This window comes from Kitasatospora aureofaciens, assembly GCF_019192735.1.
GTDB lineage: Bacteria > Actinomycetota > Actinomycetes > Streptomycetales > Streptomycetaceae > Kitasatospora > Kitasatospora aureofaciens_A.
Window position 1 is genome coordinate 57,672 of the sequence record NZ_JAHTKP010000008.1, and the last position, 55,341, is coordinate 113,012.

General features: G+C 73.0%; 53 protein-coding genes and 1 pseudogene (2 of these 54 running past the window's edge). 26 read left to right on the top strand and 28 right to left on the bottom strand.

What is annotated here, in order from left to right; genetic code table 11:
* On the top strand, positions 1-536 hold the 3' portion of the coding sequence (locus tag KV557_RS11155; protein ID WP_218199675.1) for a hypothetical protein. It extends 61 nt beyond the left edge of the window; the window shows 536 of its 597 coding nt (coding positions 62-597); the start codon falls outside the window, past its left edge; the stop codon is at positions 534-536.
* A gap of 29 nt (positions 537-565) precedes the next feature.
* Here the strand turns inward: KV557_RS11155 and KV557_RS42480 are convergent, their stop codons facing one another.
* Positions 566-700, bottom strand: coding sequence for a hypothetical protein (locus KV557_RS42480; RefSeq protein ID WP_256177240.1), 135 nt, complete (start codon positions 698-700; stop codon positions 566-568).
* An 8-nt stretch (positions 701-708) separates the two neighbouring features.
* Between KV557_RS42480 and KV557_RS42485 the strand changes: the two genes are divergently transcribed.
* Positions 709-837, top strand: a complete 129-nt coding sequence (locus KV557_RS42485) for a hypothetical protein (protein ID WP_256177241.1) — start codon at positions 709-711, stop codon at positions 835-837.
* An 83-nt stretch (positions 838-920) separates the two neighbouring features.
* On the opposite strand, the gene KV557_RS11160 is transcribed toward KV557_RS42485, so the two are convergent.
* Positions 921-1,526 carry an HD domain-containing protein gene (locus tag KV557_RS11160; protein WP_218199676.1) on the bottom strand — a complete coding sequence of 202 codons (606 nt, stop codon included), beginning with the start codon at positions 1,524-1,526 and terminating at the stop codon, positions 921-923.
* Positions 1,527-1,966: 440 nt separating this feature from the next.
* Here KV557_RS11160 and KV557_RS11165 point away from each other — a divergent pair, with 440 nt between their 5' ends.
* The gene (locus KV557_RS11165; RefSeq protein ID WP_218199677.1) at positions 1,967-2,806 is read left to right on the top strand and encodes a hypothetical protein; all 840 of its coding nucleotides are present in this window, start codon (positions 1,967-1,969) and stop codon (positions 2,804-2,806) included.
* Positions 2,807-2,963: 157 nt separating this feature from the next.
* On the opposite strand, the gene KV557_RS11170 is transcribed toward KV557_RS11165, so the two are convergent.
* Entirely contained in the window at positions 2,964-3,491 is a 528-nt protein-coding gene (locus tag KV557_RS11170; protein ID WP_218199678.1) for a hypothetical protein, read from the bottom strand.
* An 89-nt stretch (positions 3,492-3,580) separates the two neighbouring features.
* Between KV557_RS11170 and KV557_RS11175 the strand changes: the two genes are divergently transcribed.
* Positions 3,581-4,630, top strand: coding sequence for an ArsR/SmtB family transcription factor (locus tag KV557_RS11175; RefSeq protein ID WP_218199679.1), 1,050 nt, complete (start codon positions 3,581-3,583; stop codon positions 4,628-4,630).
* Between the two features lie 7 nt (positions 4,631-4,637).
* On the opposite strand, the gene KV557_RS11180 is transcribed toward KV557_RS11175, so the two are convergent.
* From KV557_RS11180 to KV557_RS11190, 3 genes are all read right to left on the bottom strand, one after another.
* The gene (locus KV557_RS11180) at positions 4,638-6,323 is read right to left on the bottom strand and encodes a phospholipase D-like domain-containing protein (protein WP_218199680.1); all 1,686 of its coding nucleotides are present in this window, start codon (positions 6,321-6,323) and stop codon (positions 4,638-4,640) included.
* A 122-nt stretch (positions 6,324-6,445) separates the two neighbouring features.
* On the bottom strand, positions 6,446-10,042 hold the full coding sequence (locus KV557_RS11185; protein WP_218199681.1) for a DUF4132 domain-containing protein: 3,597 nt from the start codon (positions 10,040-10,042) through the stop codon (positions 6,446-6,448).
* Between the two features lie 110 nt (positions 10,043-10,152).
* Complete coding sequence (locus tag KV557_RS11190) at positions 10,153-10,644, bottom strand: Lrp/AsnC family transcriptional regulator (protein WP_218199682.1); 492 nt, start codon at positions 10,642-10,644, stop codon at positions 10,153-10,155.
* Positions 10,645-10,833: 189 nt separating this feature from the next.
* Here KV557_RS11190 and KV557_RS11195 point away from each other — a divergent pair, with 189 nt between their 5' ends.
* Together KV557_RS11195 and KV557_RS11200 are read left to right on the top strand one after the other, a co-directional pair.
* Positions 10,834-12,489 (top strand): histidine decarboxylase, encoded by a 1,656-nt coding sequence (locus KV557_RS11195; protein ID WP_218199683.1) that lies wholly within the window; start codon positions 10,834-10,836, stop codon positions 12,487-12,489.
* 179 nt (positions 12,490-12,668) lie between these two features.
* Positions 12,669-13,586, top strand: a complete 918-nt coding sequence (locus tag KV557_RS11200) for a hypothetical protein (protein ID WP_218199684.1) — start codon at positions 12,669-12,671, stop codon at positions 13,584-13,586.
* A gap of 112 nt (positions 13,587-13,698) precedes the next feature.
* Here the strand turns inward: KV557_RS11200 and KV557_RS11205 are convergent.
* The 10 genes and pseudogenes from KV557_RS11205 to KV557_RS11250 all read right to left on the bottom strand — a co-directional run.
* Positions 13,699-14,319 (bottom strand): annotated as a pseudogene (locus tag KV557_RS11205) (GlxA family transcriptional regulator); the annotation flags it as partial.
* 107 nt (positions 14,320-14,426) lie between these two features.
* Positions 14,427-15,941, bottom strand: a complete 1,515-nt coding sequence (locus KV557_RS11210) for a carboxylesterase/lipase family protein (RefSeq protein WP_218199685.1) — start codon at positions 15,939-15,941, stop codon at positions 14,427-14,429.
* A gap of 95 nt (positions 15,942-16,036) precedes the next feature.
* Positions 16,037-16,669 carry a TetR/AcrR family transcriptional regulator gene (locus tag KV557_RS11215; RefSeq protein WP_308129849.1) on the bottom strand — a complete coding sequence of 211 codons (633 nt, stop codon included), beginning with the start codon at positions 16,667-16,669 and terminating at the stop codon, positions 16,037-16,039.
* A gap of 104 nt (positions 16,670-16,773) precedes the next feature.
* Positions 16,774-17,892 (bottom strand): hypothetical protein, encoded by a 1,119-nt coding sequence (locus KV557_RS11220; protein ID WP_218199687.1) that lies wholly within the window; start codon positions 17,890-17,892, stop codon positions 16,774-16,776.
* Between the two features lie 28 nt (positions 17,893-17,920).
* Entirely contained in the window at positions 17,921-19,027 is a 1,107-nt protein-coding gene (locus KV557_RS11225; RefSeq protein WP_256177243.1) for a hypothetical protein, read from the bottom strand.
* Between the two features lie 185 nt (positions 19,028-19,212).
* The gene (locus KV557_RS11230; protein WP_218199688.1) at positions 19,213-21,159 is read right to left on the bottom strand and encodes a glycoside hydrolase family 5 protein; all 1,947 of its coding nucleotides are present in this window, start codon (positions 21,157-21,159) and stop codon (positions 19,213-19,215) included.
* Positions 21,160-21,278: 119 nt separating this feature from the next.
* Positions 21,279-21,782 carry an LURP-one-related/scramblase family protein gene (locus KV557_RS11235; RefSeq protein ID WP_218199689.1) on the bottom strand — a complete coding sequence of 168 codons (504 nt, stop codon included), beginning with the start codon at positions 21,780-21,782 and terminating at the stop codon, positions 21,279-21,281.
* Positions 21,783-21,975: 193 nt separating this feature from the next.
* Complete coding sequence (locus KV557_RS11240) at positions 21,976-22,215, bottom strand: hypothetical protein (protein ID WP_218199690.1); 240 nt, start codon at positions 22,213-22,215, stop codon at positions 21,976-21,978.
* 69 nt (positions 22,216-22,284) lie between these two features.
* The gene (locus KV557_RS11245; RefSeq protein WP_308129850.1) at positions 22,285-23,076 is read right to left on the bottom strand and encodes an alpha/beta fold hydrolase; all 792 of its coding nucleotides are present in this window, start codon (positions 23,074-23,076) and stop codon (positions 22,285-22,287) included.
* A 134-nt stretch (positions 23,077-23,210) separates the two neighbouring features.
* The gene (locus KV557_RS11250; RefSeq protein WP_218199691.1) at positions 23,211-23,564 is read right to left on the bottom strand and encodes a DUF6401 family natural product biosynthesis protein; all 354 of its coding nucleotides are present in this window, start codon (positions 23,562-23,564) and stop codon (positions 23,211-23,213) included.
* Between the two features lie 153 nt (positions 23,565-23,717).
* Between KV557_RS11250 and KV557_RS11255 the strand changes: the two genes are divergently transcribed.
* The 5 genes from KV557_RS11255 (at position 23,718) to KV557_RS11275 (ending at position 27,923) form a co-directional block, all read left to right on the top strand.
* The gene (locus KV557_RS11255; protein ID WP_218199692.1) at positions 23,718-24,644 is read left to right on the top strand and encodes an LLM class F420-dependent oxidoreductase; all 927 of its coding nucleotides are present in this window, start codon (positions 23,718-23,720) and stop codon (positions 24,642-24,644) included.
* A 100-nt stretch (positions 24,645-24,744) separates the two neighbouring features.
* Positions 24,745-25,398, top strand: coding sequence for an AAA family ATPase (locus tag KV557_RS11260; RefSeq protein WP_218199693.1), 654 nt, complete (start codon positions 24,745-24,747; stop codon positions 25,396-25,398).
* Between the two features lie 67 nt (positions 25,399-25,465).
* Positions 25,466-26,428 carry a zinc metalloprotease gene (locus KV557_RS11265; protein WP_218199694.1) on the top strand — a complete coding sequence of 321 codons (963 nt, stop codon included), beginning with the start codon at positions 25,466-25,468 and terminating at the stop codon, positions 26,426-26,428.
* Positions 26,429-26,565: 137 nt separating this feature from the next.
* Positions 26,566-27,027, top strand: coding sequence for a universal stress protein (locus KV557_RS11270; RefSeq protein ID WP_218199695.1), 462 nt, complete (start codon positions 26,566-26,568; stop codon positions 27,025-27,027).
* Between the two features lie 47 nt (positions 27,028-27,074).
* A complete protein-coding gene (locus tag KV557_RS11275; protein ID WP_218199696.1) occupies positions 27,075-27,923 on the top strand; it encodes a DNA-formamidopyrimidine glycosylase family protein in 849 nt (282 codons plus the stop codon).
* Between the two features lie 22 nt (positions 27,924-27,945).
* Here KV557_RS11275 and KV557_RS11280 read toward each other — a convergent pair whose 3' ends face one another.
* A complete protein-coding gene (locus KV557_RS11280) occupies positions 27,946-28,581 on the bottom strand; it encodes a uridine kinase (RefSeq protein WP_218199697.1) in 636 nt (211 codons plus the stop codon).
* 11 nt (positions 28,582-28,592) lie between these two features.
* Positions 28,593-29,909: an outer membrane protein assembly factor BamB family protein gene (locus KV557_RS11285; RefSeq protein WP_218199698.1), complete on the bottom strand. Its 1,317-nt coding sequence runs from the start codon at positions 29,907-29,909 to the stop codon at positions 28,593-28,595.
* A 153-nt stretch (positions 29,910-30,062) separates the two neighbouring features.
* Here KV557_RS11285 and KV557_RS11290 point away from each other — a divergent pair, with 153 nt between their 5' ends.
* Entirely contained in the window at positions 30,063-30,629 is a 567-nt protein-coding gene (locus tag KV557_RS11290) for a Uma2 family endonuclease (protein ID WP_218199699.1), read from the top strand.
* 17 nt (positions 30,630-30,646) lie between these two features.
* On the opposite strand, the gene KV557_RS11295 is transcribed toward KV557_RS11290, so the two are convergent.
* The 3 genes from KV557_RS11295 to KV557_RS11305 form a co-directional block, all read right to left on the bottom strand.
* Positions 30,647-30,760: a DUF4326 domain-containing protein gene (locus KV557_RS11295; protein WP_218199806.1), complete on the bottom strand. Its 114-nt coding sequence runs from the start codon at positions 30,758-30,760 to the stop codon at positions 30,647-30,649.
* A 299-nt stretch (positions 30,761-31,059) separates the two neighbouring features.
* On the bottom strand, positions 31,060-32,076 hold the full coding sequence (locus KV557_RS11300; protein ID WP_218199700.1) for an MASE1 domain-containing protein: 1,017 nt from the start codon (positions 32,074-32,076) through the stop codon (positions 31,060-31,062).
* A gap of 72 nt (positions 32,077-32,148) precedes the next feature.
* Positions 32,149-32,964, bottom strand: coding sequence for a PP2C family protein-serine/threonine phosphatase (locus KV557_RS11305; protein ID WP_218199701.1), 816 nt, complete (start codon positions 32,962-32,964; stop codon positions 32,149-32,151).
* A gap of 351 nt (positions 32,965-33,315) precedes the next feature.
* On the opposite strand from KV557_RS11305, the gene KV557_RS11310 reads away from it, so the two are divergent.
* The 3 genes from KV557_RS11310 (at position 33,316) to KV557_RS11320 (ending at position 38,394) form a co-directional block, all read left to right on the top strand.
* Positions 33,316-35,802, top strand: coding sequence for a SpoIIE family protein phosphatase (locus KV557_RS11310; protein ID WP_218199702.1), 2,487 nt, complete (start codon positions 33,316-33,318; stop codon positions 35,800-35,802).
* A 143-nt stretch (positions 35,803-35,945) separates the two neighbouring features.
* Positions 35,946-37,616 carry a sensor histidine kinase gene (locus tag KV557_RS11315; RefSeq protein ID WP_308129851.1) on the top strand — a complete coding sequence of 557 codons (1,671 nt, stop codon included), beginning with the start codon at positions 35,946-35,948 and terminating at the stop codon, positions 37,614-37,616.
* A 109-nt stretch (positions 37,617-37,725) separates the two neighbouring features.
* A complete protein-coding gene (locus KV557_RS11320) occupies positions 37,726-38,394 on the top strand; it encodes a response regulator transcription factor (RefSeq protein WP_218199808.1) in 669 nt (222 codons plus the stop codon).
* A 173-nt stretch (positions 38,395-38,567) separates the two neighbouring features.
* Here KV557_RS11320 and KV557_RS11325 read toward each other — a convergent pair whose 3' ends face one another.
* On the bottom strand, positions 38,568-38,723 hold the full coding sequence (locus KV557_RS11325) for a hypothetical protein (protein ID WP_218199703.1): 156 nt from the start codon (positions 38,721-38,723) through the stop codon (positions 38,568-38,570).
* A 224-nt stretch (positions 38,724-38,947) separates the two neighbouring features.
* Here KV557_RS11325 and KV557_RS11330 point away from each other — a divergent pair, with 224 nt between their 5' ends.
* The 3 genes from KV557_RS11330 (at position 38,948) to KV557_RS11340 (ending at position 41,502) form a co-directional block, all read left to right on the top strand.
* Entirely contained in the window at positions 38,948-39,721 is a 774-nt protein-coding gene (locus tag KV557_RS11330; RefSeq protein WP_218199704.1) for a LysM peptidoglycan-binding domain-containing protein, read from the top strand.
* A 286-nt stretch (positions 39,722-40,007) separates the two neighbouring features.
* Positions 40,008-40,763 (top strand): SDR family NAD(P)-dependent oxidoreductase, encoded by a 756-nt coding sequence (locus tag KV557_RS11335; RefSeq protein WP_374106615.1) that lies wholly within the window; start codon positions 40,008-40,010, stop codon positions 40,761-40,763.
* Between the two features lie 142 nt (positions 40,764-40,905).
* On the top strand, positions 40,906-41,502 hold the full coding sequence (locus KV557_RS11340) for a TIGR03086 family metal-binding protein (RefSeq protein WP_218199705.1): 597 nt from the start codon (positions 40,906-40,908) through the stop codon (positions 41,500-41,502).
* Between the two features lie 107 nt (positions 41,503-41,609).
* Here KV557_RS11340 and KV557_RS11345 read toward each other — a convergent pair whose 3' ends face one another.
* Positions 41,610-42,071 (bottom strand): (2Fe-2S)-binding protein, encoded by a 462-nt coding sequence (locus KV557_RS11345; RefSeq protein WP_218199706.1) that lies wholly within the window; start codon positions 42,069-42,071, stop codon positions 41,610-41,612.
* Positions 42,072-42,147: 76 nt separating this feature from the next.
* Positions 42,148-44,514: a xanthine dehydrogenase family protein molybdopterin-binding subunit gene (locus tag KV557_RS11350; protein WP_218199707.1), complete on the bottom strand. Its 2,367-nt coding sequence runs from the start codon at positions 44,512-44,514 to the stop codon at positions 42,148-42,150.
* 255 nt (positions 44,515-44,769) lie between these two features.
* Here KV557_RS11350 and KV557_RS11355 point away from each other — a divergent pair, with 255 nt between their 5' ends.
* Positions 44,770-46,029 carry an MFS transporter gene (locus KV557_RS11355; RefSeq protein ID WP_308129852.1) on the top strand — a complete coding sequence of 420 codons (1,260 nt, stop codon included), beginning with the start codon at positions 44,770-44,772 and terminating at the stop codon, positions 46,027-46,029.
* On the opposite strand, the gene KV557_RS11360 is transcribed toward KV557_RS11355, so the two are convergent.
* On the bottom strand, positions 45,972-46,187 hold the full coding sequence (locus KV557_RS11360) for a hypothetical protein (RefSeq protein ID WP_218199709.1): 216 nt from the start codon (positions 46,185-46,187) through the stop codon (positions 45,972-45,974). The two genes, KV557_RS11355 and KV557_RS11360, sit on opposite strands and share 58 nt — an antisense overlap.
* A gap of 105 nt (positions 46,188-46,292) precedes the next feature.
* On the opposite strand from KV557_RS11360, the gene KV557_RS11365 reads away from it, so the two are divergent.
* Both KV557_RS11365 and KV557_RS11370 read left to right on the top strand, forming a co-directional pair.
* Positions 46,293-47,054, top strand: a complete 762-nt coding sequence (locus tag KV557_RS11365; RefSeq protein WP_218199710.1) for a Mut7-C ubiquitin/RNAse domain-containing protein — start codon at positions 46,293-46,295, stop codon at positions 47,052-47,054.
* 276 nt (positions 47,055-47,330) lie between these two features.
* Positions 47,331-47,630 carry a cupin domain-containing protein gene (locus KV557_RS11370; protein WP_218199711.1) on the top strand — a complete coding sequence of 100 codons (300 nt, stop codon included), beginning with the start codon at positions 47,331-47,333 and terminating at the stop codon, positions 47,628-47,630.
* Positions 47,631-47,757: 127 nt separating this feature from the next.
* On the opposite strand, the gene KV557_RS11375 is transcribed toward KV557_RS11370, so the two are convergent.
* Positions 47,758-48,069, bottom strand: a complete 312-nt coding sequence (locus KV557_RS11375) for a recombinase family protein (RefSeq protein ID WP_256177247.1) — start codon at positions 48,067-48,069, stop codon at positions 47,758-47,760.
* A 96-nt stretch (positions 48,070-48,165) separates the two neighbouring features.
* On the opposite strand from KV557_RS11375, the gene KV557_RS11380 reads away from it, so the two are divergent.
* Together KV557_RS11380 and KV557_RS11385 are read left to right on the top strand one after the other, a co-directional pair.
* Positions 48,166-49,563: a DUF4158 domain-containing protein gene (locus KV557_RS11380; protein WP_218199712.1), complete on the top strand. Its 1,398-nt coding sequence runs from the start codon at positions 48,166-48,168 to the stop codon at positions 49,561-49,563.
* A gap of 57 nt (positions 49,564-49,620) precedes the next feature.
* On the top strand, positions 49,621-51,381 hold the full coding sequence (locus KV557_RS11385; RefSeq protein ID WP_218199713.1) for a Tn3 family transposase: 1,761 nt from the start codon (positions 49,621-49,623) through the stop codon (positions 51,379-51,381).
* A 99-nt stretch (positions 51,382-51,480) separates the two neighbouring features.
* Here KV557_RS11385 and KV557_RS11390 read toward each other — a convergent pair whose 3' ends face one another.
* Entirely contained in the window at positions 51,481-52,098 is a 618-nt protein-coding gene (locus KV557_RS11390) for an ABATE domain-containing protein (protein WP_218199714.1), read from the bottom strand.
* Between the two features lie 170 nt (positions 52,099-52,268).
* On the opposite strand from KV557_RS11390, the gene KV557_RS11395 reads away from it, so the two are divergent.
* From KV557_RS11395 to KV557_RS11405, 3 genes are all read left to right on the top strand, one after another.
* Positions 52,269-53,009 (top strand): metallophosphoesterase, encoded by a 741-nt coding sequence (locus KV557_RS11395; RefSeq protein ID WP_218199715.1) that lies wholly within the window; start codon positions 52,269-52,271, stop codon positions 53,007-53,009.
* Positions 53,010-53,037: 28 nt separating this feature from the next.
* The gene (locus KV557_RS11400; protein ID WP_218199716.1) at positions 53,038-53,661 is read left to right on the top strand and encodes a LysE family translocator; all 624 of its coding nucleotides are present in this window, start codon (positions 53,038-53,040) and stop codon (positions 53,659-53,661) included.
* Between the two features lie 334 nt (positions 53,662-53,995).
* Positions 53,996-54,757, top strand: coding sequence for a recombinase family protein (locus tag KV557_RS11405; protein WP_218199810.1), 762 nt, complete (start codon positions 53,996-53,998; stop codon positions 54,755-54,757).
* Positions 54,758-54,801: 44 nt separating this feature from the next.
* On the opposite strand, the gene KV557_RS11410 is transcribed toward KV557_RS11405, so the two are convergent.
* Positions 54,802-55,341, bottom strand: partial view of a recombinase family protein gene (locus KV557_RS11410; protein WP_308129853.1) — the 3' portion only. 63 nt of this gene lie beyond the right edge of the window; the window shows 540 of its 603 coding nt (coding positions 64-603); its start codon lies beyond the right edge, outside the window — the gene reads right to left on this strand; the stop codon is at positions 54,802-54,804.

Sequence of the window (55,341 nt, forward strand, 5' to 3'; positions counted from 1 at the left end):
AGCGGGCGGTGGTGACGGTCCGGGGCGCCGCGCCGGTCGAGATGCCCGGTACGGTCGGCGCGGTCCACCTCGTGGACGCCGAGCGCTGGCAGCTCGACCTGGAGCACCGCCACCAGGGCGAGTGGTGCCCCAACGTCCGTGCGGTGCAGGGGCGTTGGCAGGAGATCCGCGGGGTGCTCACGCAGCTGGTGCACAGCCGCAACCGCGACCGGGCCGGCGACCGCCAGGACCGCAACCTGGTGCTGCGGATCGAGCGGGTCGTCCCGGACGGTGGCACGCCCGCGGCCGTGCCCGGTTTCCCGGCCGCGCGCCGCACCTCGGCGGCACAACCGGCGTCGGCACAGCCTGCGTCGGCCCCGCGGACCTCGGCCGCACCGGCGAGCGGGACGTCGACCGGCCCGGCGGCCCCGGGCGTGCGGACGACCACCTCGGCGGCCGACCCGGACTTCCTGCGCCCCGCGGCGCCGGCCCGCCCGGCCACCTCCACGGGCGCGGCCGGAGCGGCGACCTCGTCGGCCCGGTCCTGGCGCGGCTGACCGCCGCCCGGGCGCCGCAACCGGTCCCGCTACGGCCCGCGCTGCGCAAGCCGCGCCTTCACCTGCTCGACCTGCCGCGTCAGCCGGCCCTGCTCGGTGGCGAGTTCGAGCGCCCGCTCCCAGTGCCGGCGGGCCTCGGCCCGGCGCCCCCGGTCGTACAGCACCTGGCCCGATGCGGCACTTCCGCGACGCCCCCGAGGCCGAGACCCAACTCCGGCTCTCCGTGAGCGTCGTGACGCTGGAACAGATCGACGAGGGAGTCGACCGCCCGGCCCGCCTGATCAAGGAGCGCCTGGCCTGACCGCGCCCACGCCCCGCCCGGGCAGGGGGCAGGCCGCCCGGGCGGATTCCAGCGCCCCGAGGTTCGTCTCGGAGGCCGACACCCTAGCCCAGGTGCGCGAACGCCTCGGTCCAGGTGGCGTACCACTCGTCGAACCACGGGTGCGCCTGCGCCAGCGGCACGACGCTGCGGAGCGTCTCCTGGTAGTAGGAGCGGCGCTTCTCCGGCCGCGGGTGGGTGTCCAGGCGCTGCACGTTGCTCAGCCGGTCGGCCAGCTTGACCAACAGGACGTCCTGCGGCGCTCCCTGAAGCCTGGTCAGGTAGGCCGACCGGGCCTCCTCGCGGGACTCGCCCTCCGCCCGGGGAGCCTTGGTCACCCAGTCGACGAGCTCCGCGACCCGCGGTCCGAAGCGCTCGCGCACCTCGCCGAGCGTGCAGTCGGTGTCCTCCACCACGTCGTGCAGCGCGGCGGCGCGCAGCACGTCCACGTCGGTCACTCCGAGGCCGTCGACCAGGACGCGCACGGCCTCCAACAGGTGCTCCAGGTAAGGCTCCCCGGCCGGGCGGCGCTGAGCGCCGTGCCGGTCCGCGGCGAACGCGACCGCCTCGTCCAGCAGGGCGAGGTCCGCCTCGGGGAGGCGGCCCGCGAACTGCCGCCGCAGTGCCGGCCAGCCGTCCTTGGCCTCGAACGTCCGTAGTGCGATCGTCATGATCCCGCCCTCCTGCCCCGGCGACCCGGCGCATCCTCCGGCCGGGCCCGCTGCGCGGATCCTATCGCGGCGGCCTCGCCCGCAGGGAAAGTGAGAATGTGATGAGTGCGCCGTTCCGCCCATATTCCTGACGTGCAGTCATATTCTCGAAAGCGATCAAGGCGATGGAATCGGCGATCCGCGAACCGGATTCGCGCGCGCGTGATCATGCTCCGTTTCCGCAGGTCGGGTGCCCTTCCGATGGCTGTACGGGACGGTAGGTTCACCGGGCCCGCCGGTAAATAACGATTCCCTCCGAGGGCTGTCCGGAATTCCGCCGGGGGCTTAGGCTGCGGCGCGTGTCGATCTTTCGAAGATTTCGCGCTTCCGGCCCGCGCCTTCGGCCGGAACTCGACGACGTCGAACTCGGTCGCGTGCGGCGACAGCTGAATTCCCCCGGGATGCCGGGCCAGCAGGACATCCAGATCGACCAGGTCGAGCGGCTGCTCCAGGCGGCCGGTGCGGACTGGGACCGCCGCACGCACCGCTTCGCCGTGCTCGCCGAGGCCGCCGCTCCGTCGGCGCTCGCGCGCTCCTGGCGGATGCGCCGCTCGCGCAGTGCCGACCCGCTGGTCTTCGAGGCGTGGGTCGAACTGTGCCGTGGCCGGCACACGGGACGGATGGAGGACGCCGGGGCTGCCGTCGACCGCTGCCGTCGTGCCGCCGACGCCCTCGGCGGCGATCCCGCGCCCTGGGTGGTGATGCTCGGGATCCTGCGCCTGATGCGCGCGGACTCGCGCGAGCTGTTCCCCGTCTGGTACGAGGTGACCGCGCGCGACCCGTGGAACCGTGAGGCGCATCTGCAGATGCTGCGCTATCTGTCGCCGGAGGAGTGCGGCTCGCGCAGCAGCCAGCTGGACTTCGTGGAAACGGTCCGGAGCTCCGCGCCGTCGACCGCACCGGTTGTCGGCGTGGAGCTGACCGCGCTGGTCGACGAGGACGTCCGCATCGTCGCCCGGGGTGGCGTCGAGGCCCTTCTGGCCCGCCGCCAGTGGGCGGGCAGCCGGGCCACGCGCGCACTGGACACCGCGCTGCACTGGTCCCGCCCCGGCCACCTGCGGCACGCGGCTGCCCTGGCCGATCTCAACCTGCTCGCCTTCGCCCTGGTCCGGGCCGGCCGCGTGCGCGAGAGCGCCGACACGTTCCGCGTGCTCGGCGACACGGTCACCGCCTGGCCGTGGACGCTCGACGGCGACCCGCTCGACCAGTTCGGCCACTGGCAGTCCAGGGCGCTGATCTGACCGACCTGTCGCCGAGGCGATGCACTACCGATGGCAATCGGCACGCTACCCCGCGTGACGGGCGGGGAGGGTTGTCGGGCCGCGCGGCACGGAGTTGTCAGTGTCGGGGCCTAAGTTCGGAGAGGAAGGTGGGGGGAGAAGGTCCGCAAGGTTGGCGTCAGGCCAAAGTCTCGCAGAGGTTCTCCACCTGGTGCTGCTCCAGCACCTGCGGCTGCCCGTCCGGGTGGACCAGCAGCGTCACACCGCCGCTGAACAGGAAGTCGCCGGGCGCGTGGTACGGGTTCCCGGCGTGGACCTGGGCGCTGATGTGGGAGGTCCTGGGGATCAGCCAGAGCTTGCTGCCGTCCGGCAGGTGGTAGAGGGTGGCCTTGCCGCTCTGGTCGCGGTCGACGCTGCGCCCGGTGTCCAGGTTGGTGTAGCGCAGCTCCAGCGGGCCGCGCCACAGCACCTTCGCCGGCGAGCCGTCGGGGTAGCGGGCGGCCACCTTGGTCTCCTCACCCTCCACCAGGATCCCGATGTACAGGTGGAACGGGCAGAGCGCGCCCGCCGGGAAGTCCTCGGGCGCGCTCCGGTACGGCTGCCAGCCCCCGTCATCCCCCGTTCGTGCCTGGGCCGCAGGAGCGGCGGCCAGCAGGACGGCGGCCAGTGCGGCGACCACGAGCGGTCGGGCGGAGCGTACGGACATGGTGGGCCTCCTCGCGACGGACGGGTGCGCGCCCCCTCCCCCGCAGGGGGCGCGGTGGCTATCGTCGGACGGCGGGGGCGGCGCCCGCGATGCTTTCGGCGGAGGCCGAAACGAGCGAGGCCGCGGGGGCCGAAACCAGCGAGGCCGCGGAGATCGGGGGAACGGTGCTGCGCATCCACTTCACTGCCGAGGACCTGCTGAGCGTCCGGTTCGCCGACGGGCCCGCGCCGCTGCTGGAGCTCGGCCTGGCCGTGGCGATGCTGCAACGCGGCGACGGAGGCCCGGGATTCACCCGCTGGCGCCGGTCCCTGGGCACCGCCCGCACCCGGGCTGCCGTGGCCCCGCTGCGGCAGCTGGTGCCGCCCACCGGAGCGGGCCCGCTCTTCCTCGACCCGCCCAGCGCCGACCTCGACCAGGGCATGGACCTGGTACGCCGTTCCACCGCCACCCAGGTGCGCACCGAACTGACCAGGATCACCACGGCCGGACTCCCCGCCACCACCCTGCTCCGCCACCTCGCCGACCAGGACCGGGACGCCTGGCAGTACCTGGAACGGGCGATGCGCTCCGCCTACCCGGCCCTGGTCGGCACCGCCTGGCCGCGCCTGCGGGCCGGCTTCGACAACGACCTCGCCTGGCGCGGCCGGATCCAGCGCGAACGCGGCCTGCGCGGGATGCTGGCGGGCCTGTATCCGGGCAGCCGGTGGCGGAGCAGCACCCTGGAGATCCCGGCCGGACGCGAGCTGGACGTCCGGCCGGACGGCGCCGGGCTGGTGCTGATGCCCTCCGCGCAGTGGGCCGGCGGGCCCCTGGTCGGCCGGTACCCGCAGGGCATGCTGATGGTCTACCCGGCGCTCACCCCGCTGCCGTGCCTGGACGAACCCACGCCAGGGCCGGACGACGACCCGCTTGCCGCCCTGTTGGGCCGCACGCGCGCCGCCGTCCTGCGCCTGACCGGCCGCGAGCCGACGACCAGTCAGCTCGCCGAGCTCCTGGGCATCAGCCTCGCCTCCGCCTCCGAACACGCCCGCGCGCTGCGCCGGGCCGGTCTGGTCGCCACCGTCAGGAGCGGCCGCGCGGTCCACCACAGCTGCACGGGGCTCGGGCACCGCCTGCTCGCGGGCGGATCAGAACTCTGACGGAGCGTCAGCCCTGGCAGATGCCGCGGCTGTAGTCGTACGTCGCGGTGGCCTGCGAGTACTGCCACTGCGGCGCGAGCAGCCGCTCGTCGAGCTGGGTGGCGGCGGTGCGGTCCTCGACGACGTAGCCGAAGTCCTGGAGCCAGGCCGGGTAGAGGTTCTTGGACCCGAGGTAGAAGGCGGATCCGTCGACCGAGACCAGCTTGTGGTGCAGGGCGTACGGGTGGCCGTCGGCCCAGGTCGCGGTGGGGGCGGCGCGGAAGCTCGCGAGCTGGAGGTTCCGGCACATGGCCGTCCGGGCCTGCGCCGGGTCGCCGAGCCTGGCGGCGAGGCGGGACCTGAGGGCGTCGCCGACCTCGTCGAGCGACTTGATCTGCGAGTAGCCGCCGCTGCCGACCGCGCCGCGGTTGGCCGGGTCGCTGACGACGATGCGGACCTTCACGCCGTCGGCGAGCTTGGCCGCGAGCAGGTCGTAGAGCCGCGCGTCGTAGCGGGGCATCGGCGGGCAGGTGCCGTTGAGGTCCTGCTGGGAGATCTCGATGTGGCTCCCGGCGGCGGAGACCAGCGCCCGAAGGGCGTTCTCCTCCGGGTTGGCCGTCTCGTAGTCGCGGTCGCCGTTGGTGTTGTCGTGCAGTCCGATCGGGCCGCACTTGACGTCGCCGGGGTTCGGGACGGGGTCCGGGCGGTAGGCGGAGGACGGGTCGGAGGTGCGGATGCCCACGCCCAGGCCGCCGACGGCGATCACGGGGACATTGCCGGTCGCGGTGACACGCTCGGCCGGGGGGTTGAGCCGCTGCTCCAGGTCGGGGGTACAGCCGGTGCCGTTGGTGGAGGCGAACCAGGCGGCGGAGAACGTCCCGGTGTTGCGGCAGGTCCAGTCCCAGAGGGTGTCCAGGTAGGCGCCGGCGGAGGCGGCGGCGGGGCCGTTCAGTGCAAGGTCGACGTCGGTGACCGGGTGGGCGGTGTCGAGGTAGTCCTTCTTCCAGTTGTTGATCCCGCCGGTGATGACGCTCTGCCCGTCGACGACCAGCAGCTTGGAGTGGTTCCACGAGAAGGCCGTCCTGGAGGCCGTCATCGAGGCGACCTCGATCGTGACGCTCGGCGCGGCGTCGCCGAGCCTGGCCACCAGGTCGTCGCGGTACTTCGACGGGAGCGCGCTGATGTTGAGGAGCGGCGCGGCACCGGCCAGGACCCGTACATGGGGCTGGTGGCCGGCGGCGACCGACGCCTTGAGGCCGGCCGCGATCGAATCCTGGAACTCGCCGTCCGGGAACGGCGCGAGCGTCGATATATCGACGGTGCGGGTGGCTCGCGCGATGTTCTCGCGCATCGCGTCGAGCAGGCGGCGGGTGCCGGGCCGGTCGGCGCAGGCGGGATCGCCCCAGCACCCGGGCGTCTGCAGCAGCCAGCCGCCCGGGTCCCCGGCCGGGGCGTCGAGCCGGTTGCCCGCCGTCCGCTGCCAGACCGATCCCTCCAGCCCGGGCGACACCTGACGCAGCGTCGCCTCGACGGCGTCCAGGTACGGGGTGGCGTCGCCCTGCGCGGTGGAGTCGGCCGGCGCGGTGGCCGGCGCCGGGGCGGCGACGGCGGGAACGGTGGGCAGGACGCCGAGGGTGGCGGTGACGGCGGCGGTGAGGGCCACCGCGGAGCCGGCGATCCGGCGGCGGGAACGGGTGGGGCGGTGATCGAGCATGCACAAGTCCTTCATGAGGGTCCGGGAATGTTCACCCGAATGTCGGCATAAAGTTACCTCAAGGTAACCCCATGTCGTGTCAGGACCCCATCAAGGATTGCGAGCTGAGTGCCCGCCAGAGGTCACCTGGCAGTCGTCACCTCCTCCAGGTCGACGAGCAGCTCGGAGGCGACGACCGCGTCGAGGTCGCCGAAGGTCTGCGGGTAGCGGTGGCTCCACCGGTAGTCGCCCGGCGCCGGGGCCAGCCAGACCGTCTCGAAGGTCTGGTCGGGGAACACGTCGAGCGCGCCGACACAGATGCCGTCGTTGAGCTGGATGACCAGGTAGCAGCCGTCCGCGAGTTTCTTGGAGAACCAGCGCTCTATCCCGGCGTCCCGCGGCTCGCCGCGCTCCCACCCCCGCTTGGTCAGGCCGAGCAGGCGCCCCACCGGCACGGTGCAGCCCTCGAAGCGGTGCAGCTGGTTGGCGGCGGCCTCCTCCGGCGACACCTGCCGCACCGCCCGGCCGAGCTGCGGGAAGGGCTGCAGGATCTCGTGGTCGGCGAAGAGCTTCGACCACGCCGTCACGGCCCCGCCGAGGTGCAGCGGGTGGGGGAGGCGGACGGCCGCATCCTCGGCGAGGACGAACCCGCCGCCGTCGACGTCAGCGAAGGCGCCGTCCTCGGTGACACGGAAGGCGGCCGTCACACCTCCGGCGCCGTCCGCGAACCAGACCAGGCGCCGGACGAGGTGCTGGACCAACGGGTGCCGGACGAAAAGCTCCCGGAACTCCGCCGCCGTCCAGCTGCGCCCGGCGACCATGGCCGCCTCCAGCCGGCGTATCTGGTCCGCGGCGATGGCCCGGACGTCCTTCTTCAGCGCGACGAAGCGCTTGCGCTCGGCCGGGGCGAGCTCCTGGTCGTCCCGGACACCGGGGGCGGGCAGGTCCTTGCGCCGCTTGCCGTCGGCGTCCAGCACGAAGGGGCGCAGCTGCTCGTCGAAGCCCACGGTGAAGCGGCGCGGACCGTAGTCGACGACCGTGGTCCCGTCCGCGTCGAGGCCGAGATCGGGGACCAGACGGTCCGACAACTGCTCGCCGGTGAGGCCCAGACCCTCCGCGACCTCGGCGATCTTCTCCTGGGCGCGCTCCTTGAGTGCCTTGAACTTCACCCGCTGGGCGATGGCGTGGAGGTGCAGGAGTGCGACGTCGCTGCCGATGCCCGCCAGGACGCCCAGGCCCTCGACGGCGCGGTGGTGCGCGCCCTGCCCGGGCCAGTCCCGCAGGATCGGGGTGAGCCTGCGGACCGTCCCGTCGTCGCCGAGGAACCCGAGCGCGTGCAGCGTCCAGCTCTCCCTGGCGGGCATGCCGGCCTGCCGCCACTCCTCGAACAGGGCCCAGGCGAACGCGGCCAGCGAGTCGGCGCGGCAGGCCTCGACGACCACGGCGAGCCCGGGGTACGGGTCGGCGGGCTTCGACAGGGCGAGCATGGTCAGCACGTGCCGGACGGCCTCCTCCGGCAGTGCCCCGCCCTCGGTGAGCAGCAGCTGCGGCAGCACGGCCGGCTGCACCCAGGCGGGCAGGACGGGCAACTTGGCGGGCAGGGCGTTCTCCAGCGGGTCCGCGGCCAGCGCCTCGGCGACGATCGCCGCCGCTTCGTCGCCGTGGCGGGCGGTCACGGCGGCCAGGACGGCGTCGGTCCCTCCGTCCGCCGCGACCAGGCGCAGCGCGTGCTCCGCGGCAGTCCGCTCCCGGCCGGCCGGGCCGACCGCGTCGGGGACGAGCAGCAGGGCGGCCGGGATCCCGTGCCGGGCGAACCACGAACGGGCGGTCGGCTGCAGCGACTTGAGCCGGACCAGGCCGTCGGCCATGATCCGCGCGACGTCGCCGTCGAGGAACGGGAGCAGCAGCGGCGCGTAGTTCGCCGGCTTGGCCAGTGCCACCGAGACGGCCATCGGCAGTGCCGCCGGGCCGTACTTGGCGACGACGGGGCGCAGGAACTCCGGCCCGCCGTACAAGGACGTGGGCTGCCACTTCTCGACCCAAGGGGCGAGCACCTCCGCAGGCCCCTGCACCAGCAGCGGGGCTGCGTACCAAAGGCTGGGGAGGTGGTTGGAGAGGACCTTGCGCGCCTCCGCCGCCCAGTCGGTCGACTCGGGGTACTCCCACCCCTCGGAGTCCACCCGGGCCCAGCGCTCCCGCTCGCCGGCGAGCCACGCCAACTGCGGTGCGTCGTCCGGCTGCGGAATGTCGAGCACGCGCGGCTTGCGGGCTGTGCGCTTGCGCGTCCACGGCGGCGAGACCAGCACGGCCGGCACGGCCTCCGGCGCCGCCTCGGCGACGCGCTCCCGAATGCCGTCGAGCGAGCGGACCAACTCCGCCGCGGCCTCGCCGAGTTGGGCCAGCAGCTCGGGCAGGTGGGCCCGGTTCATCAGCACATGGGTGTTGAGGAGCTGCCGCGCGGCCGTCGCGTTCTTGCCCTCCCCGGACGCCGCCTCGGCGAGCAGCCGGGTGGCCCGGGCCGGGAAGCGCTGCATGGCCTCCTGGAGGCCGGGCCGGGCGTGCTTGTCGTCCAGCCGGGCGACCAGGAGGCGGAAGGCGTCGTCGGTCGGGAAGTGCGCCACCGCCGAGGCGGTGCCGCGCAGTTGGTGGGAGCCGTAGGCCTTCTCGATCGCCCGGCCGAGGAACGGTACGCAGGCCGTCCCGAGACCGTCGGCGAGCGTGCCGATGAGCCCCACCGACCAGCTGTTCCACATCACGTCCGGGGCCGGGCCGAGGCGCTCGACCTGACCCGGATCGTCGAGCGAGTGCAGCAGCAGCGACCGCAGGTAGCGGCCGTCGTCGCCGTAGCCGGGCTCGTCGTCGATGCAGTCGTCGGCCCACCCCGGCGTGCCCGGCGCGAGATAGGCCGCCAGGACGCGGCGGTGCGGCGTGGTGCGGCAGGTCGCGAGCGCGGTGACGGTCTCCTGGTACGTCGCCTCGTCCGCGGCGGCGAGCAGTGCCCGTACCCGGTCCGCCGGCGCCTGCACGACGTGCTGCGGGATGTGCTCCGTCGGGCCCCGGAACCGCAGCCTCGGGTCGGTCCGGCTCCCGCCCCGCTGCTGCCAGCCGACCTCGACCTCCACGAGCTCCACCACCGCGCGGGCGGCGAACGGAAGCCCGTGCTGCGCCACCCACGCGTCCGGGAACGGCGTCTCCACCGTGTCGCCCGTCCGCCACATGGGCGGCAGCAGGCCGCACACCACAGCGGCGCCGAGCGGATCGGCCTCCCCGGCCAGGTAGGCACCGGCGGCGCGGACCAGTGTCGGATCGGCGTGCGGGGCGGCCAGCACGTTCTCGATCGAGTCCCGCTCGGACGCGATGCGCTGCACGCCACGGCTTTCCGCGTCAGGGGAGGGCGCGGTCACGGCCCGCACCACACCCCCGCGCCGCGGCTGGACGTGCTTCCGCCAGGCGGCGGGGAGGACGAAGGTGTCCTCGTCCGGCAGCCCGGCAGGCTCCGGCTCCGTGCGAGGTGCGGCCCCGGCTGTGGCGGCCGACGCGACCTCGGCGTAGCCCTTGCGCTCCTTCTCCGCCACCAGCTTGTCGAACTGCGCCCGCGCCGCGTCGCCGGAGCCCAGCTCCTTCACCTGGACGCGCCCCTCGGCGCCGATCCGGCCGTAGCGCACGCGCACCGACGCGCCCTCGACCGCCGCCTCCCAGAACTTCGCAGACCCGTCACCGACGAACTCCCAGCGCCGCACAGCCCCTCCTCGCATGCCGTGGCCGCCACCGGGCGCACGTTCATCCGGTGATCAGCGAGCGAAACCCTAGCGATCACCACTGACAGCGAGCGCGGCCCTTCCCGCCGAGGTCAGCGCGGGGGTGCGAGGTACCGGCGGCCCGGTATCTGCTCGAAGATCAGGTTGGTGCGGGTCTGGGCCACCGCCGGGTGGGTGGTGAGGTGGTCGACGACGAAGTCGCGGAGGGACTCGGGGCCGGCGACGCCGACGTGCAGGAGGTAGTCGTCGGAGCCGGCCATGTGGAAGACGGCGAGGACGCCGGGCAGGTCGGGGGCGGTGCTGCGGAAGCTCTCGTTCTGCTCGCGGGTGTGGGCGCGCAGGCGGACCGAGATCATCGCCTGGAGCGGCAGCCCGATGGCCGCAGGGTCCACCTCGGCGCGGTAGCCGCGGATGATGCCGCGCTCCTGGAGCGAGCGCACGCGGGCCAGGCAGGTGGAGGGGGCGATGCCCACCGCGTCGGCGAGGGCGTTGTTCGGGATGCGGGCGTTGTCGGCCAGGGCGCGGATGATCGCCCGGTCCACGTCGTCGATGGGCGTCCGCCGGGGCTGCGGATTGTTCGGCATGCCCGCCAGGATTCCAGCTGGTTCCGTCGATTCGCAAACCCGAACGGGCCTCGGTCGAACTTTCTTCGGACGAGCTTCCCAAGGGCGCCGGAAAGTTCCATCCTGGCCCGCGAGTGGCGAACGCCCGTCGCCCTCACCGAGAGCCCCCCCACAGGCCCTCGCCCCCACCGACCCCGGAGTGCCCTGCCCATGAGCCCGACCGCCACCTTCGCCGCCCCGACCGCCGTCGACCCCGGTCCGGAGCTCGACGGCGGCGAGTTCGAGCTCCCCGCGGCCGGGCTGGACGACGCGCAGCGGCTGCGCGCGCTGGACACGGTGGACGAGTACCTGTCGCGCAAGCGCAAGCACCTGGTCGGCTACCAGGCCACCCAGGACATGCAGGGCACCGCGCTGGACCTGGCCCGGTTCATGCCGAACAACATCAACAACCTCGGCGACCCGTTCCAGAGCGGCGGCTACAAGCCGAACACCAAGGTCGTCGAGCGCGCCGTCCTCGACTACTACGCGAAGCTGTGGAACGCGAAGCGCCCGCACGACCCCGCCGACCCCGAGTCGTACTGGGGCTACATGCTGTCCATGGGCTCGACCGAGGGCAACATGTACGCGCTCTGGAACGCCCGGGACTACCTGAGCGGCAAGGCGCTGATCCAGCCGCCGGCCGTCCCCTTCGACGCGCTGCGCTACGTCGGGGCCGCGCCCGACCGGGCCAACCCGAACGCCCACCGCCCGGTGGCGTTCTACTCCGAGGACACCCACTACTCCTTCGCCAAGGCCGTCCGGGTGCTGGCCGTCGAGACGTTCCACGCGGTCGGCCTGGAGCTGTACCCGGACGAGTGCCCGCTGGCCGACCCGGTCACCGGGCGCCGCGAGTGGCCCACCGAGGTGCCGTCCCGTCCGGGTCCGTCGGGGCTCCCCTGGGACGGCCCGGGCGAGATCGACGTCGACGCGCTCGCCGCCCTGGTCGAGTTCTTCGCCGCCAAGGGGCACCCGATCTTCGTCAACCTCAACCTCGGCAGCACCTTCAAGGGCGCCCACGACGACGTGCGGACGGTCTGCGAGCGCCTGCTGCCCATCTTCGAGCGGCACGGCCTGGTCCGGCGCGAGGTGGCCCACGGGACGGACCCGCAGACCGGGGAGCCGCTGGTCGACGTGCGCCGCGGCTTCTGGATCCACGTGGACGGCGCCCTCGGCGCGGGCTACGCGCCGTTCCTGCGGATGGCGTCCCAGGACCCGGCGTACGGCTGGACCCCGGAGACGGAGCTGCCCGAGTTCGACTTCGGACTCACACTGCCCACCGCGGAGTCCGGCGAGGTCGACATGGTCTCCTCGATCGCGATGAGCGGCCACAAGTGGGCGGGTGCGCCGTGGCCGTGCGGCATCTACATGACGAAGGTGAAGTACCAGATCTCGCCGCCGTCCCAGCCGGACTACATAGGCGCGCCCGACACTACGTTCGCCGGCTCCCGCAACGGCTTCTCCCCGCTGATCCTCTGGGACCACCTGTCCCGCCACTCCTACCAGGACCAGGTGGACCGCATCCGCAGCGCCCAGGAACTGGCCGACTACCTGGAGCGGCGCCTGCTGGCCATGGAGCAGGAGCTCGGCGTCGAGCTCTGGCCGGCCCGCACCCCGGGCGCCGTCACCGTGCGGTTCCGCAAGCCCAGCGCCGGGCTGGTGGCGAAGTGGTCGCTGTCCTCGCAGGACGTGGTGATGGTCCCGGGCGACGAGTCCACCCGCCGCACCTACGTGCACGTCTTCGTGATGCCCTCGGTCGACCGCGCGAAGCTGGACGCCCTCCTGGCCGAACTCGCCGAGGACCCGGCCATCCGCGGGTACGCCGCCTGACAGGTTGACCAGCCGTCAGGCCGTAGATGCCGACCTGGTTGCCTGCGTTCCGTCGCCATCCGGTACCGTCACCGCTCTCACACATGCTCAGCCCCGGCCCGGGTCGGACGAACCCGAACCGGACCGGGCGGAGCGGTGAGCCCCACCTCACTGTGCACACGTACTCAGGGAGCTTCCTCTTGCATCTCTCGCTGCGCCGGACCCTTCCGGCCCTCGCCGCCCTCGGCATAGCCGTCGGCGCCCCGCTTCTGACCGCCGGCACCGCGCACGCCGTCGGCGAGCGCCTGTGCGGCGACACCTCCGTCCAGTACTCGGTCGACGGCGGCAAGACCTGGGTCGACAACGGCCGGATGTCCGAGCCGCACGGCGTCATCCAGGTCCGCCTGGCCGGCGACGCCGGCGAGGGCTGCGACTACAAGATCTCGCTGGCCTCCTACGACACCGAGGGCCCCACCTGGGCCACCTCGGGCAAGCAGACCTTCCTCGGCTGGGCGACCACCACGCTCAACCACGAGAAGCGCCAGGCGACCCTCGACATCGCCGCCGACCTGCCGAAGTGCTTCGGCCAGATCGACCTGTACAACGGCGACAAGAAGTTCGACGGCGTCGCCAACCCGGCACCGAAGTACCCGAACGGGGTCTTCCCGGACAACCTGATCGCGGCGTGGAACGGTGGCAAGGCCTGCGCGCCGACCCCGACCGGCACGCCGACCGTCCCGGTGCCGACCTCCTCGGCGTCGCCCACGGCCACCGCCACCCCGCACCCGACCCCGTCGGCCAGCGCCACCGCGACCGCCACGGCGACCCCGTCGAGCACCGCCAAGCCGTCGGCGTCGCCGACCACCACCGGCACCCCGTCGGCCACCCCGAGCCACGCGGCCACGCCGACCAGCCCGGCCCCCTCCACCTCGGCGGACACGACCGGCCCGGTCGGCAAGCCGACGGCCAAGCCGGTCTCGACGACGCCGGCCCAGACCCTGGCCAGCACCGGTGGCAACAGCACCCAGCTGATCGCCTACGCCGCCGGCGGCGCCGCCCTGCTCGCCATCGGCGCGGGCGCCCTGGTGACCGCCCGCCGCCGCGCCGCCCGCCGCTGACGCAGTACCACCGCAGCATCTGCTGCCCGGACGCCCGTGGTCCCCGGACCGCGGGCGTCCGGTCGTTTACGTCCACAGGCTCGGCGCGCCCCGGTTCGGCCGCGGGCGAAACTCAGCCGGGGACGGTCCGGAACCGGCGCCGGTACTCGGTCGGCGTCGTGTCGAGCCGGCGGCGGAAGGCGCGGACGAGGGTGTCGGTGGTGCCGAAGCCGCAGGTGGACGCGATGCGTTCGAGGGTCTCGTCGGTGGTCTCGAGCCGGTTGCGGGCCCGTTCGACGCGGGCCGACTCGACGTAGGCGCTCGGGGTGACGCCGAGTTCGGACTTGAAGATCCGGGTCAACTGCCGCTCGCCGACGTGGGCGTGGGCGGCGAGGTCGGTGACGGTGAGCGGGGCGGTGAGGTGGCCGGCGATGTGGTGACGGAGGTCCTCGATGCGCCGGGTGGTGGAGACGGGTTCGAGCGGAACGCTGAACTGGCTCTGGCCGCTCGGGCGCTTCAGGTACATCACGAGCTGCCGGGCGACCCGCAGCGCCAGCTCCTCGCCGAAGTCGTCGGCTACGAGGGCGAGCGACAGGTCGAGGCAGGCGCTGATGCCCGCGCCGGTCCAGACGTCGCCCTCGCGGATGAAGATCGGGTCGGCGTCGACCTCGATCTCCGGGTATTCGGCGGCGAGTTGGCGCGCGGTCGACCAGTGGGTGGTGGCGCGCCTGCCGCCGAGCAGTCCGGCGGCGGCGCGCTCGCGACGATCGCCGACCTGTACGGCGTCGTCGTGGCCTCCGGGAAGTCGCTGGTCTGAGCCGAGTGCGGGGGCCGGGTCGGGCCCGGCCCCCGCTGCGGTCGTCAGGAGTCCTGCAACCAGAGGTCGCAATTGTGCTCGTCCTCCAGGTCGACCGTCCGCGCCCCCTCGCCCGGGGCCAGGCTGCGCGCCTCGCCGTCGTCGAACCGCGACCACGGGTGCCCGGTGGTCGCGAACCGCGTCCACGAGTGGATCATGCGGTCGGCGAGCCGCTGCTGCCCCGGGTCGAGCGTGGCGGGCAGGCCGGCGACGTCGAACAGGTACGGCAACTCCGAGGCGTGGTAGGCCCCGTACGGGAAGCCCGCCGGGAGGCCGGGCGGCGCGGGAGCCCCGCGGTCGGCGAACTCGTAGGTGTAGACGGGGGTGTGCCGGGCGAGCAGGCGGTCGCTCTGCAGCGTCGGGCAGGACCAGATCCGGTCGGTGGCAACGGTGGCCCAGGCTACGGCGGGGGAGGGGTAGTCGCTCGCCGGGTACCGCTCGGCGACCGCGTCGGCCTGTGCGCCGAAGCTCTGCGCGAGCAGGTCGTGGTAGCGCTGCTCGGTGATCGGCTGCATCTTGTCCAGAACGGCGACGAAGCTGCGGTGCTCGTCCCGGTTGCCGCCCTGGAGGACCGGGACGCGGTGGAACCGGCCGTCCCGCAGGGCCTGCGCCGGTTCGGCCGGCAGCAGCGGGGTGTCGTACGCGGGCTTGGCGAACTCGCCCAGGTGCCCGGCCAGTTCGGCGGCGGGCTTGCCGCGCAGGCAGGCGATGTCGGCGCAGCCGAGGGTGGTGCCGAGCCCGCTGCCGGCGGTCTCGACGGCGGTCCGGCCGGTCCACGGCGAGCCGGCCGGGATGGTCGGCCAGAACAGCGCCTTCGGGTAGTCGATGAGGCAGGACCCGCTCTGGATGATCGCCTTGTCGAACAGGCCCTCCGCCGAGGGTGAGGTGAGCTGCGAGCACACGCTCATCCCGCCGGCGGACTGGCCCGCCAGTGTGACGTTCGCGGGGTCGCCACCGAACGCGGCCGCGTTGCGGCGCACCCAGCGCAGCGCGGCCTGCTGGTCGGCGAGGCCGAAGTCGCCGGAGCCGGCGAGGCCGGGGTAGCCGAAGTACCCGTAGATGCCGAGCCGGTAGTTGACCGTCACGACGACGACGTCGCCGTCCACAGCCATGCGGTGCGGGTCGTAGTCGCTGCCGGCGCCGCCGGTGAAGCTCCCGCCGTGCAGCCAGACCACGACCGGGCGCCGCTCGGCCCCGGCCGGGGCGGTGACGTTGAGGTACAGGCAGTCCTCGTCGCCGGTGGTGCCCTGTGGGCAGCGGTTGCCGGGGGCGGTCGCCTCGCGCACTCCGGACCACGGCGTGACGGGCTGGGGATCGCGCCAGCGCAGGTCGCCGGTGGGCGGGGCGGCGTACGGGATGCCCTGGAACGTGCGGTACCCGTCGTGGGCGCTGCCGTGGACGGGCCCGGCGTCCGTGGCGGCGACCACGTCCGGATCGGGCGCCGCGGCCTGGGCCGGTGCGGCGGGCAGGGCGAGCGCGGTCAGCAGCGCGCCCGCGAGGAGTGCGGAGAACCTCGACATGTCAGAGACCTTCCGGGTCGGAGGCATGGCTCAGATGCATGGCTCGGAAGCAAGGCTCGGCAGAGTGGCCGAGCCGCTCTGAGGATACAGGTGTATCACTTCGCGGCGGAAGGGGATTCCGGGCCGCCGGCGCCGAACAACTCGTCCAGGTGGTGGCCGAGCACCGTCAGCGCCGCCTCGCCGCTCCGCTGCCCGCCGAGAACGCTGGACCCGAGCCCGTTGGTCATCGCGAGCAGGCCCGCCGCCGTCAGCTCGGGGTCGCGTGCCGCCGCCACCTCGCCCGCCTGCTGCGCGGCACGGACCTGCTTGGCGAGGAAGGACTCCAGCATGTCCGGGTACGTGGTGGCGTGCTGCTCGGCCAGCTTCGGCTCGCTCAAGACCAGCGTGTAGTACGCCGCGTAGGTCCGCGTGATGCGCCGGCTCTCGTCGTCGGTGGGCAGGATGCAGGACAGGATCGCGGTCACGATGCTGCGCGGGGTGGGCGGGCTGCCCGCGGCGGCGATCCACTTCTGCATCCGCACCTGGAGCTGCGCGCTCAGCCGGGCGAGCGCGTCGATGAGCAGCTCGTCCTTGGTGTGGAAGTAGTACTGCACCTGCCGCAACGACACCCCGGCCTCCGCCGCCACCACCCGCATGCTCGCCGCCTGGAGCCCCTGGGTGTCGGCGATCCGCAGGAGTGCCTCCGCGATCCGGGCGCGGCGCTGTTCGTGATCGACGCGGGTGGACACTTCCGAGAACCTCCGAGCAGGTGGCGCAACTGATACAGGCGTATCAACAACAGTGGCGGTGCCGGCCCGAAAGCCGACACCGCCATCTTGCTCCATCCGGACGGCTACTCGTCGTGACCGTGCCCGTGGCGGGTGCTCAGGCAGAGCGCCCAGACGTCGGTGGAGGTGTTCGGCGAGGGCGAGCCGCCGACGTGGACGTCGGTGGTCCAGTGGGCGGGCTCGGTGGACCCGTCGGCGACCGGGGTGCCGTCGGGCTCACTCGGGTAGCTGCCGGTGAGGTGCGTGCCGCCGGACCCGGCCTTGCTGAAGTCCGTCGTCGTCACGTTGCCTCCGCTGGCGGCGGAGCCCCCGCTGACCAGCTGCCATGCGCTGTGGCGGCTTTCCTCGGCGGGGGAGTCGCAGCCGACCGTCGCCAGCTGGTGCGTCCCGGCCACGGTCGGCCCGCTCAGCTCGCTGAAGCGGACCTTCGTGGTGAGGCCCTTCGTGCGGACGTCCTCCCCGGTGCAGATGGCGTAGGCGTACGTCGTGTTGCCGCTGTCGCGCCCGCCGCCGATGCCCCCGACGGCCGTCCACGAGTCGGGGTTGGTCTCCCCGTCCGCGGCGGCCTTCTGCCCGTGGTCGTGGGCGGCGTCGTTGAAGGTGGGGAAGCTCGCGATCGGCTTCAGGCTGCCGACGCTCGCCGGGGTGGTGCGCGCGCCGCCGCCGATCAGCACCGAGCCCGTCGGGCAGGTGGCCGTGACGAGCTTCGACGTCTGCGAGACCGTCGGTCCGGCGATCTTGTTCATGACGACCTGGGTATGCCGGATCCGGTTGCCGGACAGGCACAGCGCGTAGGGCGTGGACGAGAACGCGGGGCTGGAGTTGCTCCCGCTGCCGCCGAACGCGAGCCAGTGCGTGACGTCCTCGCCGACCACCCCGGGCGTGCCGGTGAACTCGCTCAGGTCGTCCGCACCGGGCGCGACGCCCATGACGTGGTTGCCGTTCCCCGCCCGGTCGTCGCCGGTGGTCTGGTCGATGCCGCCGCCGGAGACGAGGCCGTCCTCGCAGTCGGCGTGCGCCGAGACACCGGTGAACGGGGTCGCGGGGCCGATGGTGGCGCCGGGGGAGGTGACGGTGACGCTCGCGGTGTCGGCGTACGCGAGCTCGGGCACCGCCAGGGCGAGCAGCGCGCCCGGGATCGCGGCCTTCGCCAGCGTGGACGTCCGCAGGAGTCTCTTCGTCATCGGATCATGCCTTTCTGGGGGAGCCGGCTCAGATGCCGTCGTTGGCGCACAGCGCCCACACGTCGGAGTGGGTGGTCGTCGAGCCCATGCCGCCGGTGTGCGTGAAGGCCGTCCAGGACGCCGCCGTGGTGGTCCCGTTGCCGACCGGGTTGCCGGACGCGTCGCTCGGGAAGCTGCCGTTGAGGTGGTCGCCTGCCGAGCCCGGTCCGGTGAAGTCGGTCGTGGTGACGCTGCCGCCGCTGACGGCCGCGCCGCCGCTGACCAGGTTCCCGTCCCCGGTGCCGCAGCTGACGGTCGTGTTCTGGCCGGTGCTGCCGGTGTTCGGGCCGGCCGCCTCGCTGAAGCGGACCTTCACGGTGACGCCGCTGACGTTGATCCCGCTGCCGCTGCAAATGGCGTACGCGTACGTCTCGTTGCTGGCGTTCGTGCTGTTGTCCCACCCGACCGCGCTCCACGAGTCGGGGTTGGTGCTGCCGTCGGCCGCGGCCTTCTTGCCGAAGTCGTGGGCGGCGTCGTTGAAGGTGGGGAAGCTCGCGATCGCCTTGAGGTTGCCGGTGTTGCTCGGGCTGACGAGGGCGCCGCCGCCGAGCAGGACGGTGCCGGACGGGCAGCTCGCCGTCACGAGGCCGACGGTCGTCGCGGTGGTGGGCGTGTTGGCCTTGTTCATGACGACCTGGGTGTGGTTGATCAGGCTGCTGGTCAGGCACATCGCGTAAGGGGTCGTCGAGAACGAGGAGTTGATCTGGCCCCCGCTGCCGCCCTTCGCGATCCAGTACGCCACGTCGGTGCCGACGACCCCGGTCGTGCCGGTGAACTCGGTGGTGCCGTCCGAGCTGGGCTCGGTGCCCAGCACGTGGTTGCCGTTCGAGCCGGTGCCCGTCCCGGTGGCCTGGTCGATCCCGCCGCCGGAGACGAGACCGCTGGTGCAGTGGGCGTTCGTCGAGATCGACGAGTCGATGGCCGTGGGGCCGAGGGTGGCCCCGGGGGTTTGCACGGTGATGCTCACGCTGTTCGCGTACGCCGTGCCCGGCGCCGCCAGGACCAGGAGGGCGCCGATCACCAGCGCCTTTCCGGTCGTGAAGCGCCGCCGGGACTGAACGTCCGCTGCCGGACGGGTCGTTGTGCGCAGTTCCATGCCAGTTCCTCCGTGTCGGGGTTGCGTGAGAGCGGACCGATTGAAGCAACAGGCCGATGGTACGGACGACTGGTGCCGGGCACAGGGCGAATGGCCCGGAACTGAGTGATTAACCAAGGGCGCGCCCGTGACCAGGGCGGTAAGCAGCGCTCGCTCCCCGGCGACCCGAAGCTGCCGGGCGCGGCTCAGCCCAACGGCCGGCAGAGCAGTGCGTCCGGGACGCCGCCCTGCAGCCACCGCCACGTCATGGCCACACCCGCGACGTACTCGCCCGACGCGCACTGGCCCTTGTAGGACCCCGGTGCCCAGTCGCTCGCCGCGGAGTCGGCGCCGGTGTCGGCGGGTGGCCGGTTGTCGCCGCGGTCGAACCAGAGCACCCGTCCCGTCGCGGGCAGCGCGGTGGCCGCCGGCGCGCACAGCAGTGCCGCCATCGCGTTGTCGTGGACGCTGTAGCCGACGGCGAGGTGGCCGGCCGGGCACTGGAGCTTGTTGTAGCCGGAGGCCCAGTCGCCGTCGGTGACGTAGCGCTCGTCGGTCACGGTGACCCAGTCGCCCGGCCCGGTGGCCGGCTGCCCGGTACCTGGCTGCCCGGCGTCGGTGCACAGGCCCCGGCCGTCGCCGCGGCCCAGGCCGCTCAGGCGCTGCCCGTCCGGGCAGTTGCCCTTGCGGTTGCCGCTGCTCCAGTCCGGGAGGGCGAGCATGTGCCGGGAGACGTTCTGGTCGGCGTGGTCGAGGTCGAGCAGGTTCCAGTGCGGCGCGTCCGGCACCCGTCCGGTGTACGAGGGGGCCGTGACCAGCCGGTTCCAGTCGTCGGCACGCCAGTCGTTCGGGTCCTCGATGCTGAGCCGCCGGCCCGCCCGGTCGTAGTGAAGCAGTGCCCAACTGTCCTGCGGCACGCCGTCGTTGTGCCAGCCGACGAGCGGCCAGACGGCGAAGTCGGTGTCGTGGGCGGCGAGGATCGTGGTGAAGTGGTCGAGCCAGGCGTGCTCCTTGGCGTCGGTCGAGCCGCGCCCGCCCGCGCCGAACTCGCTGATCCAGACGGGGGCGGTGAAGTGCTGCCCGGTGCGGGTGACGAAGAGCGCCTCCTCGTCGACCACCGCCGCCAACTGCTCGGGCGTGAGGTCCTCGTAGCGCGGGTCGCTGGTCGCGCCCGGGCCGCTGCCCGCACCGGTGTTGGCCGAGCCGGTGTAGGCGTAGAAGTGCGCCGAGTAGACCAACTTGCCGGAGTCGATCAGGGTGTTGGAGAGCGTTGCGACCGGCTTGAGCATCGGACGGCCGTGCGGGAGCCCGGCCAGCGGGATGCCCTGCCAGTTGATGCCCTCCATGATGATCAGCAGGTCGGGGTCGGCCTGGAGGATCCGGTTGCCCGCCTCCTCGAAGGCGGCGTACTCGTCGTGCCCGTCGCCCATGCCCCAGTTGGGGTCGTCCCAGGTGTCGCGGCGGACCTCGTTGCGCAGGTCGGCACCGACGACGCGCTTGTTGTCGCGGTACCGGTTCGCCATGAACAGCCAGTCCTCCTCCCACTGTTGGGTGGACTGGCTGCTGTTCCAGCGCTCGTTGCCGTCCAGGCCGCAGCAGAACCGGTACGTGGTGGTGTGGTTGTTGAGGACGACGGCGAACCCGTCGGCGGTCAGGGCCGCCACCACGGCGTCATAGACCTGGAGCGGCGTGCTGCCGCGCAGCTGCGGGTTGGCCGCGACGGCGGCGTCCGGGACGGCCGCGGTGTCGCGGATCATCGCGTCCGCGAACGGCAGCCGGACGCTGTTCAGGCCGAGGCTGTGGAAGCCGGCCAGGATCTCGGGCAGGGGAGTCCGGTCGAGGCCGAGCGGCAGGTTGTAGGAGACCTGCCCGGCCTGGTTGTCCGCCGGATCGGTGGTGGACCCGCTGCCCTGCCAAGTCCCCTGGGCCCCCGACCAGTTGCCCGCCCGGAGTTTGAACCGGTTGCCGGCGGCGTCGACGATGTACCGCCCGCGGGTGCTCAACGGCCCCGCCCAGGAGGCCGCCAGCTGCGCCCCGGTCAGCGGCACGGGGGCGGCCGCCGGCACGGCGGCCGAGGCGGCCCCCGGTGGCACAACGAGCAACGCGGACAAGGCCGTTGCCACGGACAGTAAGCGGAGCGCGAGTCTTCTCATGGTCACCCCGGCCTGGAGAGTGAGGGTGGTGGACGCCGGCTGCCCCGCCGGACCCGGTCCGCATGGACACGGCTACCGGGGGATCCTGACACACACTCGGCCCGTCCGGGAGACGGCCGTCAGAGGTTGGTGAGCTGGTCGCCCTTGGCGTCCTGGAGGGTGTGGTCGACGCAGACGGCGAGGATGACGAGGAGGAGGGCGTCCTGGTGGCTGAGGACGTCGACGGCGTAGGCGTCGCGGATGGTGAACCAGCGGCGGGATATGTGGGCGAGTGTGGTGCCGTCGTGGCGGATGTCGAACTCGCGGTCCCAGAGGTTGCCGGCTATCTTCAGCCGGCGGCCGTCCCGCAGGCGGACCTTGAAGCGGTCGCCGAAGAGCGTGAACATCCGCTTGCTGATCTTGGCCGTCACCGCGCCGTCCTGCTTGATCAGCAGGGTGTGGTGGAGGGTGAAGGCCTTGCGGACGATGGCGGCGACGTGTTCGCCGCGGGTGTCGACCAGGGCGAAGGTGCGGCGCAGCCGGAGGAACTTCCGGTTGACGCGGTAGAGCTTCTCGCGGTGCTCGGTCTCGATCCAGGCCTCCTCGTGGAAGGCGAACATGCGGTCGCGGACCAGGTAACGCATCGGAATTCCCCCGTGTGGATCGTCTCCGCCGGCCCTGCGGCGCGGCGCGGTCCAGAGCGTAGTGGCTGGTCACCGGCGGAGTGCGGCGGGGGTGGGGGAGATCGCGGGGAAATTCGTGCACGAGCGGTGGAGACGGTCGAAGTACGCCTTCGGGAGTGGGTCTTGGTCCAGGGTGTCGTCTTCGGGTCGGACGTCACCGGTCCCATTCGTTGGGGTGGGGGTTGACGGCCTGCCCGTCGATGGGTGCCCCCCACTCGTCCTCGCCGACGGCGTCGACGCAGTAGCCGGAGCCCTGCACGCTGCCGCCGGCGTTCCGGCACGTCTCGGCGGTGACATCGCGGCGGCCGGCCGACGCCGAGGTGGCACCGGCGGTGGTGAGGAGCACGGCAGCGGTGACCGTCAGGGCCACCCGGGACAGCGTTGAAGTGATCACGTGGCCAACAACAGCACGGAGCCGGGGGAGAAGGCGAATTCGGTACGGCCGTTCGCGGTTCAGGAACCGTCAGGCGCTGCGCGGCACCGGGGAGACCGTGCGCGGCTGGCGCGGGAGCGGGAGGGTGAGGGCCTCGCGGGAGGCGGGCGGCAGGGCGAGGGCGGAGACGGTCTCGGCGGGGAGGTCGCGCAGGCCGAGGAGGGCAGTGGCGAGGTGGGCGGTGGCACGGTGCCAGTCGGGGATGCGCTGGAGCATGGCGTGCCCGCTGCCGGTGACGGTGTAGCCGCAGACGCGGGCGCCGGCGGCGCGGCTGCGGGCGGCGAAGGCGTGGGTGTCGGCGGGCGGCGTGACGGTGTCGCGGTCGCCGTGCAGCATCAGCACGTCGCGGCCGGCCAGCTGCTCGCACGGGTCCTCGGCCGGGCACCAGGGGGCCAGCGCGACCAGCCCGGTCACGTTCGGGTGGCCGGCCGCGTGCAGGGCCGCCCGGCCGCCCATCGAGTGCCCGACCAGGACGGTCGGCACCGGGCCGAGCTCCTTCGCGAGGTCGTCGAGGGCGGCGAGCGCGTCCCGGGCGGCGTCGGCGCGCTCGTCGTTCCAGCCGCGGTGACGGTAGCGGACGGTGCCGATGGCGATGTCCGCGCCCGCGGTGGCCCTGCCCAGGGCGCGGAGGAAGCCGTGCATCCGCAGCAGCGGCAGGTTGAGGCGGCCGGGGCGGGAGAGGTTGCGCTCCTCGCCACCGTGCAGCACGATGACCGCCGCGCCGGGCCGCTCCGGCCGGACCCGCCAGTGCAGCGCCCGGTGCCCGTCACGCTGGAGCGCCGGGTGTCCGGCCGTACCGTCCTCAGTTCTGGTCCCGCTCACTTCGCGCCCTCCCCGCCCCCGCCGTTCGTCCGTGGACAGCCAACTGTACGCGCGGCCGGCGGACGCGGTCGCGGGTGCGGTGCGGAGAGCACGGTTCACCCGGGGGATCAAGCCGGAGCCCGGGGGGCGCGCCGTCAGGCGGTGAGCAGGCCCTGCTCGCGCACCAGCCAGCAGATCGCGGTGAGCCGGCCGACGGCGAAGTCGTACCCCACCGGCTCCCGCCAGCCGATCTCGGCGAGCGCGTCCAGGAAGCCCAGTGCGTAGTCCGACAGTTCCTCACGGTCCAGGGGCCGGGGCAGCAGCTCCGGCCCCTGCGCGTACAGCAGCTCGCGCAGCTCGGCGGCGTGCTGGTCGACCGACGCGACGAGGCCGGGCTCGAAGGCGAACTCGGCCAGCCGGGGCGTGAAGGCGGCGACGATGCCCGGCAGCGGGCAGCCGGCCGGTTCGTCGGGGGAGCGTCCGTGGGGCTCGTCGGAGGTGGCGAACATCCGTCCACGGTAGGCGAGCCGGGCGGCGGGAGCGGAAGGCCGTGACGCTTCCGTGCTGAGACCTTTGCCACCCCACGGCCGGATTGGGAACACGCCGTGCATTGGCCGGTTCTGTGCCGTGACCGGCGGGCCGTCCGTACCAGAATGGGTCGTATGGATCTTCGAATCTTCACCGAGCCCCAGCAGGGCGCGACCTACGACACCCTGCTGACGGTCGCCCGCACCGCCGAGGACCTGGGCGCCTTCAGCGCCTTCTTCCGCTCCGACCACTACCTGAAGATGGGCGGTGCGGACGGCCTGCCCGGGCCGACCGACGCCTGGATCACCCTGGCCGGCCTCGCCCGCGACACCAGCACCATCCGCCTCGGCACCCTGATGACCGCCGCCACCTTCCGGCTGCCCGGCGTCACCGCGATCCAGGTCGCCCAGGTCGACGCGATGAGCGGCGGCCGGGTCGAGTTCGGCCTCGGCGCCGGCTGGTACGAGGCGGAGCACACCGCGTACGGCATCCCGTTCCCGAAGGAGAAGTTCGGGCGGCTGGAGGAGCAGCTGGCGATCATCACCGGCCTCTGGAACACCAAGGTCGGCGACACCTTCGACTTCACCGGCGAGTACTACACCCTCACGGACTCGCCCGCCCTGCCCAAGCCCGCGCAGGAGCGCATCCCGGTGCTGGTCGGCGGCGGCGGGCCGAAGCGGACCCCGGCGCTGGCCGCGCGCTTCGCGGACGAGTTCAACCTGCCGTTCGCCTCGCTGCCGGACACCGAGGCCCAGTTCGGCCGGGTCCGCGCCGCCGTCGAGCAGGCCGGGCGCAAGGCGGAGGACCTCGTGTACTCCAACGCCCTGGTCGCCTGCGTCGGCCGCGACGACGCCGAGGTGGCCCGCCGCGCCGCCGCGATCGGCCGCGAGGTCGACGAGCTGAAGGCGAACGGCCTGGCCGGCACCCCCGACGAGGTGGCGGAGAAGATCGGCCGGTACGCGGCCGTCGGCTCCCAGCGGATCTACCTGCAGATCCTCGACCTGCACGACCTCGACCACCTGGAGCTCATCGCGACCCGGGTCGCCCCGCAGCTCGGCTGACCGCTCCGCGTACCCGGTCTGACCACGGCCTTTACTCTCTCTTGGGAATGCGCCATGCTCCCTGGAGGCTCCATGGGAGTAACGGCAGGGGGAGGCCAGGGTGACCAGGACGCGAACGGTGGAGGCGGCGGTGCCCCGGGTGCCGCCGCCTCGGGGTGTCACCCCCGGGACGCTGCGTCCGCGCGGCCTGCACGACCTGCGGCGCAGCCCCGCCCCGGCGGCGCTGCACTACCCCGCCGGGGACCTCCTCGTCGTCTCCGGCCTGCCCGGCAGCGGCAAGAGCACCCTGATGCGGCGCAGCATCCGCGCCCCGCTGATCGACTCCCAGCCGGTCCGCGAGGAGTACGCGGCCCGGCTGCCCGCCCGCCTCCCGTACGCGCTCTACCGCCCGCTCGTCCGGATCGCCCACTACCGCCGGCTTCGGCGCGCGGTGCTGGACGGCGGGCCGCTCGCCGTGCACGACTGCGGGGCGCTGCCCTGGGTGCGGGCCTGGCTCGTCGCCGCCGCCGCGCGCCAGGGCCGACGGGTGCACCTGCTGCTGCTCGACGCCGGCGCCGCCGAGGCCCGCGACGGCCAGCAGGCGCGCGGCCAGACCGTCTCCCGGTACGCCTTCGCCCGGCACCGGGCCGCCGCCCGACGGCTGAACGGGGGCCTCGCCGGCACCGGGGAGCCGCCGGCCGGGTGTGCGTCGGCCGTGGTACTCGACCGGGCCGCCGCGCGCGCCCTGCGGGAGATCGTCTTCACGGCGTCGTAGTCTCGGCGAGTCGCGCGCACGGCCGACACTGCCGACACTCCGTCAACTCCACCTGTCAGGAGCGCAGATGCGCCGTTCTGTCCGGGTGGGCTCGCGTGCCCCCCGCCTGTTCCCCTGCGCCGCCGCGCTCGTCGTCGCCGCCGGCCTCAGCCAGCTCGGGGCCCCGGCTCCGCACGCCGTCGCCGCGCCGGCCGCCGTGTGCGACGGCACCGACGCCGCCGCCCGCAGGCCCGTCGGCAGCGAGGCCGGGCACGACCCCAACGCCGTCAGCGCGGCCCAGGCCCGGGCCATGGACGCCGACCTCCACAAGCGCCTCGCCCAGCTGTCCGGCGCCCACGCCTTCGGCGGCGGCGTCACGACGACGATCCCGGTGTACGTCCACGTGATCCACTCCGGGAACACCGGCCGCCTCGCCGACAGCACCGTCACCGCCCAGATCGACCACCTCAACGCCACCTACGGCGGCCAGGGCAACGGCAACACCCCCAGCGGGTTCCAGTTCGCGCTGGCCGGCACCGACTACACCGACAACGCCGCCTGGTACGACGGCATGACCCCCGGCTCCTCGGCCGAGCGGGCGATGAAGAGCACCCTGCGCAAGGGCGGCGCGGGCACCCTCAACCTCTACACCGCCAAGCTCGGCCAGTCCCTGCTCGGCTGGGCGACCTTCCCTGACGCCTACCGGTCCGACCCGACCGACGACGGCGTGGTCGTCCTCGACGCCTCCCTGCCCGGCGGCTCGGCCGGCCACTACAACGAGGGTTCCACCGCCACCCACGAGACCGGCCACTGGCTCGGCCTGTTCCACACCTTCCAGGGCGGCTGCCTGCCCCCGGGCGACTACGTCGACGACACCCCGCCCGAGCGCAGCCCCGCCTACGGCTGCCCCGAGGGCCGGCACACCTGCCCCTCGCCCGGCCTCGACCCGATCCACAACTTCATGGACTACAGCTACGACTCCTGTATGACCCAGTTCACCCCGGGGCAGGCCCAGCGCATGGCCAACTCGTGGGCTGCCTACCGGAGTTGACGGTGTGCCCGGCGTGCTGTGCGGCGTGGATGCGGAACGCCGGGTTCGGCGTGGCAATGAGCGGTCGTATGTCCGATCTGATCTATGTCCGGCGTGAAGTCGGCACACGTAAGGAGCAACGGCATGGGAGCAACGGCATGAGCGCCATTCCCCGGATCGTCGTCGGTGTGGACGGGTCGCCCGCCTCGGAGCAGGCGCTGCGGTGGGCGGTCGACTACGCGCGGGCCGTCGGCGGGACCATCACCGCGATCGCGGCCTGGGAGTACCCCGCCTTCTACGGCTGGTCCGGGATGAGCGTGCCGCCCGCCGAGGGCTTCAGCCCGGAGGAACTCGCCGGGAAGGCCCTCGCGCAGAGCGTCACCAACGTCGTCGGCGACGACCCCGGCGTCCGGATCAGCGAAACCGTCATGCCCGGCAACGCCGCCCGGGCCCTCCTGGAGGCGGCGAACGGCGCCGCGCTCGTCGTCGTCGGCAGCCGGGGCCTCGGGGGCTTCTCCGGCGCGCTGCTCGGCTCGGTCAGCCGCCACCTCACCGAGCACGCGCCCTGCCCGGTCGTCGTCGTCCGGGAGGGGCAGGTTCCCCCGCCTGCCGGGCAGTAGCCGCACCGGGAGCCGCACCGGGCCGTCGCGCGGGGCAGGATGGAGACATGCCAGAAGGTGACTCCGTCTACCGCGCGGCGGCCCGGCTCCGCGACACCCTCGCCGGGGTGCAGCTGACCAGCGCCGACCTGCGGGTGCCCGCGCACGCCACCGCCGCACTCGCCGGGCGCTGGGTCCTGGAGGTCGCCCCGCGCGGCAAGCACCTCCTCACCCGCCTCGAAGGCGGCCTCACGCTGCACACCCACCTCCGGATGGACGGCCGCTGGGAGATCTACCGCCCCGGCGAACGCTGGGCCGGCGGCCCAGCCTGGCAGATCCGCGCCGTCCTCGGCACCGAGCGCGGCACCGCCGTCGGCTACCGGCTGCCCGTCGTCGAACTGCTGCGCACCGCCGACGAGGAGCGCGCCGTCGGCCACCTCGGGCCCGACCTGCTCGGCCCCGACTGGGACCCGGTCGAAGCCGTCCGCCGCCTGCTCGCCCACCCCGGCCGGCCGCTCGCCGACGCCCTCCTCGACCAGCGCAACCTCGCCGGCATCGGCAACGTCTACGCCAACGAACTGAGCTTCCTCGCCGGCGTCACCCCGTGGACCCCGGTCGGCGAACTCCGCAGCCCCGACCGCCTGGTGGAACGCGCCCGGGAGCTGCTCGACGCCAACAAGCTGCGCGCAGGGCACATCACCACCGGTGACACCCGGCGCGGCCACCAGCACTGGGTCTACGGCCGGGCCGGCCGCCCGTGCGCGCGCTGCGGGACGCCGGTGCTGACCGCCCGCCAGGGCACCCCGCCGCAGGACCGGGTGGCGTTCTGGTGCCCGTACTGCCAACGGGGCCCGGCCCCGGCGGGCCAGGGCGGGGGCGGCGGCCCGCGGAACGGGGGCCGGCGGCCGGCGGGGTGAGGGCCGGCCGCAGGCCGGGGCGTCAGTCGTGTTCGACGAGGGCCGGGTGGCGGGGGTCGTCGGCGCGGATGGTGAGGTCGGCCGACTCGGCGGGGACGGTCTCGGCCTCGTAGCGGGCGAAGGCCGGGAGGGTCCACTGCTCGTCGGGCGGGGTGCGGCGGGCGAGGGCCGCCGGGGTGAGGGCGAGGTGGACGGCCAGGTCCAGCGGGAGCCAGCGGCCGAGTAGCAGCGCGCCGTCCAGCAACAGCACGCCGCCGGGCGGGAGTTGGGTGTACGGGGCGCGGGTGGCGCGGTCCGTCACCGGGTCGCGCAGGGAGGGCAGGACGCGGCCGGTACCGCCGGGCTCCAGCGGGTCGAGGACCTCGCGGAGCAGGGCGCCGTCGTCCAGCCAGAGGCCGTGGAAGGCGTCCGGGTCCTGCTTGCCGTACTCCAGGCGGATGGACGCCGGCCGCAGGAAGCCCCCGGCGGACACCCGCAGGGCCGGGAGCCCGCGCAGGCGCAGCGGCTCGACCAGCGCGTCGGCGAGGTCCCCGGGGCGGGCTGCGGCGGCGCCGTCGACGGCGACCCGCAGCCACCGTTCGCCGGCGCCGGGCAGGGCGGTGATGCGGTCGGCGAGGAGTTCGGCGAGCCGCTCGGGCGAGATCGGGCGTACCTGCATGCCGGGCCCCCTCAGAAGACCGTGGCCAGCGGGAGGGCGTGCAGGACGTCGTCGTGCCCGGCGTAGAGATGGTCGGCGTCGGCGGCGAGCGACCACACGTCCTTGCCGGGGCCCGAGTCCCGGAAAGTCCAGAGCAGCGTGCCCTTGGCGGCGTCGATCGCGCAGACGCCGCCGACGGCCGGGCCGGGGACGTAGACGACGCCGTTGACCACCACCGGGTGGCTGCGCCGGTCCAGCAGGAAGGGCACCTGGAGTGACCAGATCGTGCCCCCGGTGGTCTCGTCGTGGCCGCTGACCACGCCGTTGTCGCGCGGGACGTAGAGCATGCCGGAGTCGGCCACCGGTGGCATGGCGCGCCACTGCTCGGGCGAGGTGGGGGAGGACTTCCACCGTTCCGTGCCGGTGGCCAGGTCCAGGGCGCGCAGGCCGCCCGAGCCGTCGGGCACGTAGACGGCGCGCTGCCCGATCGTGCACCAGCGCAGGTTCTCGTTGCCCTCCGCCGTCCAGCGCTGCCGGCCGGTCGCGGCGTCCCGGACGACCAGTTCGGTGCGGCCGTCGGCGGTGCGCAGGGCGGTGATGGTGCCGGTGGGGTCGGCCGCGGGGGTGAGCAGCTGCTCGCCGCGGTCGGCGGGGGAGGTCCAGAGCAGCGCGCCGTCCGCGATCCGCAGCGCGAAGGCCTGCTGATTCATTGTGGTGGCGCCCGGCTTCGGCAGGTTGTAGAAGGTGCCGTAGAGCGTGGTGCCGTCGCAGCCGGTGAACAGGATGTCGCCGTCCAGCGCGTCGGGCAGGGGGACGGTGACGTCGGCGGCCGGATCGGTGAGGTGGCGGCCGTCGACGTGGCCGTGGGAGGTGGTGAAGACCCGGTGGGCGCTGATCACCACCCGGGCGGAGACCAGGTCGTCGCTTCCGAACTTCCGGTCCGGCGGCGCGAGGCGGATCATGCGGGTGGGGGCGCCGGTGGCCGGGTCGAGCAGCTGGAGCCCGGCACTGGTGGCGAAGATCGGCCGGGTGGACCGGCCGACGAGCCGCTCCGGCGTCATCGCCTCGGGCCCGCGGTACGTCCACACCGGGGGCGGCCCGGAGAGGGCGGTGGGCTGCGGCTTCGACGGCGCCGGTGCCGGCTGCTCCCCACCCGACCGGGTGAACGCCCAGACCGCCCCGCCGGCCGCCAGCACGCCGGCCCCCGCCAGCAGTCGGCGTCGGCTCAACCTCGGCCCCTCGCCTCCGCCGCCGACCACGTCCCCGGGCGCCTCGGCCGCGTCGTCGGCCTCCCCGTCCCACTGCCACGAGGCCTGCTCGGCGGACCGCTCGGACGCGGACGACTGCATACGGACTCTCGCTTCCCCCGGGGGCAGCCGTCGCGCTGCCGGTCGAACGGAGGATATCGAACAGCACCCGAACCGTCGGAGTCCGCCGGGCGGACTGTCATAGGCTGTGGTGAGCAGCACAGTCCCGCCCAATCAGCCCGGGGGAGGTATGCCGTGACGGCCGAAATGATCACACCCGCGTGGATGCACCGGCAGATCACCAGTGAGCAGTACGACTCCTGGACCGAGGAGCAGTGTGCGGGCATCGAGATCGTCGACGGGATGGTGGTTGTGAGCCCGAGCGCCTCCAAGCGGCACAACCGGCTGGCCCGGCTGCTGGCGAATGCGCTGGATGCCGCCGGCGGCAGCGAGTGGAACGCCGACACGGACTTCGACGTCCGGTTGCAGGACGTGCCGCTCAACAACCGCCGACCGGACGTCGTGGTCTACCGCGCGGACACCATCGACGAGTCGCCGACCAGACCCGCGCACGTGCTGTTGCTCGTCGAGGTCGTCTCGCCGGGCTCGGAGACCACCGACCGGGTGGTCAAGCTGGACCAGTACGCCAAGGCGGGCATTCCGTTCTACTGGCGGATCGAGCAGGCGGCCGGTCGCGTTCCGATCGTCCACACGTACGTCCTCGACCCGGCGGGCCGCTGCTACCGGGTCGGCGAGCTGTTCACGGGGCTGGTCAAGGCCACGGTGCCGTACCCGGTGGAGGTCGATCTCTCCGCGCTGTGAGGCGCTGCCCGGGTCGGTCACTGCCCCGGGCCGTGGTCGGCGAGGTCGGTGAGGACGTCGGCGTGGCAGGGGAGGGGGTGGCACCAGCAGCCGAGGCGGTGGCCGCGGAGGGTGGGGACGAGGGCGAGCAGGTCGGGGCGGGCTCAACGAGGTCGCGGCACACGCGTGTCCCGACCTGGCGTTCCGTCTGCTCCTGCGGACGCTCGCCAACTTCGGGCCGCGGATCACCCGGGACCAGTACGAGCGGTATGTGGTGCTGGGACGGCAGTTCGATTACGGAACGTACCTGGTCGAAAGTCATGAGCACCTGATGGCCTGAGCAGGCCGATCACCTTCGGGCGCGCAGCCGGTGCGGATCACGCACCGGCTGCGCGTCCTTGCGTTTGCCCGACTGTGGCGCGCCAACGGGTGGATGCGGCCGGGGGAATGGCTATCGGCCGTCGTCCTCCGGCGGCAGCCACCGGCCGGTGTCCGCCTTGCCCGGGGTCAGTCGGTTGACCACCTCGGCCAGCTCGACGCAGGCCTGCTCGATCCGCCGGTAGGTGTTGCGCTGCTCGGCGATGATCGCGGACAGCAGCAGCCCGGTCAGCGCCGCGCAGCCGTTGAGCGCCTGCAGCACCACCATGTCGGCGACCAGCCCGTGCCGGGTGAACGGGCCTGCGTGGTCGGTGGCGGCCACGATGGTGAGCACCGAGATCAGGAGGACGCAGGGCGCCGCGCCGAACAGCTGGAATCGCAGCGCCGCCCAGATCAGGAACGGGAAGACGAGGAAGAGCAGGCTCAGCGTGGTGGCGGTGGCGACCACGGTGACGGTGGCGGTGCCGGCCAGCAGCAAGGCCGGCTCCACCCAGTCGAACGGGCCCGGATCGGTGGGCAGCCGGGCGGTGCGCAGCGCCAGCAGCAGGGGGGTGATCACCAGGACGCCCATCGCGTCGCCGGTCCACCAGGCCGACCAGGTGGACCAGAATCCGCCGGCCGGCAGCGTGCCGATCAGTACCAGCACCGTGGTGCCGATGGTGGCGCTGATCAGCATTCCGGCGAACGCGCCGAGGAAGACCAGTGCCACCCCGTCCCGGAGCCGGTCCAGCTCGATACGGAAGCGTGCGCGGCGCAGCATCAGGTACGCGGCGACCGGCGCGAGGGTGTTCCCGGCCATGATGCCGAGCGAGCCCCAGTTCGGCGGTCCGGTGGTGATGGTCGCCAGGTAGGCGCCCAGCGCCACGGCCGGCCAACTGCTGAGCCCGAACAGCAGCAGGCAGGTGAGCGCGATCCCGGTCGGCGGCCACAGCGGGGTGACCTTGGCCCCGCCGACCACCACCTGCTGCAGCAGACCGATCCGGCCGGCGGCGAGGTAGACCGCGGTGATCGCGAGCAGTCGCAGGGCGGTCACGGCCGGGTGGCGGGGGTCGCGGGGGCGGAGCAGCGTGGTCAGCGGCACGGCAGTCATCAGACTACGTTCGGGCAGCGGAGCGGACGTGACACGCGCGGGCTTCCCTGCCGGCCCGGTCGCCCTGGGCACCTACAGGTCGTGGCGCAGCAGCAGCACGGCGGCGTCGTCGGTGTGCCCGGTCAGGTCGGCGACCCGCAGAAGTTCGGCGGCCAGTTCGTCCGGCTCGTCCGTGACCCGCTCCCGCAGCACGGTCGCCACCCGGTCCAGCCCGGCGTCGATCGGGAACGCCGGGCCCTCGATCACACCGTCGGTGACCAGCGCGAAGACGCCGGTCCCGGAGAGCCGGTGGCGGGTCACCGGGTACTTCGCGCCGGGAAGGACGCCGAGCGGCGGCCCGCCCTCGTCGGTGCAGTGTCCCCAGCGGCCGTCGCCGTTCGCCCAGACCGGCGGGACGTGCCCGGCCCGGGCGTGCGACAGCTCCCCGGTGGCCGGGTCGTAGCGCAGGAAGCTGCAGGTGGCGAAGCGCCGGCTGTCCAGCGAGATCAGCAGGTCATTGGCCCGCTCAAGGACCTCGCCGGGGTCGGCGGCGGTGGCCGCCACGGCCCGCAGGCCGATCCGGACCTGGCCCATGAGCGCCGCCGCCTCCACGTCATGGCCCTGGACGTCTCCGAGCGAGAAGGCCACCGAGCCGTCCGGCAGGCGGAAGCCGTCGTACCAGTCACCGCCGATGCTCAGGCCGTGACGGGCCGGCGCATATCGGGCCGCCGCCCGCAGCCCCGGCGGCTGCGGCAACGCGGACGGCAGCAGCTCCCGCTGCAACGCCTCGGCCAGTTCCACCTGGGCGCGCTGGAACTCGGCGTGCTCCAGCGCACGTGCGGTGAGCCGTTCGAGCTCGGTCAGCAGGTCGTCCGCGCTCGGATGGCTGGCGGGGCGGCGTCGGCTCATCGACCCTCCGACGGTGGCGGGAGCGGGGTGGTCAGGGTCAGCGTATGTCGGCTGATCGGGTGACGGCTGCCCGATGGCCGTTTCTGCTTCTCGGCCGCCCCGCCATCAAGATCACGATCTACTGCCGGCGCACCAGGTCGCGCTGCCGCACGGCAAGGTCGTGAGCATCACGGTGCAACGGCTAGCGGGACTGGACCGGTCCGCCGTCCACTGGCCTGCTGGTGCCGGCCCGCCGGTGACGAGGCGTGGCAGCGCATGCGGTCGGCATGGGTTCCACGCCGGTGCAACCGGGCCCGGCAAGCGGGTCGGCCTCGCCTTGACACGCCCCGGGGCCCGGCGTAGCAAAAGAGCATGCGCCGGAGTGTGCCGGCGGACCGGCACGGTCCGCGAGGGACCGGCGGTGCCCCCAGGGAGCCCGCTGCCGACGTCAAGGCCGTGCACGACCGGGACGCCCTGCTGGCGGTTGCCGTCCGGACCGTGCTCGGCGGCACCGGGGCGTACGGGGCGATGGTGTACCTGCGCTCGCGGGACCGGCGGTCGCTGGTGCTGTGCACGATCGCCGGGGTGCCGCTGTCGATCATGAGCCCGTTCCGGCGGGTCGCGGCAGCCGGGCCGATGCCGGTGGCGGTCAGCTTCCGCACCGGACGGACGATCACCCTCGCCGACACCGAGGACACCATGCGGCGGTTCCCGCAGCTCGCGGTCGGGATGCCGTACGACTTCGCCTCCGCCTCCGTGCCGGTGGCGGCGGGCGGGGAGCGGTTCGGGGTGCTCAGCGTGCTGTGGGCGGCCTCCGACGAGGGGGTGCCGGAGGGCTCGCCACGGCGGCTGCGGTCGGCGGCGGAGCGGCTGGCGGCCGGGCTGGCCCGGCTGGCGGAGGCCGGGCACTTGGTCGAGCCGAACGGGGACACCCCGGTGGTGGAGCTCCCGCCGCCGTCCGCGCCGACCACCCGGGTCGGGCTGTTCGACTGGAACGTGGCGACCGGCGCGCTCGCCGCCGACGAGCAGTTCCGGGAGATCTTCGGCTTCGCGCCCGGCGAGTTCGACGGCCGGGTCACCTCGCTCACCGGCCGGATCGCGCCCGGCGACCGGTCCGAGTTCCGGGCCGCCGCCAAGCTCGCCCTGGAGCGCGGCGAGGTGCTGGCCGCGCGGGTGCGCGTACTCGGGCGCGACGGCCGCCCGTACCCCGTGGAGCTGCGGGCGCGCGTCCCGTCGACGATCGCGGACGGCCGCACCCACCTGGTCGGCGCCGTCCTGGACGCCCGCACCCTCACCGCCGCCGCGGCGGCCGTCGAGCGCCTGTGCGAGGGCGTCTTCTCGCTCGACCCGGACGGGCGGATCAGCTACGCCAACCGCGGCGTCGAGCCGCTGCTGCACGTCGCCCGCGACGAGCTGATCGGCCACCACCCCTGGAAGGTGCTGCCCTGGCTCGGCGACCCGTTCTACGAGAACCGCTACCGGGCCGCGGTGGTCTCCCAGCAGCCCATGACCTTCCTCGCCGTCCGCCCGCCGGACGGCTGGCTCGCCTTCTCGCTCTACCCGGACGCGCACGGCGTCACCGGCCGGGTGGTCGCCGCCGAGGCCCCGCCGGGCGCGCCCGCCGAGCCGCCGACCGCCCCGCCGCCCGGCGCCCGCCCGGGCCTCGGCGACACCTACCACCTGCTCCAGCTCGCCAGCGCGCTCACCGAGGCGGTCAGCGTGCGGGACGTCTGCCGGACCGTCGCCGAGCAGATCCTGCCGGCCTTCGGCGGCCAGGAGCTCGCCATCTACGCCGTCCGCGACAAGCGCCTCCACCTGGTCTCGCAGGCCGGCTACCCGGACGGCTTCCTCGACCGCTTCGAGGGCACCCCGATCGGCGCCCGGATCCCCGGCGCGGAGACCCTCAGCACGGGCACCCCGATCTTCTTCGAGAACATCGGCGAACTCGCCGCCGCCTACCCCGGCATCGCCCTCGACGAGATGCGTGCCTGGGCCTTCCTGCCGTTGATCGCCTCAGGCCACCCGGTCGGCAGCTGCATCCTCGGCTTCGACGAGCCGCGCCCGTTCACCGTGGAGGATCGCGGCCTGCTCACCGCCCTCGGCGGCTTCATCGCCCAGGCCCTGGAGCGCGCCCGCCTCTACGACGCCGAGTTCACGCTGGCCCGCGGCCTCCAGCAGGCGCTGCTGCCGCACCGGCTGCCGGACGTGCCCGGCGTCCGGATCGCCGCCCGCTACCTGCCCGGCACCCAGGGCATGGAGATCGGCGGCGACTGGTACGACGCGATCGTCACCGGCCGTGACCTCACCCTGGTGATCGGGGACGTCGAGGGCCACAGCGTCGGCGCCGCCGCCACCATGGGCCAGCTGCGCAGCGCCGTCCGCGCCTTCGCCAGCGGCGGCGAACCGCCCGACCGGGTGCTCGCCCGCACCAACCGGCTGCACCTCGACCTCGACCCCGGGCTGCTCGCCAGCTGCTGCCTGGCCCGGCTCACCCCGGCCGACGGCACCGTCCGGATCGCCCGGGCCGGGCACCTGCCGCCGCTGCTGCGCCGACCCGGCGGCCGGGCGGAGGCGCTGTACGTGCCGGGCGGGCCGCTGCTGGGCGTGGACGAAGGGGCGGAGTACCCGGTGAGCGAGCTGCGCCTGGTGGCGGGGTCGGTGCTGGCGCTCTACACGGACGGGCTGGTGGAGGATCCGGCGGTGCCGATCGACCAGGGCGTGGACCGGCTGCGGGTGGCGTTCGCGCATGCGCCCGGGGGTGGGCTGGAGGCCCTGGCCGACCTGCTGCTACGGGACGTCGGCTCGACGCACCGGGTGGACGACGTCGCGCTGCTGCTGACGGAGTTCGGCGGTTGCTGACGGAATCCGGCGGTCCGGCGTGAGTTCGGCGGTGTCGGTGGCCGGGTGAAACCGCAGGTGGCGCGGGGTGGACGACTTTCGTCGGGCCGCGCTGCTACGAACGGTGACGGCACGGGATTCGCCCACCCGGATAGCCTCGACGGGTGAACGCGATTGCACGGGGCTGCACGAAGGCGGTACGGACGGCGCTGCCAGGGCCCTGGCGGCCCAGGACGGTGGTGCGCGAGGCGGCGCTCGCCCTGGTGATGGGCGGGCTCGCCGTCCTGCTGGAGTGGGCGGGCAACACCGGCTTCGCCGTGCCGGTCGGGCTCGGCACCGTGCTGCTGTTCCTGCTGCGGCGGGCGTTCCCGGCGAGCGTGCTGCTGGTGACGGCGGCCGCGGCCGGCTGGGCGCCCGGGCCGCTCCCGCTGCTGGTCCTGGCGGGCTGGGTGGCCGGGGCCCGGGTGCGCCGGGTCGGCCTGCTGGTCGCCGCCTTCGCCGTCAGCTGGCTGCTGTTCACCGTGACCGGCGTGCTGAAGGACGCCGGCTCGATGTCGCTGAAGGTGATCATCGCGGTCTCGCTCGGCGGTTTCCTGCTGATGGCCGTGCTGCCCGCGCTGTGGGGCCGCTACCGGGCGCAGCGCAGCGCCCTGCTGGACGCGCTGCGCGAACGCAACGACCAGCTGGTGCGCGAGCGCGTCATGGTGGTGCACCAGGCGCGGCTGCGCGAACGCCATCGGATCGCCCAGGACATGCACGACAGCCTGGGCCACCAGCTCGCGCTGATCTCCGTCCACTCGGGCGCGCTGGAGGTGGACCGGACCCTCACCGACCGGCAGCGCGAGGCGGTCGGCGTGCTGCGGCAGGCGGCGGTCGCCGCGATGCGGGAGCTGCGCGAGGTGGTCGGCGTCCTGCACGACGAGTCGACGGCGGTGCCGCCGGCGCCGACCGGCGCGGGCGCCGCCCCCGGCCGCGGCGGGGTGGACGGGATCGAGGGGCTGGTCGAGTCCTCGCGGGCCGCCGGGACGCTGGTCTCGCTCTCCCGCGAGGGCGAGCGGCGCCCGCTGGCCGCCGCCGTCGACCACGCGGCGTACCGGATCGTGCAGGAGGCGCTCACCAACGCACACAAACACGCCCCCGGCGCGCCGATCGAGGTCGCACTCCGGTACGAGCCGGACGCCCTGGTGGTGGAGGTCACCAATCCGCGCGCGCCGGAGCCCGTGGGCGTGCGCGCCGGCGCGGGCCAGGTGGTCAGCGGTGGGCAGGGGCTCACCGGCCTGCGGGAGCGCGCCCGGCTGGTCGGCGGAATGGTGCACGCCGGGGCGAGGCCCGACCAGGGCTTCCGGCTGGCCGCCGTCCTCCCGTACGAGGGCGCGGCGGACGGCGCGAGCGACGGCGGCGCGGGAATAGCCGGGGTCGACGACTGGGTGCTGGAGGGCCTGCCGTCCGCGGCGGACGCCGACGGCAGGCGCCGCAGCCCGGCACTGGGCTGCGCGGTCGGCGTGGTGGTCGTCGGGCTGACCGTGCTGGGCCTGGTGATCTGGGGCCTGTGGGCGTTCGTCCAGGGCACCGACGCCGCGACGGTGAAGACGTCGGTGTACGACGAGGTCCAGGTCGGCCAGGCGGAGGCGGACGTGCGGAAGCTGCTGCCGCCCGGCAACGGCTTCTTCACGGACACCTACAAGGGGAGCGGACCGCCCGCGCCGGACGGCTCGCAGTGCCGGTACTTCCTGTCCAGCGACGTCAGCGAGAAGTGGGCCGAGGACAACGTGGTGCGGTTCTGCTTCAAGGACGGGGTGCTGGTGGACAAGGAGCACTACCCGGTCAAGGACTGACCACCTGGTGAGGGACTGACCGCCTGGTGAGGGGCTGACCGGCGGGAATGTGAGGATGGTGCCGACGCGGCAGTGCGCCGCGGCAGCACCGTTCGAGGGGATGACCAGCGTGATCCGAGTCCTCGTCGCCGACGACGAGCCGCTCATCCGGGCCGGGATCAGGATGATCCTGGGCTCCGCCGACGACATCGAGGTGGTCGCGGAGGCCGCCGACGGCCGGCAGGCGCTGGAGCTGGCCCGGGCGCACCGGGTGGACGTGGTGCTGCTGGACATCCAGATGCCGGTGATGGACGGGCTGACGGCGCTCGGGGAGCTGCCGAGGGTCGCCCCCGGCGTGCGGGCGCTGATCCTCACCACCTTCGGGGAGCGCGAGAACGTCCTGCGCGCCGTGACCGCGGGCGGCGCGGGCTTCCTGCTCAAGGACACCGCGCCGGCGGAACTCATCCAGGCCGTGCGCGCCGCCGCGAGCGGGAACGCCTTCCTCTCGCCGGCCGCCACCCGGCACATCGTCGACTCGCTGGCGTCCGGGCGCAGCGGCTCGGCCGCCGCCCGCAGTGCGGAGGCCCGGCGCCGGCTGGAGGTGCTGACCGAGCGTGAGCTGGAGGTGCTGGCGCTGCTCGGTGAGGGTCTGTCGAACGCCGACGCCGGGGCGCGGATCCACATGAGCGAGGCGACGGTGAAGACGTACGTCAGCCGGATCCTGGCCAAGCTGGGCTGCGGGAACCGGGTGCAGGCGGCGCTGCTGGCGCGGGACGCGGAGCTGGACGGACGCGACTGAGCGTCTCCGGGTTGTCGCTGAGCGTAGTGGGTGTGGCGGATGCCACCTGACGCGGGCTCGGAAGTGGGAACTCCGCTTGCCGTGGTGACGGTGCGTCGATTCCTGGTTGCGGTGAGTTGATGGTGTGCCCGGCCTCACGGATGGACAGATGTGAGCGCAGGCACGGGAATTGATCATTTGATCTTGAAAATGCGGTCAAACCCAGACAAACGGGGCGTGCTTTCTTGATCGATACCGCCGGTAACAGTCAACTGACCTGCGGTGTCGAAGAATTGCTTGCTGCACCCCTGGGTGGCCCGTAGCTTCATTGGCGGCGCAACGAGCGCCACCCGGGTTCACCCCGACGCACGGCCCGCCGACTGACCCGCGGCGCGAGGGCCGTGCCCGCCGACGAGACCGGCCCGAACGGGCCGTCGGCGAGCGGAGGTGACCGGGACGGCACGGCACGTCCGACACGTGCGCGGCCGTCCATCGAGTGAGGCGAGCGCGACGACAGGCCCGGTCCCAGGGCCTGATTCCGCCTGCCTGCCCGGGGCTTGTCGAGAGGATCTATATGACTCCCCGTCACGAGATCGCCGCTGCCACCACCTCCCCCGCCACCAAGCGCAACCGCGTGCGGATGGCGGTCGTCGCAGGCGCCGCTGTCGCGGCCCTGCCGGTGGCCGGCCTCGTCACGGCCACCTCGGCCTCTGCCGCGCCCACCTCCGCCTGGGACACCGTCGCCCAGTGCGAGAGCGGCGGCAACTGGAGCATCAGCACCGGCAACGGGTTCTACGGCGGACTGCAGTTCACCCCGTCCACCTGGGCTGCGTACGGCGGGACCGCGTACGCCTCCCAGGCCAACCAGGCGACCAGGGCGCAACAGATCGCCGTCGCCGAGAAGGTCCTCGCTGCGCAGGGGCCGGGCGCCTGGCCCGTGTGCTCGCAGAAGGCGGGCCTGAGCAAGGGCGGCGCCCCGGCGGCGGTCGACACCTCCGCGGGGGCCCCGGAGGCGGCCCCGGCGGCCCCGTCGAAGCCGGCGGCCAAGCCGGCCGCGAAGCCGTCGAAGCCGGCGGCTCCTGCGGCGCCCAAGGCTCAGCAGAGGGCCGAGCAGAGGGCCCAGCAGAAGCCGCAGGCGCCGAAGGCCGAGCAGCCGGCCAAGCCTGCAGTGTCGTCCGGCGCGGAGAAGAACACCTCCGGCGGAAGCTACACCGTCAGGAGCGGTGACACGCTGAGCGACATCGCGGCCAAGTTCGGCACCGACACCGACGGCCTGTACGGCAAGAACATCGGCACCATCGGCGGCAACCCGGACCTCATCTTCCCGGGTCAGACCCTCACCGTCTGACGCCTCCTCGCGCACGCACCGAGCGGCCACCCCTGACGAGGGGTGGCCGCTCGGGGTGTTGGTGGCGGCGGGCGGCGTGCGTGGGGGCGCATTGAGGTGAGAGCTGCGCGTGGGGGCGTTCGGGGTGTCGGAGGTGGGGTCGCACTACCGGGCGCCTGTGTAAGAGCGCGGGCGTACGGGATCGTTGTTGAAGGTTCAACGCGACGTCCGAATACCGCCGGAGGTTTCGGGCTCCGCCGCCGAGGATCGAGTCATGTCCGAGAACGGAACAAGGAGTTCTGCAGATATGACGATGAACGGTGTGGCGCGGCTCGACGGCAAGGTGGCCCTGGTGACCGGCGGCAGCCGGGGGATCGGGGCGGCGGTCGCGCTGCGGCTGGCCGAGGACGGCGCCGACGTCGCCCTGACCTACCAGGGCGGCGCCGAGCGGGCCGAGGCCGTCGCGGCGAAGATCACCGCGCTCGGGCGCCGCGGCTGGGCCGTCCGGGCCGACAGCGCGGACCCGCAGGCGGTGCAGGCGGTGGTGGCGGCCGTCGCCGAGCGGTTCGGGCGGCTCGACATCCTGGTGAACAACGCGGGCGTGGGCGTCATGGGCCCGATCGGGGAGATGGCTCTGGACGACGTCGACCGCGTGCTGGAGGTGAACGTCCGGGCGCCGTACCTGTTCGCCCAAGCCGCCTCGGCGCGGCTGGCCGAGGGCGGCCGGGTCGTCACGATCGGCAGCTGCATCGCCCAGCGCGTCGCCTTCCCGGGCGCCACGCTCTACGCGACCAGCAAGGCGGCGACGATCGGGCTGACCAAGGCGCTGGCCCGGGAGCTCGCCCCGCGCGGGATCACCGCGAACGTCGTCCACCCCGGGCCGATCGACACCGATATGAACCCGGCGGACGGCGAGTCGGCCGACTTCCAGCGGGGGCTGACCGCGCTCGGGGCGTACGGCACCGGGGCGGACGTCGCCGCCGCCGTCGCGTACCTGGTGAGTGAGGACGCCCGGTACGTGACCGGGGCGGAACTCGCGGTGGACGGCGGCTTCGCGGCCTGACGCCGCCGGTGGCCCGGCCTCGGCCTCGACCTCCGGCCTCCGGCCCCGGCGTGGCGCCGGAACCGGAGGCCGGGCCGTGGTCCGTGCGCGCGGTTACGATCGCGTCGTCCGATCACGTGTGCCGGCCCACGAGAGGTGCGTCATGACCGCTATGGAAGACCCGATCGAGCTGCTCGCGCGGGTGCTCGCGCAGACCGCAGGGCTGATCGACGGGGTGGGCGTCGAGCTGGCCGGGCATCAGACGCCTTGCCGCTCGTGGGACGTCGGCATGCTGATCGGCCATCTGCTGTACGACCTGCGGCAGTTCACCGTCCAGGCCGAGGGCGGTCGGCCGGACTGGTCGCAGCCCTTCGAGCGGGTGGAGGAGGACTGGCTGCACCGCTTCGAGGCCGGCGCCGAGGAACTGGTCGACGCCTGGCGGGCGGCCGGCGACCTCTCCGGCATGCGGGAGGTGCCCGGCGCGGGTGCGCTGCCCGTCCGGTTCCCGGTGGACCAGGAGATCACCGAGTTCGCCGTCCACGGCTGGGACTTGGCCCACGCCACCGACCAGTCGACGGACGGGCTGGACCACGAGGTGGCGCTCGCCTCGCTCGCCTGGGCGCGCGGCGCGCTCAAGCCCGAGTACCGGGGGACGGAGGAGGAGAGGCACGTGTTCGGCCCGGAGGTCGCCGTGCCGGAGGACGCGCCGCCGTACGACAGGCTCGCGGGCTTCTTCGGGCGGGACCCGAGCGCGGTCTGAGCCCGGGGACCCGGGGGCTGACCGGGGCGGGAACCGATCTACCCGGATGGTGTGCCGAGGCCACCTGAGTTTCCGCCGGCGGCCGACAGCTCCACGGGAGAGAACAGCTACGGCGCCGGGTGGGCGGCGGCCTGCTTGATGGCCTCGCGGATGCGGGGGTAGCTGCCGCAGCGGCAGATGTTCTGGATCTGGTCGATGTCGGCGTCCGTCGGGTTCGGGGTGCGGCGTAGCAGGGCGGCGGCGGTCATGATCTGGCCGGGCTGGCAGAAGCCGCACTGGGCGACGTCGCAGGCCAGCCACGCCTCCTGGACGGGGTGGAGGGTGTCGCCGTCGGCCAGGCCCTCGATGGTGGTGACGGTGCGGCCCGCGCAGTCCTGGACGGACATCGTGCAGGGCTGGAACTCCTGGCCGTCCAGGTGGCTGGTGCAGGCGCGGCAGACGCCCACCCCGCAGCCGTACTTGGGGCCGGTGACGCCGAGCTTGTCGCGCAGGACCCAGAGCAGCGGCATGTCGTCCGGTGCCTCGACGGTGACCGGCTGCCCGTTGAGGACGAAGGTGTGGCTGGGCATGGGGAGGCGAAGTCCTTTGACGGGGTCGTCTGGTGGGGTCGGCGGGCGGGGTCGGCGGGCAGGGTCGTCGGGGGGATCAGAAGTTGACCGGGAACGAGCGCGGGCTGGTGCCGGTCGCGCGGGCGTAGGCGTTGGCGACCGCGGCCGAGGCGGCCGGGACGCCCAACTCGCCCGCGCCGCCGGGCGGTCCGCTCGGCGGCATGAGGTGGATCTCGACGACGGGCGGGGTGTGCCGCTGCCGGGCGTAGTGGAAGTCGGCGTAACTGCCCTCGCGGACGGCGCCGTTGTCGATGTGGTTGCCGGCCTGCAGGATCACCGAGATGCCGTCGATCAGTGTGCCCGTCAACTGGGCTTCCAGGCCACGGGGGTTGACCACCTGGCCGACGTCGGCGGCGATCACCGCCTTGGTGACGCGCGGGTTCGTCGGGTCGGTGGCGTCCAGCTCGACCAGGTACGCGGCGCGGCCGCCGTTCTCGTCGTGGTAGCCGATGCCCTGGGCCTGGCCGGGGGGCATCGGGCGGCCCCAGTTCCCGGCCGCGGCCACGGTGTCGAGGACGGCCCGGCCGGCGGCGCTGCGCAGCCGGGCGCGGCGGAAGGCCACCGCGTCCTGGCCCATCCGGCGGGCGAGTTCGTCCATCATGATCTCGTCGGCGACCCGGACGGTGCCCGAGTACACCGAGCGCCAGCTGCCGGTGTGGACGTCCAGCGGCACCTCGGCGAGCAGCTGGGTGGGGAGGCCGACGTTGTACGGGTTCTTCTCGCTGAGCAGGAAGAACGCCTGGTTGAGGCTGAGCCCGGCCAGTGAGAGGTTGAAGCCGGCCGCCGTGAGGGCCTCGCCGAGGCCGTGCCGCATGTCGGTCTTCACGGTGGCGGCGCGGTGTTCGTAGGTGAGCACCTGGCCGAGCGCGAAGGTGGCCCGGACGCGGTGGTGGCTGGCGGGGCGCATCCGGCCGTGGCGCATGTCGTCGTTGCGCGTCCACATGAGCTTGACCGGGCGGCCGGCGGCCTTGGAGATCTGCGCGGCCTCCAGGGCGGCGTCGAAGAACAGCCGGCGCCCGAAGGAGCCGCCGCCGCGCACGACGTGGACGGTCACCGCGTCCTGCGGCAGGCCGAGTTCGGCGGCGATGGTCTGCTGGGCGACGATCGGGGTCTGCGCGGCGAACCAGAGCTCGGCCCGGTTCGGCCGCACGTCCGCGACGGCCGTCAGCACCTCCATGGGTGCGTGGTTGACGAAGGCGAAGTCGAACTCGCCGTCCACGTACTGGGTGAGGAGCGGCGGGATGAGGAACGGGGCGTGGGCGGCGCGCAGTCGGTCGCGGATGTCGGCGTCGGAGAGGCCGGCGACCGGGCCCGGGTTCCAGGTGGTGACGAGGGCGTTGCGGGCCTTGAGCGCCTGGTCGAAGGTCTCGGCGAGGACGGCGACGCCGCTGGGGATCTGCGCGATGCCGAGCACGCCGGGCATGGCGCGCGCGGCCGTGGCGTCCAGCGACCGGAGGGTGCCGTTGATGGTGGTCGGGCGGGCGACGACGGTGGGCACGGCGCCCGGAATCGCCAGGTCTCCGGCGTACTTGGCGCGGCCGGTGACGATGTCGCGGGCGTCGATCCGGCCGGTGGGCCGGCCGACCAGGCGCAGCTGGTCCGTCGGCTTGGGGGTGGCGGGCACGGCCGGGACGGCGATCGTCGCGGCGTCGGCGGCGAGTTCGCCGTATCCGGCGCGGCGCCCGTCCGGGGCGGTGACGGCGGAGTCGGCGGTGCGCAGGGTGTCGGCGGGCAGGTTCCAACGGCGGGCGGCGGCGGTCACCAGCCGGGCGCGGGCGGCCGCGGCGGCGGCGCGGACCGGGTCGTACAGCGAGCGCACCGAGTTGGAGGCGCCGGTCAGCTGGTTGAACAGCAGCTCGGGGCGGCCGTCGGAGAGCGGCACGTCCACGTCGCCGAGCCGGGCGTCGAGTTCGTCGGCGACCAGCATCGCGACCGCGGTGGTGAGGCCCTGGCCGACCTCCAGGCGGGGGAGGCGCAGCACGGCCCGTCCGGCGGTGGTCAGCTCCAGGACCAGCAGGTGCGAGGTCGGCAGGCCGGCCAGGATCAGCGCGTCGCCGAGGTCCAGGATGTCCGGGATGCCGGGGAGGCCGAGCAACTGCGGTGGGGCGAAGGCCTCTTGGGCGGATGCCCGGGTGGCCGCGGCGGCGCGGACGGCGGCCTGCGCGGTGGCGGGCGCGGCGGCGTCCAGGCCGAGCCGGGCGGCGACGGTGAGGGTGGGCGCGGCGAGCAGGTAGGTGAGGAAGCGTCGGCGGTCAGGAGCTTCGTCGGCGGCTTCGGGTGCGCCGGCAGTGTCGTCGGCGTCGTCGGTGTCGTCCGAGGGGGCGAGGGAGGTGGTGATGGGAGGAGCCCTTCGAGCCGGTGACGGCGCCGGTCGTTCGGTGCCGGATCGAACGCCGATGAGCATAGGAGGGCGTTACTGACGGGTCAACACGAACAATGTTGGTCCGGCGGCCGGTGTCGGCCAGTGCCGGCCGGGGGTGAGTGGCGGGCGGTTTCGTACGCCGGTTCAGTGGTCGTGTACCGGTGCGGGGGCGTGGGCGAGTGGACCATGAAGAAGCTTGATCATTGGCCCTGTTGGGTGGTCCAATGCCTCCCTAGGCTGGGACACGAACCGTTGCGAACCGTCGGCCCGCGCGCCGCCCCCACTGTCAGGAGAGACGTGCCGACCCGACTCCTCCCGCCCTCCGGTCCCCAACGGACGCTCGCCGCAGCACAGTTGGCGAGCGCCATCGGCGACGGCGCCTACTACACCTGCTCCGCGCTCTACTTCACGCACATCGTCGGCATGTCGGCCGCCCGGCTGGGCCTCGGCCTCGCGGTCGCCTGGGCGCTCGGCTCGCTCGCCGGCGTCCCGCTCGGCCACCTCGCCGACCGGCGCGGGCCGCGCCGCACGGCGGTGCTGCTCGCCCTCGCCACGGCCGCGATCGTCACGTCCTTCCTGGTGATCCGCTCCTACCCGCCGTTCCTGCTCGCCGTCTGCCTCTACGCGACCACCCAGTCCGGCCTCACCGCCGCCCGCCAGGCGCTGGTCGGCGGCCTGGTGTCGCGCGCCGAACGCACCGGACTGCTCGCCCACCTGCAGTCAACCCTCAACGGGGGACTGGCGGTTGGCGCGGCCATCGGCGGGATCGCGCTCACCGTCGGCACCCGGGCGGCGTTCCTCGGGGCCTTCACCGTCACCGCGCTCGGGTTCGTGGCGGGCGGCCTGATCCTGCTGCGGCTGCCCGAAGTCCGGTCCACGGCACGGGAGTCGAGCGCCGGGCCGCGGTTCGAGGTGCTGACCGACCGGCGCTACGCCGTCGTCGCACTCGTCAACACCGTTCTCCTGCTGCGGATGCCGCTGCTGAGCCTGATCATCCCGCTCTGGATCGCCCAGCGGGCGCCCGGGCTCGGCTGGCTCGGGTCGGCGCTGTTCGTCCTCAACACCCTCGGTGTGATGGGCTTCCAGGTGCGGGCGGCGCGCGGCGTCACGGGCCTGGCGTCGGCCTCGCGGGCCGTCCGCTCAGCGGGGCTGCTGCTGCTCGCGTCGTGCGTGGTGTTCGGACTCTCGGCGCTGGGCGTGCCGGTGTGGGCGGTCGCCGTGCTCCTCGTCGCGGCGTCGATCCTCCAGGTCGTCGGGGAGATGCAGCAGTCGGCCGGGTCCTGGCAGATCAGCTTCGACCTCGCGCCCGCCGACCGGCTCGGCCAGTACCAGGGCTTCTTCGGGACGGGCGTCGCCGTCGCCCGGACGCTCGGGCCGCTCCTGCTCACCACGCTGCTGCTGGACGGGGGCCTGCTCGGATGGCTGGCGCTGGGCGTGCTCTTCCTCGCGGCCGGCCACGCGATGGGACCGGCCGTCCGCTGGGCCGAACGCGACCGGGGCTACCGGTCCTCGGGCGGCGCTTTGGTGGGCGCGGCCACGGGGGCCGAGGTGCCGTAGAGGTCGTCCTCGCCGCCGTGCGGGGGGTCGGCGGGTTCGGGGTCGGGTGCTTCGTCGCGCGCGTCGAAGAGGTCGTCCGGTGCCCCGGCGGCCAGGCGGGTCAGGGGGCCCGCCGGCTTGTCCCGTTTGCTGTCGTCCCGACTGCTGTCTCCGGTCATCGCATGCTCCCAAGGCCGCTGCTGCTCCGGATACGCCCGATCGTACTCCCGGGCCCGTCCGGAAACCGGTGGCCGAGGCCCGCTGCACGCTGGCATGCTGGCCGCGTGGACAGACCGCAGATCTCGCTCGACTTCGCCCCTGAGCTGCACCTCTTCGTCGCCGGCCGCCGGCGGGAGGGGCGGTCCGAGCTGCGCACCGACGGCACCTCCACGCTCGGCCACATCGTCGAGTCCCTCGGCGTGCCGCTCACCGAGGTCGGCACCCTGCTCGTCGACGGCCGGCCGGTGCCCGACTCGCACGTGCCGGCCGACGCCGAACACGTCTCGGTCCAGGGCGTCGCCCGGCCGCAGCGCCCCGCGACAGCGACAGCGGCGGTGACACCGCTCCGCTTCCTGCTCGACGTCCACCTCGGCACCCTGGCCCGGCGCATGCGCCTCCTCGGCATCGACGCCGCGTACGAGAACCCGGACATCGGCGACGCCGCCCTCGCCGCCCGCTCCGCCGCCGAGGAACGCGTCCTCCTCTCCCGCGACCGCGGCCTCCTCCGCCGCCGCGAACTCTGGGCCGGCGCCTACATCTACAGCCACCGCCCCGCCGAGCAGCTCCGCGACGTCCTCTCCCGCTTCGCGCCGCCGCTGGCTCCGTGGAGCCGCTGCACCACCTGCAACGGCGCGTTGCGCACGGTGACGAAGACGTCGGTGCGGGAGCAGTTGCGGGACGGTACGGAGCGGTCGTACGACGCGTTCGCGCAGTGTGAGGAGTGCGGGCAGGCGTATTGGCGTGGGGCGCATCATGCGCGGTTGGACGCGATCGTGTCGGATGCGGTGCGGGAGTTCGGCGGGGCGCCGGTGGTGGCGGGGGGCTGAGGGCGGCCGGGAGCTGAGGGCGGCGCTGCCGGGCGGCTCGGGGAAAGGGCTCAGGGGAAAGGCAGGGGCACGGGGGCTGGCGGGGCTTCGGGCGGGCGTGGTCTGATCGGCGGTGGGGGGCGGGGCCGAGGTACTCCGTCATGTGCAGAGAGGCCGGGGCGGATGATCAATCAGCCATTTCAGACCGCAGACGTCGGTGACGCGCCCGTCGTGGTGGCGCCGGACGGGGCGACGGTGTTCCCGTTACCGGTGATGGACGGGCAGGGAAGTCTCGCGGTGTTCGAGCTCAAGCCCGGCGCCGTGACGCGTGCCGTGTCGCACGCCACCGTGCAGGAGCTCTGGTACGTCACCGAGGGCAGCGGGCAGCTGTGGCGGCGGCAGGGGGACCGCGAGGAGACGGTGCGGCTGGCGCCGGGGACGGCGGCGTCGATACCGCTGGGCGCGGCGTTCCAGTTCCGGGCGGACGAGGACGGTGACGGGCCGCTGCGGATCGTCGCCGTCACAATGCCGCCCTGGCCGGGGACGGACGCCGAGGCCCGGCCGGAGCAGGGGCCGTGGGAGGCGACCGTCCGATGACGGTTCGGTGCTGCCGACGGGGGGTCCCGGTAGTACTCGCCGAAATAACAACGAAGTAGGCGCTGACCTGGCCCGTTGTCGTGGAATTGGTTGGCTATGCGGCCATCGCCTAGTTCAGGGGCCCGGTTCATATCCTGGTGGCCTCGTCGTGTTCGCGCAGCATCCGCATGACGGTGGCCGCTGACGGGTGTTGGCCCTTCTTCTTGCCGGTGGTGATGACGAGCCGGGAAGCGATGTCGCGCAGGCTCATCTGCTGCTCGCGCAGGTGGAGGGCCATGGACAGCATGGCCTCGTCGGTGACATGCGCGCCGCCGATGGTCTTGCCGCGCCGGCGGGCGGATTCGTGGCCTTCGAGGGTGCGGTCGCGGATGTACTCGCGTTCCATGCCGGACAGCGCGGCCAGTAGGGGTATCGCCGAGGTGAGCCCAAAAGGGGCCATGGGATGATCTTGAATCCGTAAGGACCCGGCCCGTCACCCGTTCGGCTCAGTGTCGTTGGTGGTGATGTTGTTGTCGTCCGGGTCCTGGGGTGGGTTGTGACCTCGATCGAACGGACCGCGTATCCGCGGTTCAAGCGGCTGATCACCGCGCATGAGCTGTATCTGTTCTTCTCACCGACTCGTGATGAGCTGGAGTGGGCCGCCGATCGCACGGACAGCGATGAGCATCTGTTGGCCCTGCTGCTGACGCTGAAGTCGTATCAGCGCATGGGGTGCTTCCCGAAAGTGGAGGACATCCCGGAGGCGGTGGCGGAGTTCGTGCGGCGGGCGGTGGGGCTGCCGGAGGACACGCTGCCTGTGCATCGGGCGGCGAAGACCATGAAGAACCACCGGGGGCTGGTACGGCAGCGCGTTGGCGTGGTCTATGACCAGGCTCGGGCCCGGCGGATCGCCGGGGAGTCGATCCGCAAGGAGGCGGCGTCGAAGAACCGGCCTGCGGACCTGATCAACATCGCGCTGGAGAAGGTGGTGGAGGCCGGGCTGGAGTTGCCTGCGTTCTCCACCTTCGACGCGATGGCCTCGGCCATCCGCAAGGAGGTGAACGCCGCGATCTGCGGGGGCATCCACGACCGGATGAGCATGCCGGAGCGGGCGGGCCTGCTGCGGCTGCTGGAGGAGCGCGAGAGCGACGGCACGACGCTGTTCAACCGGCTCAAGAAGCCCGCCCAGGGACCAACCTGGTCACACTTCAAGAACCTGGCTAAGCGGCTGGAATGGGTGGACGGGCTCGGCGACACGGGCGTGTGGATGGACGACGTCGCGGCGGGAAAGATCACCGACTTCGCCGGTGAGGCGGACGCGGCCGACGTGGCGGAGCTGCGGGGCTACAAGCCCGTCAAGCGCCTCGCGCTGGTGGCGTGCCTGACGCACAAGGCGCGGATGCGGGTCCGCGACGACCTGGCGACGATGTTCTGCAAGCGCGTGGCGATGAAGATCAAGAAGGCCAAGGCGGAGCTGGAGGAGATCCGGCTGGCCGAGCGGGAGATCGTCGAGGCCCTGATCGGGAACTACCGCACCGTTCTCAAGAACATCGACGAGGGAGGACCCGCCCAGGCGGCGCTGGAGAAGGCCGCGGCCATGACCGCCGAGGTCCGGGCGGCCCTGGACGGCCTGGACGAGCAGGCGCCGGCCGACGAAGTCGCGCGGCGGCTGGAAGGCAGGGTCTCCCCGGCGGTCCTGGCCCTGGCCAGGGCCCAGGCGGTGCAGGCCGGCGGGCTCGGCGTGGTCACGAAGGCGGTGGAGGGTTTCGGCGGGTTCGCCAAGCAGTACGAGCAGATCGAGAAGGTCTCCGCCCACCACGGCAACTTCTGGGAGGTGCTGCTGTACGGGCAGATCGGCCGGGACCGGGCGGTGATGTTCGACCTGGCCGGGAAGCTGGAGTTCACCGCGACGTCGGAGGACGGGCGAGTGCTGGACGCGCTCGCGCACGCCTAGCGGCACCAGGCGGCGCGCGGTGAGTACATCAGCGCCCTGGGCGAGGACGGCCGCGCGGTGGACATCTCCTTCGCCACGCAGAACTGGCAGAAGGCCGTGGTCGACAAGACCCGTCCGGGGCAGTTCGTCCGCAAGCACTTCGAGGCGATGGTCTTCACCGCGCTCGCGGAGGAACTGCGCACCGGGGACGTGGCCGTGGTGGGCTCGGAGGAGTACGCGGACTGGTCGACGCAGCTGCTGGCCTGGGAGAGCGTCAAGGAGAAGCTGGCGTCCTACCTGGTGGAGGTCGGCCTGTGTGAGGAGAGCGAGGCAGGCGAGTTCGACGCCGCGTTCTTCCGGCGGCAGCTGGAGGACAAGCTGCGCAACGCCGCCGCGGCGGCGGACGCCAGCTACCCGGACAACGAGGGCCTGGTCATCGACACGGAGACGGGCATCCCGTCGCTCAAGGCGCACCGGGCGGAGGGGCAGCGGCCGTCTGCGAAGCGGCTGGAGGAGGAGATCAAGGCCAGGATGCCGGAGCGCTCCCTGATGGGGATTCTGGCCCGCACGGCGTACTGGGTGGAGTGGTGGCGCCGGTTCGGCCCGGCATCCGGCAACGAGCCCAAGCTCCAAGACCCCTTCGGCAGGTATGTGATCACCACGTTCGTCAAGGGCACCAACATGGGCCCGTACGAGGCCGCCCGCCACATCCCCGGCGTGAGCGGGTACGAGCTGGCGTACACGGCGAACCGGCACTTCTCCCTGGTGCTGCTGAACGAGGCGATCGCCGACCTGGTCAACGCGCACGCCCGCCTCGACATCTCCCAGGCGTGGGGCGATGGCACCGCGGTGGCCGCCGACGGCACCCACATGGACACCTACCTGGACAACCTGCTGGCCGAGACGAGCGTCAGGTACGGCAAGCCGGGCGGGATCGCCTACCATCACGTCTCGGACACCTACATCGCGCTGTTCACGCACTTCATCCCGTGCGGCGTGTGGGAGGCCGTCTACATCATCGAGGGCCTGCTGAAGAACACGTCCGAGGTGAAGCCGACCACCGTGCACGCCGATACCCAGGGCCAGTCCCAGCCGGTGTTCGCGCTCGCGCACCTGCTGGGCTTCGACCTGATGCCCCGGATCAGGAACTGGAAGGGCATGACCTTCTACCGGCCCAGCAAGACCACGGAGTACGTGCACATCGACGCCCTGTTCGGCGAGGCGGGCAAGAACGTCATCGACTTCGACCTGATCGAGTCGCAGTTCCGCCACCTGATGCGGGTGGCCGTCTCCGTACGCGAGGGCGCCATCTCTTCTTCCACGCTGCTCAAGCGCCTGCGCTCGGGTTCCAAGAAGAACGCCACCTACGCCGCCTTCCGCGAGGTCGGCCGGGTGATCCGTACCGTGCAGCTGCTGCGCTACCTCTCGGACGCGCCGCTGCGCCGGCGGGTGACCGCGGCGACGAACAAGGCGGAGTCGTTCAACCGGTTCTCCCAATGGATCGGGTTCGGCAACCGCGGTGTCATCGCCGACAACGACCCGGTCGAGCAGGAGAAGGCGATGAAATTCAACACGCTGCTCACGAACGCGGTCATTTTTCGCAATGCCCTGGACATCGCGGAGATCGTGCGGCAGCTGCTGGAGGAGGGATGGACGATCGAGCCGGAGGACCTGGCCCACATCTCGCCGTACCTGACCGAGCACATCAACCGGTTCGGCGAGTACTCCACGCACGAGCTCGGCATCCAGCCCGACGCGTACGACCCGAAGCTTGACGTCGACTTCACCCCGCTGCGCGAGCAGGACCTGACCGCCGCCGGCCTCGGCCAGGCCGCCTGATGCCGGGCGCAGCCGGAGCGAGCGGCGAGACGATGAACACCCCCGTGCCGACGGGCCGGTGCCTGTACCGGCGCGGTCACCAGGGCGACCTCAAGGCGGTTACGACGGAGCGGAACCGCCATCGGTTGCCGTGCGCTGACGCCTGTAGTGGCGTGCTGCGCGCGCACGGTTTCCGCATGACGGCTTGCACCACTCCTGCCGTCCGTGGCTCTTGACGAAGTAGCGTACGCAGCGGGGCGCGGTACAGGATCGCAACTGCGTGCGCTGTGGGCCGCTGAGAAAGTCGATGGCGGCTCGGGCAAGGGCCGCGACAAGCCGAACGTACGGATCGTTCTCCGCAGACAGCAGTCGGGTGGTAGGGACTCCTTCGACGGGCCAGTCCATCTGAGGGGCGACCAGTTCCCGCTCGGCAGCCGTGTTGAGGTGGGCCACCGCCTGGTCGGCAGTCATCAGGCGATGGGCGTCCGGCGGGCTGGGGGGAGCGGGACTGACCGCCCGGGCGAACAGAGCCCGGACTGCCTGCCGAAGCTCGATGATTGCGCGCCTGAGGTTTTCATCCGCGGCGAGTTCCCCCGCCGGAATGTGACCGGCCAGCAGATCTCCCTGCTCCTGGATCCAGTGCGTTGTTCCCTGGACCGTGGCGAGGTCATCGGCGACGCCGCCGTCTCCGTCGTGGCGAATCGTGCTCGCCAGTTCCAATGCCAGCCAGCGCTCCACAAGACATCCCCTTCCATCTCGGTGCCCGGTCGTCAACCACTTGATCACATCCCTGCACACACCCTAAGGTCCCTAACGGAAAAACGAAAACTTCCGTTAGGCGGAGTGGGTGGGGACACCTGCCCTGGCATAGGACGGCGGCTGAGCCCGCCGTTGGAGGAGACTGCGAAATGACGCTGCTTGCGCACATCAGCGACCTGCACCTGGACGGCAGCGAGAGGGCAACCCGACGCGCCACCCGCGTCATGGACTACTTGCGAGCCCTGCCCCACCCGGTTGACGCGCTCCTGGTCACCGGGGACATCGCCGATCACGGGGAGGAGGCCGAGTACGAGGAAGCAGCTCAGATCCTGACCGCCCCCTTCCCAGTGCTCACCTGCCCCGGGAACCATGACGCGCGACCGGCCTACCGCAAGGCCCTGCTCGGAGAGGCACCGGAACACGGCCCCATCAATCAGGCCCATCACATCGCCGGCATCACCATCCTGATGTGCGACTCCACCATCCCTGGCCGCGACGCGGGACGCCTCGACGCCCAAACACTCGCTTGGATCGACACCACCCTCACTGCCCGGACGCAGGACACCCCGGCACTGATCGCCTTCCACCAGCCGCCGGTCGAACTCCATCACCCCCTGCCCGACTCCTGCATGCTCGAAGAGCCCGGAGATCTGGCCGACTTGATCGACGCGCACCCGCAGGTCGCCGCCGTCCTCACGGGCCACGCCCACACCGCGGCCGCCTCGACCTTCGCCGCACGTCCGCTGATCGTCGGACCGGCCATCACCTGGACCCTGCGCATGCCCTGGGAAGGCGATCAGGCCGCGGACCGAGACCAGCCGCCCGGCCTCGCGTTCCACATCCTGGACGACGACCGACGCCTCACCACCCACTACCGCGTCGTGCTCTGATCCCCCGCTCGCACGATCCGGAGGCATCGTGGTCCATCCCTACGCCGTCGCCGGGTTCCTGGTGGCGGTCCTGCCCCTGATCGCCACCCCCGGAGCCAGCCTGGCCCTGCTGATCCAGCACGTCACCGATCGCGGCCGCGGTCAGGCTCTTCCCGTCATCCTCGGCACAGTCACCGGCCTGTACATCCACGCCACTCTCGCCATAGCCGGCCTGTCAGCCCTGGTCATGCACTCCAGCCTGGCCTTCACCGCCGTCAAGCTCATCGGTGCCGTCTACCTCATCGGCCTGGGCATATGGACATGGCGTTCCGCCACACCCAACGCGGCACCCACCCCCCACCGGCAACGCCCGCCGAAGCACGCTGAGTCCGTCTACGCCCAAGCGTTGCTCGCCAACGTCCTCAACCCGAAGGCGGCAGCCATCTACTTGACTCTGGTCCCCCAGTTCATCGCACCCCACCAGTCCTTCGGCGGCCAGATCCTGACATTGGCCACCGCCCACGCGCTGCTGATCGCGCTCTGGCTCGCCGCCTGGACCCTCCTTATCCGGCGCGCCTCACGCACCCTGCAGAAATCCCGCTTCAAGCGCACGGCCGCTAGGACCACATCAGTGGTACTCATCGCCCTCGGCATCCGGAGCGCCGCAACCTAGCACCTCCGGCCTGTCGTCAAACGATCGTTTGACGACAGGCCGCCCGGGTGTCCAATGAACCCGTGCAATCCGGGGGGTCGAGGCGGCGCGAATCCAATCAGATCCGATGGTGATTGCTGACAGGGTTTGACGACAGATAGGTCCAATCCTCCGCACGGAAGGGGGCCCTTGGTGGCGAACCTGGTCTACAAGCGGGTCTCGACCGACCAGCAGTCGACCTCCCGGCAGAACCTCGTCCTGGACGAGGCCGGCATCGAGGACCCGGTCGTCTTCGAGGAGGACCCGGGCACCTCCAGCCGCCTCCACCCCCCTCCAGCGCCCGAAGTTCCGCGAACTGCTCACCTACGCGCGACCGGGCGACACCGTCCACATCTCCGAGATGTTCCGTCTCGTACGCGGCACCGGACACATCCTGGACGTGCTCGACGTCCTCCACCGCGAGCAGGTGGCGCTGCGCATCCACGACGGCGCGTTCTCCGCGATGGACCTCACCGCCCGCCACCCGCGCACCGGCGAACTGCTCTCCACCGTGAAGTTCATGGTGCAGACCCTCGCCGCCGCCGGCGAACTCCAGCGCGACCTCCAGCGGGAACTCACATACGACGGACTGCGCGCCGCCGAGGCCAAGGGCAGCAAGGGCGGGCGCCGCCCCGCCGTGGCGGCCGCGAAGACCGAAACCATCCGCACCGCGTACCTGGAGGGTCGGTCCATCGCCGCCCTCGCGCGCGACCACGGTGTCAGCCGCGGCGCGATCCGCACCGCCGTCGCCGATCTCCTGCCCGAGCACACGGCCGGCGAGCGGGACGTCCCTGCCCCGGAACAGCCGGTCACCCTCGACATGCCGGGCAAGGTCGCCGACTTCCTCCGCTCGGCCGACCTGGAGCCCGCCGAGCGGGCCGCGCTTGACCAGGGGGCAACCGTTCGGCGCGGCCAGGGCTACACCCTGCGCGTGACCGCTGTCCCGGCCGTGCACCGCCAGCTCCTCGACCGCTGCCAGCCGCTCGACGGCGGCCAGGGCCTCCCGGCTGTTCCGGCCCAGCGCAAGGCCCGTCGCGAGTACGAGGACCGCGTCAACGCCCACGAAGCCCCGGCCTGACCCCGAGGCCGGGCTTCAAGATCATCCCGTGGCCCCTTTTGGGCTCACCTCGGCGGTACCCCCAGTACGGTGAACACCACCCCGGATGGGTCGTGCGAGCCCTTCAGCTCCCCGGTGAGGAACTCCAGGCCGACATCGCGGGCCTTGAGGTCCTCGGCGAGCGCGGCGAGTTCGATGCCGCGGCCGAGCCGCTTGTGCTCGTGGACGACGAGAGTGACGTGCACACCGGAGGCGCGCAGTTCGCCGGCGAGGGCGACGGCCGCGTCCAGTTCGGGCCGCTTGGTGGCGCGCGTGGAGATCTTCTCCGCGAAGATCCGGGTCGCCCCGGCCTCGGCTAGGGAGTCGAGCTGCGAGTCCAGGGACTGCCGCGCGGTCGATGCACGGGCGTATCCGAGGCGGACGTGCCCGGTTGGCTCGGCGCCCGCGTTCACTGGCCGCGGCAGCTCTACCCATGCCGAACCTGGCCTGCGTACGGCCGGGGTGGGCACGTTGAGTGCCTTGGCCAGCGAGGGCACGAGCCTGAAGCGGGCGGTGTGGTACTGGACGGCCACCTTGCCGCTGCCGGTACGGCACGGCGAGCCAGC

What these genes read in the sequence shown, in the direction of transcription:
- KV557_RS11210 (WP_218199685.1), bottom strand. Translation starts at nt 15,941, where the DNA reads ATGTCGAGGTTCTCCGCACTCCTCGCGGGCGCGCTGCTGACCGCGCTC.
- KV557_RS11230 (WP_218199688.1), bottom strand. Translation starts at nt 21,159, where the DNA reads ATGAGAAGACTCGCGCTCCGCTTACTGTCCGTGGCAACGGCCTTGTCC.
- KV557_RS11330 (WP_218199704.1), top strand. Translation starts at nt 38,948, where the DNA reads ATGACTCCCCGTCACGAGATCGCCGCTGCCACCACCTCCCCCGCCACC.
- KV557_RS11235 (WP_218199689.1), bottom strand. Translation starts at nt 21,782, where the DNA reads ATGCGTTACCTGGTCCGCGACCGCATGTTCGCCTTCCACGAGGAGGCC.
- KV557_RS11165 (WP_218199677.1), top strand. Translation starts at nt 1,967, where the DNA reads ATGCCGGGCCAGCAGGACATCCAGATCGACCAGGTCGAGCGGCTGCTC.
- KV557_RS11175 (WP_218199679.1), top strand. Translation starts at nt 3,581, where the DNA reads ATGCTTTCGGCGGAGGCCGAAACGAGCGAGGCCGCGGGGGCCGAAACC.
- KV557_RS11220 (WP_218199687.1), bottom strand. Translation starts at nt 17,892, where the DNA reads ATGACGAAGAGACTCCTGCGGACGTCCACGCTGGCGAAGGCCGCGATC.
- KV557_RS11360 (WP_218199709.1), bottom strand. Translation starts at nt 46,187, where the DNA reads ATGACCGGAGACAGCAGTCGGGACGACAGCAAACGGGACAAGCCGGCG.
- KV557_RS11350 (WP_218199707.1), bottom strand. Translation starts at nt 44,514, where the DNA reads ATGCTCATCGGCGTTCGATCCGGCACCGAACGACCGGCGCCGTCACCG.
- KV557_RS11265 (WP_218199694.1), top strand. Translation starts at nt 25,466, where the DNA reads ATGCGCCGTTCTGTCCGGGTGGGCTCGCGTGCCCCCCGCCTGTTCCCC.
- KV557_RS11280 (WP_218199697.1), bottom strand. Translation starts at nt 28,581, where the DNA reads ATGCAGGTACGCCCGATCTCGCCCGAGCGGCTCGCCGAACTCCTCGCC.
- KV557_RS42485 (WP_256177241.1), top strand. Translation starts at nt 709, where the DNA reads ATGCGGCACTTCCGCGACGCCCCCGAGGCCGAGACCCAACTCCGGCTC.
- KV557_RS11170 (WP_218199678.1), bottom strand. Translation starts at nt 3,491, where the DNA reads ATGTCCGTACGCTCCGCCCGACCGCTCGTGGTCGCCGCACTGGCCGCC.
- KV557_RS11270 (WP_218199695.1), top strand. Translation starts at nt 26,566, where the DNA reads ATGAGCGCCATTCCCCGGATCGTCGTCGGTGTGGACGGGTCGCCCGCC.
- KV557_RS11195 (WP_218199683.1), top strand. Translation starts at nt 10,834, where the DNA reads ATGAGCCCGACCGCCACCTTCGCCGCCCCGACCGCCGTCGACCCCGGT.
- KV557_RS11225 (WP_256177243.1), bottom strand. Translation starts at nt 19,027, where the DNA reads ATGGAACTGCGCACAACGACCCGTCCGGCAGCGGACGTTCAGTCCCGG.
- KV557_RS11375 (WP_256177247.1), bottom strand. Translation starts at nt 48,069, where the DNA reads ATGGCCCCTTTTGGGCTCACCTCGGCGATACCCCTACTGGCCGCGCTG.
- KV557_RS11345 (WP_218199706.1), bottom strand. Translation starts at nt 42,071, where the DNA reads ATGCCCAGCCACACCTTCGTCCTCAACGGGCAGCCGGTCACCGTCGAG.
- KV557_RS11180 (WP_218199680.1), bottom strand. Translation starts at nt 6,323, where the DNA reads ATGCTCGATCACCGCCCCACCCGTTCCCGCCGCCGGATCGCCGGCTCC.
- KV557_RS11255 (WP_218199692.1), top strand. Translation starts at nt 23,718, where the DNA reads ATGGATCTTCGAATCTTCACCGAGCCCCAGCAGGGCGCGACCTACGAC.
- KV557_RS11160 (WP_218199676.1), bottom strand. Translation starts at nt 1,526, where the DNA reads ATGACGATCGCACTACGGACGTTCGAGGCCAAGGACGGCTGGCCGGCA.
- KV557_RS11340 (WP_218199705.1), top strand. Translation starts at nt 40,906, where the DNA reads ATGACCGCTATGGAAGACCCGATCGAGCTGCTCGCGCGGGTGCTCGCG.
- KV557_RS11250 (WP_218199691.1), bottom strand. Translation starts at nt 23,564, where the DNA reads ATGTTCGCCACCTCCGACGAGCCCCACGGACGCTCCCCCGACGAACCG.
- KV557_RS11190 (WP_218199682.1), bottom strand. Translation starts at nt 10,644, where the DNA reads ATGCCGAACAATCCGCAGCCCCGGCGGACGCCCATCGACGACGTGGAC.
- KV557_RS11395 (WP_218199715.1), top strand. Translation starts at nt 52,269, where the DNA reads ATGACGCTGCTTGCGCACATCAGCGACCTGCACCTGGACGGCAGCGAG.
- KV557_RS11300 (WP_218199700.1), bottom strand. Translation starts at nt 32,076, where the DNA reads ATGACTGCCGTGCCGCTGACCACGCTGCTCCGCCCCCGCGACCCCCGC.
- KV557_RS11275 (WP_218199696.1), top strand. Translation starts at nt 27,075, where the DNA reads ATGCCAGAAGGTGACTCCGTCTACCGCGCGGCGGCCCGGCTCCGCGAC.
- KV557_RS11305 (WP_218199701.1), bottom strand. Translation starts at nt 32,964, where the DNA reads ATGAGCCGACGCCGCCCCGCCAGCCATCCGAGCGCGGACGACCTGCTG.
- KV557_RS11335 (WP_374106615.1), top strand. Translation starts at nt 40,008, where the DNA reads ATGACGATGAACGGTGTGGCGCGGCTCGACGGCAAGGTGGCCCTGGTG.
- KV557_RS11310 (WP_218199702.1), top strand. Translation starts at nt 33,316, where the DNA reads ATGCGCCGGAGTGTGCCGGCGGACCGGCACGGTCCGCGAGGGACCGGC.
- KV557_RS11285 (WP_218199698.1), bottom strand. Translation starts at nt 29,909, where the DNA reads ATGCAGTCGTCCGCGTCCGAGCGGTCCGCCGAGCAGGCCTCGTGGCAG.